Genomic DNA, 57,671 nt, shown 5'->3' on the forward strand with positions numbered 1-57,671 from the left:
TTGTAAGTAAAGGTTTGTCCGTTTTCTCGGGTATATTGCACGGTGCTGCTTTTTACTGTCAGGCCTTTATGGTAATTATGCCACCAGTGTAGTCCCATGGGATCGCGCGAGCGGCCTATTGAGCCGAAACCACTTTGATATTGATAGTTTTTGAGGCTGTTGTAGTGGCGGCTGAAGTGTAAAGGCGAGTCGCCTATGGCGGGTATATCGGTTTCATCTAGTAATTTATTCCCTGTAATGAAGTTGATCGGATTGCCGACCGATGAGCCGCCAATCATGCTACCATTGCTGCCAGAGGTTGAAGTGCTGGTATTACCTGTTGTAGGACCACCGGTACGACGACGTATGGCTACGACGATGCCGGGCGCCTGCGCACCATCACCAACGCGGCCGGTGAAAGCATAGCGTATACTTTAGACAATGCCGACCACCACACACAAGATAGCGTCTATGCCAGCGGTGCCACCACACCCTCTACCGTCGTCAATCGCCGATTCGACGCCTTAGGTCGGCTCTGGCAAGTGCTGAATGCTGCCAACCAAGTCGTGCGTGAATACCAATACGACGCGCAAGGCAATCTACGCCGCAGCCAAGACAATATCAGCGATACCGAACACGCCATGACCGACTACCACGGCTACGACACGCTGAACCGACTTACCCAAGTCACTGACGCGCTCAATGGCGAAAGCACGACCAGCTATGACGGTGCTGACCATATCGCCTCAGTCACTGACGCCAGAAACAATCGCACCGATTACAGCACGGACGGACTCAACAACCCATTATCCGAAACCAGCCCTGATCGCGGTTTTACGCAAAGCAACTACGACCCTGCCGGTAACCTCAAAACCCGCATAGATGCCCGTGGCAAATTAGCTTTTTACCGCTATGACGCCCTAAATCGGCTGATCTCAATCAACTACCAGATGCAACCGGGTGGCCCCCTACCTAATAGCCTAGATGTTAACTTCAACTACCGCTACGACGGCAATCCCAACCCCAGCAACGCCAACGCGGTGGGTCACCTCAGCCACAGCGACGACCCAACCGGTAGTAGCGATTGGAACTATGACAACGAAGGCCGCCTACAGAGCAAAACACAACGCACACAAGGCATAGACCTGATTAGCCGCTATACCTATGACAGCGGTACGGGAAGACTTAACGGCTTCACTTACCCCTCAGGCGCTACACTTTATTACCAAGACAAACGGGGTCAGGCCTTACAATTTACATCAAAATCACCAAACAAACAAAGGTGTCACGTCAAATGTAAGACCTGACCCCAAGACCGTCTAATGCCAATCAAAGCTACCACTACGACTTACTCAGCCGTCTGACTGACGCCAATACCAGTACAAATTATCAACACTAAGCCTACGACGCCAACGGCAACCGAGCAAACAGCGAGCAAACAGGGTCAGGCCTTACAATTTGCATTAAAATCACCAAACAAACGAAGGTGTCACGTTAAATGCAAGGCCTGACACTAAGAACAGTACGCATTATTACTGCGCAATCATCAGTCGGTGTGCGTTTAAAAGCCTTAGACAGCCAAAACAATTTAAACCAAGATTTAAAAGTTAGTCTTGTCAAACACCCAAGATTTAGACTACGCCGAAGCCATTGCCCGTTTAAACGCACAAGGCTTATCGCTAAAAGCAGCACAACAAGCTTATGCACAAGTGAGTCAATTGTCGTTGTTGAATTACTTGTAAGCTATAGTGTAACGATTTGTTGCTATGTCGACGCCTACTGCAAGGATGCAGTTTTCTGCCTTCCTAAATACCCTGTCCCTACTAAAGTGTGTAGCCCGCTTTCGTATATAAAAGCTTGAGTTACTCTCTTAACTAGAAAAACAAACCATTCCTTAACAGAGTTTACTTGTATTGGCCTATCTATTAAAATCAGGTGCTTTAAATGCTGATAAGGATACGAGTATGCTAGTGTTGAATTTATTACGCTATTTGTTATTTATTTTAGTTTGTTTTGTTGTTGCGCGGCCGTCTTATGCGGCGCGATTAGCCATTAACGTCATACCTGCGTATCAACGCGTTGATTTGAATTGGGCGGAGGTTTCAGGTGCTGCTGGCTATCGCCTGTGTGCAGCGAGCGTTAAAATCCATAATTTCGCTAACTGTGGTAAGGATGGGAATAGCCAGTTGCTAGAGATTAATACGGGCAATACCGCCATTAAGGCAACCGGGCTTGTTAATGGCGTGACTTACCATTTCCGTGTCTTAGCGGTTAATGCAAAGGGTTTGACTGTATCGGATAGCGGTGACAAAACGGCTATACCTAGAGAATTAGCACTGAATGACACTGGCGTTACAGCGTGCTCTGACTACACCGATACACGATCTTGTCCCGTTAACAACTTCCCAGGTCAAGATGCAGAATTTGGTCGTGACCGATTGCAATTTAATGATAGTAACGGCGTTGCCGGATTTAATTTCACCAAAATTGGCCCTGACGGAGAGGCTTTACCTGTGACGGCTACCCGTTGGAACTGTGTCAAAGATGAAATGACGGGATTGATGTGGGAAGTCAAAACTAGAGACGGCGGCTACATGATTGGGAGTGGCATTACTCTTGGTATGAACCTGATAGCCGTAAAAACGGTGGTCATCCCGGTTATCAAGACGGTGGCGTGTGTGGTGATACCAGCGCTTGCGATACTTATGCTTATTTGCAAGCTGTCAATGCGGCCGGATGGTGTGGTTACAAGGATTGGCGACTGCCAACGATGCCTGAAATGCTGAGTATTATCAACTTTGGTCGGCAAGGAGTATATGACCTATCAATTGATAAGGCCTTCTTTCCAAATACCCAACAGTCCTCTTATTGGACAGCTACGCCGGCTGCTTACGCCAACGACCGTGTATGGTCCATCCTTTCGTATTCGGGGGACGACGATAGAAATTGGAAATGGCAGTCATTATCTGTGCGTTTAGTGCGAGGCAAGTAATGATTTCCTATATTTATTATATTTTTCAGTTACTTATGCGTCATTATACGGTTCTTCCAAGCCGTTATTCTTCAACTTTCGAGGTAAAATTAGATGAACTATAACTACTTTAGCCTTATCGCATTATTGCTTTTCAATCAAACCGTTATTGCCCAAACATGTAGCCCTGATACTATTCCTTCCACCGCTCCGACAACACGTTACTTTGTTAACAGTAAAGGCACGGTACTCGATAAAAAAACTGGCTTAATGTGGAAACAATGCAGTGAAGGTTTAAGCGGAGCTCAGTGTCTTGGTGCCCCAATAGCGTTTACATGGCAAGGCGCGTTATTAAGAGCGCAGGCGGTTAATGCCAGTGGTTTTGCAGGTTATAAGGATTGGCGTTTACCGAACATAAAAGAATTAAATTCCATTACTGAATATCAATGTGAGTCACCGGCTGTTAATACATCGGTATTTCCCAATACGCAATACGATAGCTCGTATTATTGGTCCTCAACTCAAAATGATATTAATGATGTGTGGGTTGTGAAGTTCGAAGTCGGTAGGGTAGATACGGTCTACAGCAAAACTTATCTCCCTGAAAATATTCCTGGTTATGTACGTTTAGTACGTGGTCGGTAGTCATTTAATAAAAGCCGCTTAATTTTAAAAATTAACCTTATTGCTGTTTAAGTGCTGTTATTGGTTGTTTTTATTGTGTATTAGCGGCCTGCTTTGTTATTTTTGGTTACACACTTTAAGTAGAGACATGGTGTGGGAGACAGAAAACTGTTCCTCAGCTATAGCTCCTGCATTGCTCTATCCCCGTGTCCCTACAGAGACATCTAGCATTTGTTTAGCGATAGCAACGCCTATCATCTGTAATTTTTTTTTAGCAACACTGGCGGTACTGCTATAGAGCTGACATAATCATTACCTTTGCCATTCATTACTTGAATTCACGCCCTTTTGATGAATAAAAAATTGTTTTATCAATGATGCAAGATTCTTTAACGAACAAAGCCCTATTCATTCTTGGAAATCGCTTAAAAATACATTACTTTCTCTGAGGTTTTAAGCTATCTTAAACACCATAACACAGTGCCGAAAAGTCAGCCCACAATGTGTAAGCATTTATCAATAAAGACTTGTAAGCCCAATGACTGGAAACTGCCATGCTGACATTAAATTTAAGGTTAGGTTTACTCGTAGTGTTTTTTGCTGCGTTGACGGCTATAAGCATGACGGGTTATGCAGAGTCTGCCAACAAAAACGCTAACATTATTGCCTTTGTTCGCCAAGGCTGTCCTCATTGCGCTAAGGCAGAAGCTTTTCTTGCTAAACTAAAGCGCGAGCAACCCGACGTAACTATTGTTATTCATGATATTGCAGAGGAACCACAAGCATTAATTCAATTGGAAGACATTGCGCAAAAATCCGGTGTTAATGTCGTTCGAGTGCCTTCATTCTATGTAGGCGGGCAACTGATTGTCGGTTACTCCGATGAAACCAGCACAGGCGGGTGGATACGCTCAGCGTTAATCAGTCAGAGCCAGCCTGCTACGGCAAAAAGCGATGCGGCCAGTAGCTGCGGTGCTGAACAATCGTTGAGCTGTATGCCAGAACCTGAACCCTCAGTGAATATAACGTCTAAACCATCCGCTGTAGATAGCTATGCGTTGGAATTTTTTGGGCAAAAGCTCACGTTAGACGAGCTGGGCTTACCATTGTTTACGTTGGTCATGGGCTTACTCGATGGCTTTAACCCCTGTTCGATTTGGGTGCTTATACTGATAATTTCGCTGTTAGCACCGATGCAAAATCGCGCCAGAATGCTGATTATCGCGGGTACTTTTGTAGCCATTGAAGGCATGACTTATTTCATGTTTATGGCGGCTTGGCTGAATTTATTTCTATCGCTAGGTTGGTCGCGCGTTTCGCAAATCGTCGTCGCACTCCTCGCTCTAGGAGCGGGGGCGTTGAATTTAAAAGATGTTTGGTTCTTGGGCACCGGGCCATCTTTATCGATACCCGATGCCGCAAAACCAGGTATTTATGCCCGAATGCGGAATATTTTGCTGGCAAAGAACATGACGGGCGCATTGATAGGCGCTGTTATCCTAGCGGTATCTGTGCAAATCGTCGAATTTATGTGCACCTCTGGCTTTCCGGCGTTATACACGCGCATTTTAACGTTACGGCAGTTAGATACTGTCAGTTATTACGGCTATTTACTCGTTTACAACCTAGCCTACCTCTTCGACGACATCGTGTTACTCGCTATCGGGGTCATTACGTTAAGCCAACGCCGATTACAGCAAAAAGAAGGGCGCATACTTAAATTAATCAGCGGGTTGGTCATGGTAGGGTTGGGAGTCTATTTATTGGCGCCGTAAGCGTCTTTAGCGTCATTGCCGTATTTTTTTGGCTACCCACTTAAGACGTGACGCGTTTAATTTTAGCCAGTGGAGCTAAATCGTCATTCCGGCATGGATTGCCGGAATCCAGGCGCCATGGATGGCAAAGCTTTAAGCACATCCTTGTGCTCTGGATCTTGTCAATCCCTACGAGATGACGTTGTTCTCTCTTCTGTCCTGCCTTACGTTGGTAGGCTATTTGTTTAAATCTTTCCCCTAACTATTCACAAATTGAATAATCGCTTTCGCAACATGCTCTTTTAACGCGGAAAATTCAATACCCACTTTAAATGCTCCCACGCTATCTCGGCTGGCATGTGCGGTGTCAAGATTAGCCGATACTTTAGCCCGTCTTATGCCGCTACTAAACACACTATGCACAACTGTAGACTCTATTTCACATACTAAACGCCCATTAGGCTTTATTGGGAGAGGTAAGCGAATCAAGCAATAATCACCGGCTAATAAATTATGACTGGTCACTATACCCATCCCACCCACGCTAATATCCAAGGTTCGTACTGCTATGGGCTTTCTATTCGGCAATAATAACTCTGCACTGGTATGGTAAGCTTTTCGCTTGTATTGGCGCCGCTGTTGCGAATCGCCTGATTGTTCACTCATGCTTTAAAACCTGTTCTAACTGTTGCAACTGCTCAACGGTGTTGATATTAATAAAAATGTCGGCTTGCTCACTAAAATCTACTTTTATCGTATCACGTTGTTGTAACCAATTCTCAACCTTACGTTCTCCCGCATCGAGATACGCAGCCAAATCAGTGCGCAACTCGGTTTTTAACGCTAAAAAAACTGATTGACTGCGCAGGCCATCGAAAGCAACCGCAACTTCAGCATTGGCGTTGACTAATGCATCGAATAAACGCTGTAAATGATGCGTCTGTATCAAGGGACAATCACAAGGCATCACTAATAAATACTGCGTTTTAGCATGATGCAAAGCCGTTAAAACCCCAGCCAGTGGTCCATCAAAACCAGGACGGGTATCCTGAATAACCGGCGCACCAAATTGGCTATAGGTCTCTATATTTCTATTGGCATTAATCAAAACCGTATCGACTAACGGTGTTAAGGCGGATAAGGCGTAATGAATCAACGGTTGCTGTTTAAACAACACCAAGCCCTTATCCGCCTGTTGCATTCGTTTACCTAAGCCACCCGCTAAAATCACTCCGGTTATCGTATCGCAAGCATGTGAAGGTTCAACTGTTATTTGCATAAAACTGAGCTGTGTGTAGATTAAGGTATTTTGAGTTTATCAGTTAAAATGTGCCAACCCACCATAGCCTGGCAGCGTTATTTACTACCCTATAAAAGCAGCGCAGAGTAATGGTGTACTCTCATTGTTGTCAACAATGAGCCCATTCGACCAACGTATTTAACACTGTACAATACTTGACCCTATAAAAATATGACTATGCATAACACCCGATTAAAACCACTCACCACGCTTATGCTATTAAGCACAATTAGCTTATTAAGTGCCTGCGCCACAACACCAGAAGACGCAACAGCCGTTGCAAGCACAGAACCCGTCGCACCCACTTGTAACGATTTTCCAACCCGAGATAGAATTGAATATGTCTTAAACTGCGTGGCTCAGCACGGTGGCTTATCTTACATTAACCAATATGCGTGCGGCTGCAAAGTCGACAAAATCGCGGAAAAACTCACCTTTAATGAGTATGAGTCTGCCAAAACCTTTAGTTATTTAAAAAGCACTCCTGGCGAAAGTGGTGGCGTTTTCCGCGACCCGAAACAATCTAAAGACTTACGCACGCGCTTAAAAGAAGCCGAAGAGTACGCGGAAAAAAACTGTTTTGTTAAATAAGGCAAACATTGTGTTGCCAGAATTTAACATTAAGGCATTAAACTCCGAATTACGCTCGGCGCTACAAGCCAAAATCGACCAAAAAACCAAACCGTTGGGTGCGTTAGGCCGATTAGAAGATTTAGCGCTACAAATTGGATTAATTCAACAAAGCTTAACGCTTACCTTAGTTAATCCGACTGTTTTAGTTTTTGCCGCCGATCACGGCCTGGCTGATGCCGGGGTGAGTGCTTATCCGCAAAGCGTGACAGCGCAAATGGTCGTTAATTTTCTTAACGGTGGCGCAGCCATTAATGTGTTTACGAGTCAACACGGCCTAGAACTGTTCATTGTCGATGCGGGTGTTAATGCAGATTTACCTAGCCACCCACAATTAATCAGCGCTAAAATCGCTAAAAGTACCCGTAATTGCTTGACTGAACCCGCGATGACACCTATGCAAATGCTACAAGCTATCAATACGGGTGCTAATCTCGTTCAACAACAACATAACCGAGCCTGTAATTGCATAGGTTTTGGAGAAATGGGCATAGGCAACACATCATCAGCGGCGCTTATTATGCATAAGCTAACCGGTATCGGCTTAGAACAATGCGCCGGTTTAGGCACGGGGCTTAACCAACAACAATTCAATCATAAATTATCAGTGTTACAACAGGTTTCAGCGCAACATCTAGTCAACACGCCTTTGGACGCGTTAAGCCATGTTGGTGGTTTTGAAATCGCCATGATGGTAGGTGCTTTTTTGCGAGCCGCTGAATGCCGGATGGTAACAATCGTCGATGGCTTTATCGCCAGTGCTGCGCTATTAGTCGCCAGTCGTATTAAACCTGAGGTTTTGGATTATTGTATTTTTAGCCATGTTTCAGACGAACAAGGTCATGCATTACTACTCAGAGAATTCAACGCCAATGCACTATTACAGTTGAATATGCGTTTAGGCGAAGGCTCAGGTATTGCGGTGTGTTATCCACTTATCCAATCAGCAGTCAATTTTTTAACGCAAATGGCCAGTTTTAGCGATGCTGGAGTCGCGGAAAAATTAACATAACGTCACTTAGCCTTCTTAAATAGAACTGATGCCCGGTTATCAAAAATAATTAACTTCAAGTTTTACACTCTTTTCAATTTTTTCTATTATTAGCGCCACCTAGCAAAAAGCTTTTGATAATAATCCGGGCTACACATTTAAGATGGGACAGGGCGTTTTAGAGCGCAGGTGTCGGCAGCAGGGATGCTGCCACCAAGCCTACAGGGACGTATTTACAGCGTCCTTGCGCGCTGAATGACCTGTTCCGTCATGGTAACCATAATCCGTCTATACAACAATTAATAAGGTTTTGTATGTTAAAAAACATATCGGTCAAAGTTCGATTATTCTTGTTAACAGGACTAGCATTGCTATTCATGACAGGGCTCGCTGTGTTGAATTTATCGGCGTTAAAACAAACGAATCACTCATTAGAAACTGTTTACCAAGACAGAACTATACCGATGGCAGAATTAGCTCTAATCAAACAATTACTGTTTGAAAATAGGCTTAACATTGTCAACAGTTTAATTATCCCCGAAGAAACAGCAGAAAATCTTGCATCAATTGATAGAAACATTGCCCGTATTACTGAAATATGGCAAGAGTACATCAAAACCAAACTTACCGACGAAGAACAAAAACGGGTAAATAAATTCGAGGAAGATAGGAAAAAATGGGTAGCAGAAGGCTTAAAACCCGCTTTAACCATGCTTAAAGCAGGCGAACGCGATAAACTTATTCCCCATGTTCACGACAATATTCGGCCTTTGTTTAAACAAGTTGCTGCAGACATTGATGCGTTAATCGAATTACAACAAGATGTCGCTAAACAAGAATACGAAGCCGCACAAAACGCGTTTTGACTTCGTTACCGGTTTAACCATGGCATTAACCGCAAGCTGTTTTATGCTGTCATTATTATTATCGTGGTTTATTATTAACAGCTTAATTAAGGAGCTAGGTGGAGAGCCCTCTTATACCGCAACGGTTGTTAAGGCACTCGCCAATGGTGATTTATCTCTCGCTATACAATTGCAGCCTAACGATACCAGCAGCTTGCTCTATTCTGTTAATGAAATGCGCAAAAACTTAGCCAAGATTATTAGCAGTACAACCGCCGTGATGAACGACTTAGCGCAAGGTGATTTATCATCGCGTATGCAGATTAGCGTACAAGGCGACTTTGTTAAATTAAAAGAAGGTGTGAATCAATCCTTAACGACATTAAGCAACACGTTAAAACGACGTCATCCGCGTAGCTAATGCATTATCCGAAGGCGATTTAAGCCAAACGATTACCGGTAACTACTTAGGTGTGTTCGGCCAAACCAAAGACAGTGTTAACCAAACCGTTTACGATTTAACTAGACTCGTCGAAGAAATAGAGCAAATTGTTTATGCAGGCGCTGATTGCGGCGATTTCAGCATCACGATGGTCGAAAGCGATAAAAAAGGCTATGGCAAACGACTCGCAGAGCTTATCAATCGCTTGTATTTAACCACTAATAACAGTATCAACGACGTGTTACGTGTCGCAGAAAGCTTAGCCAATGGCGATTTAACAACCCATATTGACAATGATTATCCAGGCTCGTTTGGGCAGCTTAAAACGGGAATGAATACCACCGTAGAAAACTTAACCACGCTAATCGGCGAAATTAAAAACGCCAGTGAAGTCATCGCAACGGCGGCTAATGAAATCTCGTCGGGTAACAATAACTTATCACATAGAACCGAACAACAAGCGGCCAGCATAGAGGAAACCGCTGCCAGCATGGAACAATTAGCCGCAACAGTAAAGCAAAACGCGCAAAACGCTAAACACGCTAATGAGCTTGCATTAGTCGCATCTAATACGGCAAAGTCTGGGGTTGATGCAGTGAATACGGTCGTTGAAACGATGGAAGCCATTAATAGTTCTTCGCATCGCATTGTGGATATTATTTCGGTAATTGACGATATTGCGTTTCAAACCAATATCTTAGCGTTAAACGCTGCCGTCGAAGCAGCAAGAGCGGGCGAACAAGGCAAAGGCTTTGCGGTGGTTGCCGTCGAAGTGAGAAATTTAGCGCAACGCTCAGCCAGTGCTGCCGGTGAAATTAAACAATTGATTAACGACTCAGTAGAAAATATCGTCGGAGGCAGTAAGCAAGTTGAGCAAGCGGGAAAAACCATGACGGCAATTGTTGAAGATATAAACCGCGTGACGTCTATTATTACCAGTATTGCTAGCGCATCTATGCAACAAAATGCTGGCATTGCCCAAGTCCACCAAGCCATTGCGCAAATGGATGATTCCACCCAACAAAATGCTGCCTTAGTCGAACAAGCTGCAGCAGCAGCCGAATCGCTCAGCGAACAAACGCAATTACTCGCCAAAGAAATGTCGCAATTTAATATAGGCCAACAACGCGCAGAAATTATCCGCTACCAACCGCAAAAGCCGGTTGCCATAGCAACTCAGACAGCACCTGCTGCACTTCCAGCATCGATTCCAAGTGATGATGATTGGGAAGAGTTTTAACCAGTTAAACGACTTAATTCTGCACGACCTAATGCACCTGAATGCAACGCACTCGCCACTAAAGCCGTGTCTATACCCATTGCTTTTAACCTAAGCAAATCATCTTCTGTTCTGACACCACCCGCAGCAACAAACGATTGCTGCGGGTAGCGCTGGCGATACGCGCTTAAGCGTACAAAATCCGGGCCTAACCCGCTACCCACTTGAGCTAAGGTCATTAAGATGACATGCTCCGGCCAATAACGTGTGTCTGCAAATAATGCCTTAGCCCCTAGCGCTTCATCCCCTTGATAATCCAACGATAATACAAAACGCTTGTGAAACCCGCTCAGCACCGCCAAGTGTTCGTCATTATACGATTCGCTACCTAACACGGGATAATACGCCAACGTAGCAACCTGCTCAGCTTGTTGATAACCTTTATCCACCCAAAACTGAAGGGCTGGGTAAGCCTGCACAACGCGTTGAAGTAGCGCATCATGCTCATGCGCTGAATGCCCGGTAATCGCATTTAAATCGGCAATATAAAATGTTTTGAATTCGGCTAACGCTAACAACGCATTGATTACAGAAAAAATATCAGGCTCACAGCCTAAACAAGAGCGTATAGGCTGATACGCATCGCGTTGACCACGCTGCGCATGAACAACTAAGCCATTTTTTAAATCAAGTACAGGGATAACCTTCATATAAAACCTTAGCCCGTCTCGCGCACTCTTGTTCCAACGCTCCTGCGTGGGAATACATGCGAAGTTATTTCCTTCTTTAAGTAGTGCAAGACTGAGAAAACATAAAGAAAGGTACGCATTTCCACGCTGGAGCGTGGGAACGAGCAAGCTGGAATAACATTCATAAAAAAACCTTAACCCGTCTGACGCTGGTTTTTTCTATACTGCCCAGGCGTCATGCCAACCAGCTCTTTAAACGCCGCATAAAAATTGGATTGCGTATTAAAACCTACCGATAAACCTATCGCCAACACAGAAGCATTAGGCTCTAAAATTAATAAGCGCATGGCCTCATTAATACGATGTTGACGGATATATTTAGAAAATCCTTGTTGGCATTCTGTATTAATCAATTCGGATAATTGATGCGGTGTTATGGCTAATTGCTCAGCTAGCATGGCCAAATTCAACGTTTCCAGCCGATATAACTGGTCTATTATCATCAGTTGATTCAATTTGGCTAACAGTGCCGCTTTATCGACATTTTTTAGCGTAGATTCGATATAACTGGCCTGCACTGCTTCGCTAATATCATTCACTATCGTAGGAAAACGCAGTAATGTCAGCATCGCGGTAAACATCGCGAAGCTGATTAACACACTATAACCGACGACAAAGGTCTGTTCAGTTAACAACGGTTTAATAAATACCAGCAACAACACCGCAATGGCAATGACAAACAACACAGCTAAAGCTAACAACTCTAAGTGAAACCGTTGGCGCTGTGCGCGAAGTTGATAAACGTTTAACGCCAACCAAAGTAAATAGCCACAACCAACAACAAACGCACCGGGTACCGCCAAACGATAAGGCAATAACAAACCTAATAACAACGGTATTGCATGACAATAATCAAGCGGTCGATAATTAATATTAGCTTGCAATATTTGTCGGCTATAGAAGTAAAAACTGGGGGCTATGCTATATAACACCAGCGCATACCCGCGCGTATGAAAGCCATCGAATAACTGTGTGACTACGCCTAAATGCACACCTTGAATAATCGCTAGCCCTAAAAGCAGCATAAAGCCCGCAAGCGAGTCGGCAATGCCATCGGATAGCGGCTGTTGACACTGCTTTGCTAGCATTAGCAACAACACCGCCCCCAATGAAAAGCCAATCGCTAGTAATGCAATAATGCTCATAGTAATCTCCGAAGAAAGCTTGACGGTTCGACACGCTTCACTCAAAAAAAACCTGGTAGGCCTTAGGCTTACCAGGTTTATGTTTCATCTGTGCTACTTGTAACTTAGCTTAGTTTTCCATGACATTGCTTATACTTTAAGCCAGAGCCACACGGGCAAGGATCGTTGCGACCGACTTTGTTCCCTGTTCTGACGACAGGTTGCATTTTATCGGCGTCTAACTCTTGCTCGGCATCTTCGCTGTCAAGTTCGGTAATCCCTGGCGCTTGTGCATGTTCAAAATGCATTTCTCTAGGCGCTTGCATTTGCTCATCCATTAGCTGCAAATCTTCCTCTTGTTTAACTTGCACTTTATACAAAATACTAATGACTTCGTATTTAATATGCTCTAGCAAGCTGGTAAACATTTCAAACGCTTCGCGCTTATACTCTTGTTTCGGGTCTTTTTGCGCGTAACCTCTTAAATGAATGCCTTGGCGCAAATAATCCATCGCGGCTAAATGCTCTTTCCAGCTATTATCTAAGACTTGCAACATCACTGATTTTTCAAAATGTTGTAAGACTTCTTCACCTAAGTGACCGGCTTTACTTTTATGCTCGTCTAATAATGCTTGATAAATAAGCTTGCGCAAGCCTTCTTCAGTCAGATTCGCATCTTGCTCTAGCATTTGTTTAACAGGAATTAACACATTAAACTCTTGCAATAAGCTTTCTTCTAAATCATCTAACGCCCATTGTTCCATCATGGTCTTAGGTGGAATGTACTGGGTGATAAAACGTGTTAACCACATCTTCTAAGATGATTTCAATAATGTCGGAAATTTGCTTAGCCGCCATTAATTCATTGCGTTGCGCATAAATCACTTTACGCTGATCATTGGCCACATCGTCATAAGCTAAGATTTCTTTACGAATATCAAAGTTACGATTTTCTACTTTACGTTGTGCATTTTCGATAGAGCGTGTTACCCACGGATGTTCTATCGCTTCGCCATTACCCATGCCTAATTTTTGCATTAAGGCAGCGACACGGTCAGACGCAAAAAATACGCATTAAGTCGTCTTCTAGCGATAAATAGAAGCGAGTAGAACCCGGGTCACCTTGTCGACCAGAACGACCACGCAACTGATTGTCGATACGGCGCGATTCATGTCGTTCAGAGCCTATAACATGCAAGCCACCGGCGGCCACCACTTGGTCGTGGCGTGCTTGCCATTCAGCTCGCACACGTTGTTTATCAGCGTCACTGGCATCTTCGCCTAAGGCTTTTAACTCGGCTTCTAAATTACCCCCTAACACGATGTCGGTACCGCGTCCCGCCATGTTGGTCGCAATCGTCACGCCACCGGGTTTGCCAGCTTGTTCGATAATATGCGCTTCGCGTTCATGTTGTTTAGCATTGAGCACTTCATGTGGAATGCCTTGCTGTTTTAACAACATCGCTAACAGCTCTGAGTTCTCTATCGAGGTTGTGCCCACTAACACAGGCTGCTGACGGCTAACACACTCTTTAATGTCTTCAACAACGGCTATATATTTTTCTTTTGCCGTTAAAAACACAACATCGCCTAAGTCACGGCGAATCATTGGTCTGTGCGTTGGAATGACAATAACTTCCAACCCGTAAATTTTATTCAACTCAAACGCTTCCGTGTCCGCCGTTCCAGTCATACCGGACAATTTTTTCGTACAACCTAAAATAATTTTGGAACGTAATAGACGCTAAGGTTTGGTTTTCGTTTTGAATTTTAACCCGCTCTTTGGCTTCTATCGCTTGATGCAAGCCTTCAGACCAACGCCGACCTTGCATAATACGGCCAGTAAATTCGTCAACGATAATGACTTCACCGTTAGCAACAATATACTCAACGTCTTTTTTGAATAAGACATGCGCACGTAACGAAGCATTGAGGTAATGCAACATACGGATATTGCCGGCATCATAAAGGCTAGTGCCTTCAGCAATCAGCCCATGTTTAACCATTAGGTCTTCGATATGCTCATGACCGGCTTCGGTTAAATGAATTTGTTTGGTTTTTTCATCAACGGTGTAATCACCCGGCTCGTCTTCTTTTTCTTGCTTGCTTAACAGCGGGATAATATCGTTGGTTTTAATATAAATCTCAGTGCTGTCTTCGGTAGGCCCTGAAATGATTAATGGCGTACGCGCTTCGTCGATTAAGATTGAATCAACTTCGTCGACGATAGCAAAACTTAAATCGCGCTGAACTTTTTGCTCTAAGCTAAAACGCCATATTATCGCGCAAATAATCAAAGCCGAATTCGTTGTTCGTGCCATAAGTAATATCAGCCGCATAAGCAACACGCCGAGAAGCTTGATCCATGTGGCTTAAAATTACGCCAGTACTTAAGCCCAAAAAACCATATAAGCGCCCCATCCATTCTGAGTCACGCTTAGCTAAGTAGTCGTTAACGGTCACAACATGCACACCACGTCCAGGTAGCGCATTTAGATAAGCCGCTAAAGTTGCCATTAAAGTTTTACCTTCACCGGTCTTCATCTCAGCAATTTTGCCATCGTACAAAATCATGCCGCCTATGAGCTGAACATCATAATGGCGCATACCAAACACGCGTGTTGAGGCTTCGCGTACTGCCGCAAAAGCCTCTGGTAATAAAGCGTCTAAAGTTTCACCTTGTTCTAAACGCTCACGGAATTCTTGTGTTTTAGCTTTTAGCGCATCATCGGATAGTTTTTCGTACTCTGCAGCCAGCGCATTGACTTTTTTGACCAGCTTTTTCTTCTTCTTAATCAGCCTTTCGTTTCGGCTACCTACAACAAATTTAACTAGCTTACCCAGCATGTGCGTTTCCGGAGTGATGAGTGAATAAATGAATTAGCGGATTATATACTGTCTGGCCGCTGAACGACAGATAAAACCCTGGTCTAAGCATATTACTTAGCAATGGCTAAGGCTTTTTCTAATATAAATTTCAATATGTTAAACTCATTTTTGCAATTTATGCGGGATTCCGCCGCTTGCGGTTAAAAATGGCATATAATTCTAAGAGTAGCCGCTTGAAAGCTACGCAATAACAATTAAAAAAATATAACCAGGAGGATGTTATGAGAGATAAAGCTAAACGCTTATTAAATTATTTTTTGGTGGGTATCTTTGCGATTTTACCTATCGTCGTCATTTTGCAAATCATTATGTTTCTGGAAAGCGTGGTGTCAGATATTTTTAGTTTTGTCTACGGCTATTCTGCGAGTTATTTATACACGGCGATTTTCTTTATCTTAAGCTTTGCCATCGTCATGTTTATAGGACACAAAATCGTCAAGACCGGCCGCCCGTGGGTGATTACGATTTTTGACCATATCATCGACCGCATCCCGTTTTTAAATACGATTTACCGCGTATTAAAAAAAGTTATCAACATGTTTATGTCGCATGAACAACAAATCGCCAAAGAAGTCGTCTATGTCGAGTATCCAAGCCCAGGCTTATGGGTACCCGCTTATGTCACTAACCGCCATGACAACATGTATGTATTATTTATCCCGACTTCGCCTAACCCAACGTCTGGTTTTACCGTCATCGTAGATAGCTCAAAAGTAATTAAATCTGGCATGGATATAGAACAAGCCACTAGCTTTATCGTCAGCGTCGGTGTTGATTACGATAATGCGCCAGAAATGGTTAACTTACGTTAACCGCCAACCCTCTTTTTATTTACGGTCATTCCATGCATACGATTACCCAACTCAGCCTTAGCATTACTCTAAGTTTATTCATTGTCGCTTGTAGCGAACAAACGGCACCGACACCACCGGCGCAACCACCCAAACCTGCCGCAGCCTATCAAGAGCAACTCGATGCCGCTAAACAGGTTAATCAAGTTGTCCAAGACGCGGCCGAGCAACAACGCGAAGTGATTAATAAACAATCCGAATAAAACCGTTACACCAAGTACTACTTTCGACTTAGCACCGACGAGTGCTAAGTCGGACTCGGCACTGGATTAAGACTGAAGATGGTAGTCAACAATACGCTGAACTTCATTCTTTGACCCTAAAATCACCGGTACGCGCTGATGCACACCGCTGGGTTTAATATCCAAAATACGCTCCCGTCCCGTTGAACACAAACCACCGGCTTGCTCGATAATAAACGCCATAGGATTCGCTTCATATAATAAGCGCAATTTGGCTGGCTTTTTCGGGTCACGATTATCCCACGGATACAAAAACACCCCACCGCGCGTTAAAATTCTATACGCTTCAGCGACAAACGACGCGACCCAACGCATATTAAAATCCTTACCTCGCACACCTTCTGTGCCTTGCAAGCACTCATCGATATAACGCTGCACCGGTGTTTCCCAAAACCGCTGATTAGACATATTAATCGCGAATTCGCTAGTTTCCTCTGGTATACGCATATTAGGATGCGTCAAAATAAACTCGCCAATGCCTTGGTCTAATGTAAAGCCATTCACACCATTACCGGTGGTCAACACCATCATCGTCGATGGCCCATAAATAACAAAACCAGCACATACTTGTTCCGTACCTTTGCGTAAAAAGTCTCCTTCTTCAGGTTCAACGCCCTCACGGCAACGTAAGATAGAAAAAATCGTTCCAACGGCCAGATTCACGTCGATATTCGATGAACCGTCTAAGGGGTCGAAAACGGCTAAATATTTGCCTTTTTTATATTGCGGCGGAATCGAAATAAACTCATCGTTTTCTTCCGATGCCATACCGGCTAAATGTCCCGTCCAGTTCAGCGAATTCACCATAATATCGTTGGTGATAATATCTAGTTTTTTCTGCACTTCGCCTTGTACATTTTCTGAACCGGCACTGCCTAGCACGCCAATTAACTGGCCTCGGTTTACTTTTTGGGCGATTTCTTTACACGCTGTCACGATATTACTAAGCAACATCGTAAACGTGCCCGAAGCATCAGGTACATTAGCTTGTTGTTCAATAATAAACCGGGTTAACGTTACTCGATTATTCATAGGCTTCTCTGAAATTTAAATAAAAAAACTAGCGGTCAGCGCACGATAACGCCGCATTCGATGTACAATGCCAATTATTTCTTATTATTAAACAATGTATTATAAATTTTTGCAGGCCAAAATAGAAGCTGCCAAAATAAAAGTTATCGCATTAGCGATAATAATGGCTTGATTGTCGATAACAATACCGTAAATCAACCAACATAAAACGCCACTGGTAAATAAACTATACATACCCAACGACAGCGACTGCGTATCGCGTGTTTTAATCGTGTGTATGGCCTGGGGTAAGAATGAGGAAGTGGTAAGCGTTGCCGCTATATAGCCGAGCAAATCGGGCACGATGGTCATAAGGTCAAAAACGTCTAGCTCTTACAGCCGACAAAAAAACTGAAACGGCAGTAAGTCTATTGGCCAGCGCCTATTATGTCAAGCAAACCAACTTATAAATAAATACAATCTGTTACCTTAAAACCGTGTCGTTAACATTAACTCGAATTTTACAGTGTGCGAGTCAAAGCAGCTCTTGTACAATACCCATTTTTTCAAGCGGAGTAAGAGATTGAGCGTCAATAATGAACCTAGCCTCGATTATAAAAGCGCAGGCGTTGATATTGCAGCCGGTAATGCACTCGTCGAACGCATTAAGCCCATTGCAGCAAGAACAAAAACCCCCGGCGTCATGGCGGGTCTAGGCGGTTTTGGCGCGCTCTACGAATTGCCGTTGCACCGCTATCAACAGCCCGTACTCGTTTCGGGTACCGATGGTGTTGGCACGAAGTTAAAACTGGCACAAGAATTAAACCGTCATAACACCATTGGCATTGATTTAGTCGCGATGTGTGTTAACGACATTATCGTGCAAGGCGCTGAACCCTTATTTTTCCTAGATTATTTTGCCACTGGCAAATTATCGGTCGATACGGCGGCTGATGTTATCTCAGGTATTGGTCAAGGCTGTGAACAAGCAGGTGCGGCGCTAGTCGGTGGTGAAACAGCAGAAATGCCCGGTATGTATGATGACGGCGAATACGACTTAGCTGGTTTTTGTGTTGGTATTGTTGAAAAAACCAAACTCATAGACGGCAGCCAGATTAAACCCGGAGATAAACTCATAGGCTTAGCCTCATCCGGACCACACTCAAATGGCTATTCGTTAATCCGAAAAATACTCAGCGTTAGCGGTGCTGATTTAGCTAGCCCCTTTGGTGCAACAACTTTAGGCGAAGTCTTGCTAGCACCCACTAAAATCTATGTAAAAGCCTTATTAAGCTTAATGCAAAGCATCCCCGTTAAAGGCTTAGCCCATATTACCGGCGGTGGTATTACCGAAAACCTGCCAAGAGTCTTACCGCAAGGCGTTGCCGCCAAAATCAACCTAAATGCGTGGACCTTACCCGATATTTTTCAATGGCTGCAAAGCCAAGGCCGTATCGCCGAAGCCGAACTCTTGACTACATTTAACTGCGGTATCGGCATGATAATCTGCATCGCACCCGAACACGAAGCATTAGCGACAGAACTACTCACAGCAAGCGGTGAGCAAGTATGGGCTTTAGGGGAAATCGTCGCTAGCGCTGATAAGCCAGAAGTGATTTATTGTTAAGCGCGTTTAGTATCGAATGGAAGTTTTATGAGAACAATTTAGTTACTTCAACCCTAAGTATCGCCTAAACAATTAACTCCGATGACCAAACATCACCGGAGTTAATCATCATTATATTACTGAGCAGGAATAATATTCTTCTCAACAATCATCGGTTCAAACTTAAATACATTCGGATCGTTTTTATCAATCGTTGCTTTTACCCAATGCGTGTTCGGGTTACCAAACGTTTCGACACGAGTGAAGTTAGTCAATCTTGGCTCTGAAGATTCCCAAGGCATGACGAATGGGAAATCGGTGTTAATAACATCAGAAGGACGTTTTCGATGGTAACGGTTTGTCTATACGGAAATAATGGCTATCGCCGTGTACTAATACCACCGGTTTACCAAAATCACGCGCCAAGCTTTCTAACTCGACCACAAACGGCTCATAACCTGTTAAACCTGTTGCCGGAATGAAATCCCAAGGGTTAGCTTGGATAATAATCATAATACCGGGTAAGTTTTTAGTCTTTGCCAGTTCAAAAGATGAGCGTAACCATCTTAAATTAGCACCGTTACGTGTTTTGTACTCGGCTTTAGCTTGCTCGACATAAGCTTCACCGGTCGATAAACCATTATTGCTGCCTGGTATATGCAAGCCTACGAACATCACATCGTTATAAACCCAACGAATGTTCTCTGGATAGTTTGCGTTTTGTCTTTTTAATGGCAGTTTGTTGACGCCGAAACTGTTTGGATCGTCGAATTTAGCAAACAAACTGCGTAACAAGCTTAAACGCTCGAACGGGTTATAACTGCCAGCCGCACTACGATGGCAATCTGTCCATTCGTTATCGCCGAAGATGAAAAATAACGGATGTACTGATTGATTGAACGTTGCTAAACGGTCGCTATATAGTTGATCGGCACATGGAACGCTGCCGCCTTTAAAATCGCCGTCATGAATCACAAAAGACAATTCTGCGTGCGCGTTTAAATCTTCCAACAAATTTTGTTGTTCAACCACCTTTTCATCGGTGTAAGGAAAATCACCGATTAAGCCAATCGAAAACGCTGATTGCGTATCGGCCTGTAAATTAATGGATGAGCAAGCACTAAAGATGACGGCTGATAACACTAGCAATAATTTGATTTTGTTGTTCATTTATCACTCCATTAGGGAAAATTGGAGCGCATAACGTAACGGCTTAATATTGCAACAACGTGTCAATGGCTTAGTTTCTTGTAGTTGCTAAATATCCATAATGGCAAAAAATCAAAGCGCTTAATACCCTATCCAACGACTTATTTATTTCAGAGTAGACAAAATCACACACCCGTTCAGGAACATAAAAACAAGAAAAGCTAGCTCTGTTTCAATTGGCGACACTAATAAATGCTGCTAAACTGCTTGCCTTCTACGCAACACACATCGTTAACACCCGTCGCAAACTTGCTCAACGCAAGCCCCACACTCCTCATGTCACAGCAAGAAATCATCAAAACTTTAAGCAAACAACTGCCGCTTTGCCTTAGCCGTGACCGGCATGGCTTGAAACGGCAACTTGACCGATTGCGTAGCGATGCGCAAAAAAATAAACTCGACGCGAATAAACTCGCGACTTTAGAGCAAAAGCTCAACGCCTCGATAGCGGCTAGAAATCAACGCTTAGCCAGTATTCCGCCGTTAAATTTTCCAGATTTACCGGTTACTTACAAAAAAGATGACATTGCCGAGTTAATCAAACAACATCAAGTGGTGGTCGTGTGCGGTGAAACCGGTTCGGGTAAAACCACGCAGCTACCCAAGATTTGTTTAAGCTTAGGGCGCGGCGCGGCGGGTTTGATTGGTCATACTCAGCCTAGGCGAATTGCTGCACGCACTGTTGCCGATAGAGTCGCGGAGGAATTAGGCGAAAGCATTGGCAAATCGGTGGGTTATAAAATCCGTTTTAATGATAAAACCCATGAGCAAACCTTGGTTAAATTAATGACCGATGGGATTTTGCTGGCCGAATCGCAAAACGACCCGTATTTAAGCCAATACGATACGATTATCATCGACGAAGCACACGAACGCAGCTTAAACATCGATTTTTTGCTGGGTTATATGAAATGGTTATTGCCTAAACGCCCGGATTTAAAACTCATTATCACCTCGGCGACGATAGATACCGCGCGTTTTTTCTGAGCACTTTAATAACGCACCGATTATTGAAGTCTCTGGCCGCACGTATCCAGTCGATATTCGCTACCGACCGATTGAACAAAGTGAAAATGATGATGAAGACGATGAAACCAGCGATTTACTACAACACGCGATTTTAGATGCGGTTGATGAGTTATATCGCGATTTACGCGGCGATATTTTAATTTTCTTAAGCGGCGAACGGGAAATTCGCGAAACCACCGAATCCTTGCGCAAACATCACCCCACGCTATACGAAGTATTGCCGCTGTATGCCAAGCTTAGCGTCGCCGAACAAGAACGCGTGTTTAATCCTAAAGGCGGTAAATTACGCATCGTGTTAGCGACTAACGTCGCTGAAACCTCACTCACCGTGCCAGGCATTCGCGGCGTCATTGATACCGGCCATGCACGCATTAGTCGTTATAGCCCGAAAAGCAAAATACAACGGCTACCGATAGAACGCATCTCGCAATCCAGCGCCAACCAACGCGCCGGCCGTTGTGGTCGGGTCGCCGAAGGGATTTGTATACGCTTGTATTCACGTGAGGATTTTAATGCTAGACCCGCGTTCACCGAGCCGGAAATCATGCGTACTAATTTATCGGCGGTTATTTTGCAAATGACTGCGCTTAACTTAGGCGAGATTGAAGCGTTTCCATTTTTAGAGCCACCCGATGAAAAAATGATTCGGGACGGTAAAACCATGTTGCAAGAAGTTAATGCGCTGGATAAAACCGGCAAGCTCACAGAAATAGGCAAACAACTGTCTAAATTTCCTATCGACCCTAAGCTAGCTCGCATGTTACTCGCTGCGGATAAGCTTAACTGTCTTAACGAGATTAGCATTATCGTCGCCGCGCTAAGCATTCAAGACCCCAGAGAAAAACCCGCTGATAAAATGGCGCAAGCCGAAGCTAAACATGCCCAGTACCGTCATCCTGAATCCGATTTCGTAAGCTTGTTAAACCTTTGGCAAGCCTATGAAGAGCAAAAAAAGCATTTATCCAACAGTAAACTAAGAAAATACTGCCAAGATAACTTTTTATCGTATATCCGAATGCGTGAATGGTTTGATAATCATGCGCAAATACTGCAAATCATTAAAGGTGAATTAAAGCTAAAACTCAGCGAACAACAAGCCAGTTACGAACAACTGCATTGCGCGATTCTGCCCGGCTTATTATCGAATATCGGCTTTAGGCATGATCAATACGAATACTTAGGCGGACGCGGATTAAAATTTTTCATTTTCCCAGGTTCCGGCGTACACAAGCTAAAACCCAAGTGGATAGTTGCAGCCGAACAAGTCGAAACCAGTAAAGTCTATGCTCGCACCGTGGCGCGCGTAGAGCCAGAATGGATAGAGCAATGTGCCGAACATTTAGTCAAACATAACTATTACGACCCGCATTGGGAAAAAAAAGCCGGGCGCTCTGCCGTGTATCAACGCACTATTCTCTACGGCTTAACCTTACAAGCGGGACGCAAAATCCCCTATGAGCATGTAGACGCTAAAGGCGCGCGTGAGATGTTTATTCAATCGGCGTTAGTCGAGCATGAATATCACACCAATGCGCCGTTTTTTACTGCTAACCAAAAATTATTAGAAGAAGTCGGCATGATTCAGCATAAAGGCCGACGCGTGGATTTAGTTGAAGACGAGTTGTGGTTATTTTCATTTTATGACGACAAATTGCCGCCTGAGGTCACTAATGGTCCCGCTTTAGATACGTGGCGTAAAACGGCGGAAAAACAAAATCCTAAGCTATTATTCTTAACCCGCGAAGATTTAACGCGCGAACAAGAGCATGTTGTCAACGAATGGGCGTATCCCGATAGTAAAAAATAGGGCAGTTGAGCATTGCTTTACAGTATCGCTTTGAGCCAGGGCATGACGAAGACGGTGTTACCGCTGTGATTCCTGTGCATTTGCTGAATCAAATGACACGCACGCCGTTTGATTGGCTAGTACCTGGTATGTTAGAAGAAAAATGCGTTGCGATGATTAAAACCTTACCCAAAAATCTGCGCAAACACTTCGTACCAGTGCCTGAAACAGCAAAACGCTGTTTAGAAATAGAGCCAGATTTTAAAGGCAGTATCGAAGAATGGCTAGGCACGCGACTACGCAAACTCACCGGCGAAGCAATACCGCTAAAACGCGTGGGTTATGGACAGCTTAACGCCACATTTACAAATGAATTACCGCATCGTCGATGAACACGGCAAGTTATTAGACTATGGCCGCGACTTGCGTAAACTGCAACAACAATACACCGTGCAAGCAGTCGACAGTTTCGAACAACACGCCGCCGATGAATTAAATTACAGCGGTTGCATACAATGGGCTTTCGATGATTTACCCGAAAGCCATACCTTTATCCAACGCGGGCAAACGTTTACCGGTTTCCCAGCGCTGGTTGATGAAGGTGATGCGGTAGGGGTGCGTTTATTTGACACCCGTGCTAAAGCCGAGCAAGAACACATTCCAGGCCTACTAAGATTATTGCAATTACGTTTGCGCAAAGAATGCACGTATATCCAAAAAAACAACTTAAGCTCAGCCAGCGCCGAACTCAATTATAGCCGTTTGCCTCAGCATCCAATGTTCCCTAAGGCTCAAGCGTCTTCTTACAAAGATGACATGCTAACGCTCATCTTACATGCCGTCTTTATTGACGGTAAAACCATACGCACCGAACACGCCTTCGAGCAAAGCGTAAAAGACAATAAACCGCGTTTACAAACCCTAGCTAACGAAGCCTCGACCATCGCGCTAGACATTATGAACACCTACCAAGCGCTACAAAAAGACTTGCAACGTTTTAACCCTAAAGACCCGCTCGCTAACGACATCCGCGAACAACTTAATGTGTTAATTTACAATGGTTTTATCAAAGTAACGCCGTATGACTCATTCAAAGCGATTCCGCGTTATTTAAAAGCCATTCAATACCGCCTAGACAAACTAGACAACAACCCACAAAAAGCCCAAGAAATCGCGCGCTACGCCATACGCTTCTGGAAAGACATAGAAAAACAAGCCAAAAAGCAAATCATCATCCCCGAACACGACCCGTTTCGCTGGATGCTAGAAGAGCTAAGAGTGTCGTTATACGCGCAGCAATTAAAAACCGCTTATCCGGTATCGGCTAAGCGGTTGGATAAGGCGTGGGATGATAGAGGTGCGCGCTGACCAAGTCACTATCACACGTGATGACGGAAAATAAGTGATGACTCCTGTTACTTCAGAAGGCAAAAATGCCTTGCTCGCCATATAGTTGGATTACGCCGTCATGGTAGCCAACAGCCACATAACCAGAAAACCAGGCCACACAAGCAATTTTGCTTTGTCATCTCTAGGGCTTCTGTTACTCTAGCGCCCTGATAGGGGTGGTCGCCTTGGCTAACTCAAACACCAGGCAGTGTAGCCTTACCCCGAATATATCCATGCCTAATGCCCTGCTGCAAGATACCGTGCAGCGGGCGCAACCCTTAATCCTGTACCGCATGAGGACTGATGATGATTATAAAAAACTTAAGCGCTTACCTTTTTAACTCTGCTACTGTCGGCGCATCCTACCCTCCGTCTATATGGCTGGCAAGGAGCTTATTCACGCCTAAGCAACCACCCTTCTGCCCAGACGTTTTAGATAGAGACAACGGTAGCGCTATATCTGGTGAGAAATTCCATGGCCAAGTCTATAGCCCAGAGGATAGGACTCATAGGCTGCAGTCAGACTCTGTTAAAGCTGCGCTTTTGTTAGGTCTAACCTTAATTTCTGGAGCCGCTTGGGCGCTGGGCGAAACTACGCGGATCAGCCTTGCAATCCAAGGTTATGGTGGTTATGACGATTTTTTCAGACCTGCTCTCAGCGCCGATGGCCGTTTCGTGGCATTTGAGTCTCGTGACTCCAACCTAGTCGCCGGTGATACTAATGAAATTTCGGATGTTTTCATCCATGACCGCCTAACGCATAAAACGAACCGTGTTAGTGTTACTACCACAGGTGAGCAAAGTAATAGTTATAGTGGCAAACCCGCCCTCAGCACCGATGGTCGTTTCGTTGCGTTTGCGTCTGACGCCTCCAACCTAGTCGCCGAGGATACCAATGATGTATCGGATATTTTCGTCCATGACCGCTTAACGCATAAAACCCAGCGTGTCAGCGTCTCATCCACCGGGGAGCAAGGATATGGTTTTAGTTTGCTCCCTGCTCTCAGCGCCAATGGCCGTTTCGTGGCGTTTATGTCTGACTCCCAGGAACTGGTCGCCGGAAATACTAATTTTCAATTTCAAATTTTCGTCCACGACCGATTAACGCATAAAACTCAACGTGTCAGCGTCGCAACCAACGGGGAACAAGGTAATAATGATAGTTCGGGGGATTATTATCCGCCCGCCCTCAGCGCTGATGGCCGTTTCGTGGCGTTTGATTCTTACGCCTCCAACCTGGTCGCCGGTGATACCAATGGCGCTAGTGATGTTTTCGTCCATGACCGCCTAACGAATGAAACCCAACGCGTCAGCATCGCAACCGACGGGGAGCAAGGTAATAGGCCGAGTTACTCACCCGCCCTCAGCGCCGATGGCCGTTTTGTGGCGTTTCAGTCTATCGCCGACAACTTGGTCGCTGGAGATACCAATGACTCTTTTGATATTTTCATCCATGACCGACTAACTCATCAGACTCAGCGCATCAGCATCGCAACCTCCGGTAAGCAGGGCAATGCTGATGTTGTATCACCCTCTCTCAGCGCCGACGGCCGCTTCGTGACGTTTGCGTCTGCTGCCACCCACCTGGTCGCCGGTGATACCAATCGCTCTAGTGATGTTTTCGTCCATGACCGCTTAACGCATAAAACACGGCGTGTCGGCGTCGCAACCAACGGGGAGCAAGGTAATTCTGATAGTGTCTCACCCACCATCAGCTCCGATGGCCGTTTCGTAGCTTTTGACTCTAGTGCCTCCAACCTGGTCGCCGGAGATGATGCTTATGGAGATTACGATATTTTCGTCCGTGACCGTTTGTTGAATCATGACCTCTCAGCCGACCTTACCATTAAAGTCACCAAGCAGCCTACCTCTTTGGTTAAAGGCTCTCTAGGCCAATACACTTACACCATCACCAATCACGGCCCAGACCCAGTAAATATGGTGAAAATCACCCACAATATCGCCAACGGCAAAGTGCGTAAATGGATACCTAGCCAAGGCCATTGTCGGCGCTATACGACGATTAGCCTATGCAATTTACGAACCCTGGCTAGCGGCGCCAGCCTAACCCTGACCGCCGACATCAAAGCCAACCGTAAGAGTCTACACCAGCAAATCAGCGTCGCCGGCAGCCCTTCTGACCCGCAAGCCACGAATAATAGCATCAGCGTGGACACGCCGGTGACACACTGATGATAAGGTAATCAAGGCAAGTACTCAATGCTGGATGGGCACGCACAGCTCCGTGCCCATCTCGACAAGAAGCTAATGTCCACAACATCCCTGATTGATTGGCGAGCAAAAAAACCTTGCTCGCCATATAAGTAACCGTTCAAAAATTATTTAACAATAGCCATAATTGAACAGCTTAAGTTTCGGAGTACAAAACAAGTTACAGAAATGCTATAGCCCGCCCAATTAGAGAACCGTAGTTCGTCTCCGGGTCGTCATCTCGGCATGGATTGCCAAGAACACAGGGGGACTTGAAGAGCGCCATCCATGGCACTGGATTCCGGCAATCCCTGCCGGAATGACGTGTATGTAAAACTATGGCTTTCTGATTGGTTGCGGTTTAGCGAGCATTGAATTTAAGATTAACCTTAAAGCAGGACAGATTTAATTTTTAGTCAGAGCCGTGTAGGGTACGCCTTACGCACCCTAAGCTCTTGGTGTGTTAGTGTTTAAGTTGGTCTAGTTTAGTACTAGTTTCTTTGAAGATTTCCGCTGTGCGCTCAAGCGTTTGTGTTGTTGTGCTAAAAGACTTTGATGCTTGAGAAAACTTATCATTGGGCTCTTTCGCTTTGTTATCCAATGGTTCATCATCTAATTCATTTTCAAAATCAACGTTTTTTAAGTGACAGCCCGTCAGTTGCTAAGCTATAGCGCCATTGTAAAAATGACTCGCGCGTGAATAAATAAGGGTCTAATGCCGCTTCGTCGATGAATTTAAGTGAGCCTTCGGCGTTAGCGCGAGTATTTAGCAGCGATAACAATTGCACAGGCGCACCTACATAGCTGCTTGGATTAGCTGCAGTATCGAAGACAGCACCAGGAATACCTCTTGCGGTAATCGGGCCTAAAAACGGTAACACTAAATAAGGACCGGTAGGCACCCCCCAAACAGCTAAGGTTTGGTCAAAATCTTCGTCGTTTTGCTCTAGGCCTACTCTTTTTGCTACATCGACGATGCCTAAAAGTCCTAACGAAGAATTAATCGCGAGTCGGCCTGTGTCTTTAGCGCTTTGCTCAAATTTGCCTTGAAGCACATCGTTAAACACAACGTTTACATTTTTTAAGTTGTTGTAAAAGTTAAACACCCCAGTCTGCATAAATTGGGGCGTAATCTTTCGATACACATTAGCGATAGGCTCGGCAATGTAGTTATCAACATGATCGTTAAACGTATAAATTTTTCTATTAATGTGTTCGTAAGGGTCAGATTTATTTTTCTCGCCTTGTTGATGCACTACGCCTGTGCTTGCGCAGCCAGTCAACATGAACAACACGCCAGCCATTGCTTTAAGCGTATGACTGGCTGATTTGAAGTGTGCCATAACAACCTACAACTTAGAGTAATTATCAATTTTTTCGTTAATCTTGGCTATTAAAGCATCAAAGCCTTGTTGTTGTAAAATGTTGCTATACTCAGTTTGTTTTAAGGCAAGGTCGCTCACACCGTTCGCGATAACATTAATTATCTGCCAGCTATCGCCTTTTTCTTTTAGCATGTAGTCGAACTTAACATCTTTTTCATCTGGAATTTTAAGGCGTGCATGAATGACAATGCCTCCTCTTGCTGTTTGCTCTTCCGAATCAAAGACAAAGGACTCTCCCGCATATTCTTTAAAATTATGGGCATAAGAGGCCACACTGAATTTGCTAAAAGTGTCTATTAAGGTTTGCTGTTGTGTTTCCGTGAGTTTTTCCCATTCTTTGCCAACCACAATACGCACGATTTTATTTAAATCATGGCTTTTGGTTACGGCTTCATAGAGCTTTTGATAACGTCCAGCATAGCCTAGGCTTTTGCCTTGCTTCATAACATCGATTAACTCTGTTTGAAAGGTCTCGACGACTTGCTTAGCTGTACTGGCTTCTGCTGAGTAAGCAGCACCTGTGCTGAGCAATCCTAAGACTAAACATAAGGTTTTTAACAATGACAACCGCATGATTTTTCACGCCTCCTAGGTAGTATATAAGCTGGTTGAACGTATGAGTTTTTCACAGAAATTAATCGGCGGCTTCTACTCGAATGGGGATGCCCGCCAGCGTGGGCTTGGCTGTTTCCTGCGCTTTAGGCGTAGGCTCAGGCACCATAGCTCCTGTGGTTTTAGGCCCAAACAAAGACACCAGCATTCCTTTTAATGGGTTTTTAAGCATATCTTCAACGGCTGTCGCTTCATAACCACAATGGGCCATGCAGTTAGCGCATTTAGGATTTTGGTTGTTGCCGTATTTATGCCAAGGCGTGGTATCAATAAGCTCTTTAAAAGAGGCGGCATTGCCTTCATCGGCGAGCAAATAGCACGGTTTTTGCCAACCAAATACGTTACGCGTTGGATTGCCCCACGGAGTGCACTCGTAGGCTTGATTGCCCGCTAAAAAATCCAGATATAAGCTGGAGTGGTTCAGTTTCCACCGCTTGGTTTTGCCGATTTTAAAAATACCCCGGAATAACTCTTTGACATCACGGCTTTTTATAAACACATCTTGTTGCGGCGCGCGCTCATAACTAAAGCCAGGTGCGATGGTAACGCCTTCTACGCCAAGCTCCATTGCATAATCTAAAAACTCGGCGACTTCTTCCGCATTTTCGCCTTGGAATAAGGTGCAGTTAATGGTGACCCTAAAGCCTTTGCCTAAGGCGAGTTTAATCGCTTCGACGGCGCGTTCAAAAACACCTTCTTGACAAACCGAGGCGTCGTGGCGCTCTTGTAAGCCGTCTAAGTGAACCGAAAATGTTAAATATGGCGATGGCTTATAATCATCAATGCGTTTTTTCAATAATAAAGCATTGGTGCATAAGTAAACGTATTTTTTTCTAGCGATAATGCCTTCGACAATTCTCGGCATGTCTTTATGGATAAGAGGCTCACCGCCTGGAATCGAAACCATAGGCGCGCCGCATTCATCGACGGCTTGCATACACTCTTCATAAGATAAGCGTTTGTCGAGAATCTCATCTGGGTAATCGATTTTACCACACCCTGCGCAGGCCAAATTGCAACGAAACAAAGGCTCTAGCATTAAAACCAAAGGATATTTTTTCACGCCTTTGATTTTTTGTTTCATCAAATAGCTAGCGACGGTTAACTGTTGACGTAAAGGTACACCCATTGCAAATCTCCTGAAAGCGTTTAAGGTAGATAAGCCTTAACAAACTAAGTAAAAAGTTTAAGCTGTAGCGATAAAACAACAAGCATAAAACTGTTTTTTAAGATTGGTAACAGCAATTTATTTTAAATAAACTTTAAAATAGCTATGCAAGGTTTTATATAATACAAATGCTTAGATAGTCGACATTAGAATACTATCTTTTCGGTAACGACTCCAGAGTTTTACAACCAGCGTTTGCATTCTAGCGTCTCGTTGTAAAAAAGTTATAATTGGTAAAATTACAACATATTAATTCAATTCAAGTTTTTAAAATGCGTGATTATGGCGCTAACACCTTAAAATTTCAGTATTCGCGATAAAACAACATTGCTTTGCAAATTACCAACAAACAGTCTATTATTTCTACAACCATAACGTTAACGGATAGCTTCTCCTGTCATGAGCGCAGCACCTATTTCGCAACCGGATTTATTAATGCAATTATCGGACGATGATTTTCAAGCCGCTTTATTAGCGGGTGTGTCACGTACGTTTGCGTTAACCATTCCCCAGCTTCCTGTAGGCTTGTTTAGTGCTGTAGCCAATGCTTATTTGTTATGCCGTATCGTCGATACCATAGAAGATGAAGTGTCTTTGTCACCTAGACAAAAACATTATTTTTGTGAAGAGTTTATTGACGTTGTAAGAACCGGTGATAATTCAGAAGCCTTTGCCGTTGAGTTAGCACCGTTATTATCTGAGCAAACTATTGCGGCTGAACATACGCTAATTCATGTATTGCCTAGAGTGATTCAAATCACGCATAGCTTTGCCCCAGCGCAAATTGATGCTTTAGCCAGTTGCGTAGCAACGATGGCGGCGGGAATGCCGCTATTTCAAGATTTAAATTTGCGGGGGGGGTTAGCCACAGTCGCCGATTTGGATAAGTATTGCTATTACGTCGCCGGTTGCGTCGGTGAAATGTTGACTAAATTATTTTGTCATTACTCTCCTGAAATTGCAGAGCATGAGCAAGAATTAATGCGCTTAGCGGTGTCTTTTGGCCAAGGCTTACAAATGACCAATATCTTAAAAGACATTTGGGATGATGCTAAACGCGGTGTGTGTTGGCTACCACAGGAAATTTTCTCTGAGTTAGGTTATGACTTAGCGACATTAACACCTGAGACGGATTCAACGTTATTTAGAACCGGCTTAGCGCGTTTAATTGCGATAGCGCACGGCCATTTAGCCAATGCTTTAAGATACACACAATTATTACCTAGCCATGAAGTCGGCATGCGCCAGTTTTGTTTATGGGCGTTAGGCATGGCCGTGCTAACGCTTAAAAAAATCAGGCAAAATTTACATTTTAATCGTTCCGAGCAAGTAAAAATTTCCCGCACCAGTGTGAAAGCAACGATTGTGACTAGTCGGTTGCTAGGTCGCCATAACAGTGCATTAACTTTTGTTTTTAACGTTGCGAGTCGAGGCTTAACCACGCCAGACTGGCATTATTCTACTTTTTTATCTTCGGCAGACCGCTTTACGGGTCAGTGTGACGATTTATCTGTTGCTAAATCTACACTGACGAGTAGCGCCTGTGTGCATGATGCTATTGTGCATACAGAAGGTACACAGTCACCCGCAGCCGACTCAAACCTTTAAGGATACGCCATGTTTACCGATGCTAATCACTTAAGTCATAGTAGTCATTTATCGAGTTCTTCTGCTGCTATTGTCAGCCATGCGCTTGACTTAAATAGAGCAATAGAAGAAGCACACAACAAATTATTAAGTTTGCAACATGAATCCGGCTATTGGGTATTTGAACTAGAGGCCGATTGTACAATTCCTGCCGAATACATCATGATGATGCATTATCTGGGTGATATTAACGAGGAATTACAAGTTAAAATCGCGCGCTATTTGCGTTCACGCCAATCTGAAGACGGTAGTTTTCCGTTATTTACCGGTGGCATAGGTGACATTAGCGGCAGCGTGAAAGTCTATTACGCGTTAAAAATGTGCGGAGATGATATTAATGCTCCGCACATGGTTAAGTTACGTCAGTACATTTTAAGCCAAGGGGGCGCGGCTAAAGCCAATGTATTTACACGAATTGCACTAGCGATATTCGAGCAATTGCCTTGGCGCGGTGTGCCCTATATTCCGGTTGAAATCATGTTGTTGCCTAAATGGTTTCCGTTCCATTTAGACAAAGTATCGTATTGGTCAAGAACCGTGATGGTGCCGTTATTTATTTTATGCACCTTACGAACTAAAGCTAAAAATCCGCATAAGATTGATATTTTGGAATTGTTTGTTACGCATCCTGAGCAAGAGCGGCACTATTTTCCAGAACGTACGTTGTTAAACAAAGTCTTTTTGGGTTTGGATAAATTAGGTCGGCTTACACAACCGCTAATTCCTAAGTTTGTGCGTAACCGTGCGATAGAAAAAGCTAAAGATTGGATTATCGAGCGTTTAAATGGCGAAGATGGCTTAGGCGCTATTTTTCCAGCAATGGTTAACGCGTATGAAGTGTTGTTGTTATTAGGTTATCCAGAAGACCATGACTTAGTCGTGACCGCGCGTAAAGCGATTGATAATTTATTGGTGATTAACGAGCATGATGCGTATTGCCAACCTTGCGTATCGCCAATTTGGGATACCGGCTTAACGGCGTTAGCGTTACAAGAAGTCGGTGGTAGCAAAAATAAGCCTAATCTGGATAAAGCATACACTTGGCTTAAAAGCAAACAGTTGAAAGATGAGCCGGGTGACTGGCAAGTTCGTCGTCCCGACTTAAAAAGGTGGCGGCTGGGCCTTTCAATACAACAACCCACATTATCCCGATGTAGACGATACAGCGGTTGTGGCCTTTGCTTTTGCTAAAGCTGAGCAAGCAGAGTTAGAAGAGCCATTAATACGTGCAGCAGATTGGACTTTAGGTATGCGCTCTAAAAACGGCGGCTATGGTGCTTTTGATGTGGATAACACGTATTACTACTTAAATGAGATTCCTTTTGCCGATCATGGTGCATTGCTTGACCCACCGACCGCTGATGTCAGTGCGCGTTGTTTAATGCTGTTGGCTAAAGTTGCCGATAAAAACCCGGCTTATCATGCGGGCTTAAGGAACACCATTGACTATTTGCGTAGCGAACAAGAAGCGGATGGCTCTTGGTTTGGACGCTGGGGCACGAATTATATTTATGGTACTTGGTCAGTGTTATTAGGTTTAGAGCAAACTAATCTGCCTAAATCTGACCCTATGTATACCCGCGCAGCAGCCTGGTTAAAAAGTGTACAACGCGCTGACGGTGGATGGGGCGAGGATAATTTTAGCTATCATGATAGCAATTATCGCGGCGCTTACCGTTTTAGCACGGCATTCCAAACGGCTTGGGCAATCTTAGGCTTAATCGCCGCCGGTGAAGTGCATAGCCCAGAAGTCAAATCGGGTATTGAGTTTTTATTGAAAGCTCAGCAAGCCGATGGGGTTTGGAATGATAAATGTTTCACTGCCCCCGGCTTCCCGCGCGTGTTTTACTTAAAATATCATGGCTATGATAAGTTTTTCCCATTGTGGGCGCTGGCTAGATACCGTAACGAGTTAAGCAAAAAGTGATTACCGGAATTGTCGTCGCATTACCTGAGGAAGTGACAACCTTAACCTCGAAGCGCATAGAAAAAAGACATTGCGTATTTATTCGAGATAAAGTGTTAATCGCTTACTCTGGAGCTGGAGCTGATAATGCTAAAATCGCTGCCGATTTATTAATCAATAAAGGCGCGAATCGGTTAATCAGTTGGGGCTGTGCGGCGGCGTTAAGCGACTCGCTTAAGCCAGGGGATTTAGTGTTAGCGGATACCTTAATCGATGTTGACGATAATGAGCTAACGCTAAGCTCCGCCTGGTATGATTTTGTAAAATCAGTCATAAACTCGGTATTGCCGGTCTATAGCGGCGCTTTAACCGAGAGCGTTAATATTATTTCTTCTAGCCGCGAAAAACAGCATTTAAACACGATTACTAACGCGGTTGCCTTAGATATGGAAAGCATAGCGGTAGCGAAAGTAGCTAAGCAAAAATCGCTACCTTTTATATCGGTAAGAGCCATTGTCGACCCTGCTAACATGAACCTGCCGCAGGCTATTCGTTATGCGGCTACGGATGCCGGTGATATTGTTTTATCGCGCTTATTGTTATTTATTGCATTACATCCTACAGAACTACCCGGCTTAATTCGTTTAGCGCGTTATTTTAATGCAGCGAAAAAAAACTTTGGTCCGCGTCGCTAGCAAGCTAGACCAAATAACTGACTTTAATAAACCGCTAGCGTAAGCATAAACCATCACGTCTTGAGTATTACAATGACTTTTAGCATTGCCGAACTGTTTGCTCAGCATAGCACCGATAAATTCGATTTGCATGAGCAGTATTTAAATAACCAAATGGTTAGAGTATTAAAAACGATTGGCTATGACCGACATTACCAATCGGCGCGCGGTCAATATTTATATGACCAAAATGGTGTTGAATACTTAGATTTATTAAGTGGCTTCGGCGTGTTTGCGATAGGACGTAACCACCCAACCGTCGTAGCAGCACTGACCGAAACGTTAAATTTAGAGCTGCCCAATTTAGTTCAGTTAGATGTTTCATTGCTAAGTGGCTTATTAGCTAAAGAGCTATTAAAAACCACGCCTGATAATTTAACTAAGATGTTTTTTTGTAATTCGGGTACGGAAGCGGTAGAAGCGGCAATTAAATTTGCACGCTATACTACTAAGCGCGAGAAAATTTTATATTGCGAACATGCGTATCATGGCTTGACGATGGGCGCATTATCGTTAAACGGCGAACATGTGTTCCGTGAAGGCTTCGGGCCGTTATTACCTAGTTGTAGCGCTGTGCCGTTTAACGATTTGGCAGTGCTAGAAAACGCACTCAGCACACGCGATATTGCTGCGTTTATTGTTGAGCCGATTCAAGGTAAAGGCGTGAATTTACCTTCCGATGATTATCTGCCTGAAGTACAGCGGCTTTGTAAACAATACGGCACGTTATTTGTTGCCGATGAAGTACAAACGGGTTTAGGCCGCACCGGTAAGTTTTGGGCCGTTGAACATTGGAACGTGCAACCCGATATGATTTGCATGGCTAAAGCCTTATCGGGCGGTTTTGTGCCGGTCGGCGGCGTGGCGATGACCGATAAAATCATGGATACCGTTTATAACCGCATGGATAGAGCGGTGGTGCATGGCTCAACGTTCTCGAAAAATAATATGGCGATGGCGGCTGGCTTAGCCACCTTACATGTACTACGCGAAGAAAAGTTAGTCGAAAACAGCGCCACATTAGGCAACCAAATCATTGCTGAACTCAATGCATTAGCACCTCAATATGAGTTTTTAAAAGAGGCGCGCGGCAAAGGTATGATGATTGCCATTGAATTCCATGCTCCTAAAAGTCTGACGCTAAAAGCGGCTTGGACTATGCTAGAAACGGCTAATAAAGGGCTGTTCTGTCAAATGATTACCATACCGTTATTTAAAGAGCATCATATTCTGACGCAAGTCGCAGGTCACGGCATGAATGTGGTCAAATTGTTGCCCCCATTAAATTTAACCGATAAAGACCGGCAACATATCGTAACGTCTTTCGATAAAACCATTGCCGATACGCATAAAGTCCCCGGCTCTATTTGGGATTTAGGCAAAAATCTAGCCGCTCATGCGCTTAAAGGTAAAACAGGAGGCTAAATGCGTAATATAGTCATTTTAAGCTTATTCATGTTGATTTTTTCTGAGTGCCATGCTCATGCAGTGGTCACTAAGCATTCGCTAAGCATAGAAAAAAATWAAAAAATTGCCCCCAACCAAGCCAGCAGCGTTAGTTTAAATTTTAATTCCAAGATTGAACTGGGTTTGTCGCAAGTGTTTTTAGTGAGTAAAGGCGATAAATTAGAGTTACTAGCAATCGATAACGGCCCTCAACAAGGTCAAATCAAGATTGCCATGCCGCCGTTACAACCAGGCGATTACGCTTTAAAGCTTAAAGTCTTTGCTCAAGACGGACATTTGACCGAAGATGTTATTCACTTCACTGTCACCCCTTAATTATGGCTGGTATTGCTGATTTTCTTGATTCTTTAATCGGCGGTTTTGCGCTGATTTGCTTTGCCTTTGCGATAGGTAGTTTATTTTGGGGCCTGTTTGTACTAAGGCCTTGGCAACAGCAAACAGGTTACTCGGAAAACCTGCTACAGCCGACCATTAAACTTGCCTATTGGGGCGCATTTGCGCTAGCCGGTGCGCAAACATTTAAAATCGTATTAAAAATTTGGTTAATGACGGCCGTGTTAGAGCATTCACCATTCCCTGCGTTTGCTGAAACGACTCAGTTTATCGGCGGTAGTATTCGCGCGCTATTAACACTAGGCTTAGCCGCTTATTTGTATAAGGTGTTACCACGCCATGCTTTTTCTAAACAATATTGGTTGATGGCTGCGGCAGCCGCGTTACCCATGATTATTGCGGGCGCCTGGTTAGTCCATGCCGCCGGCCGTTTTGACAATCCCTATTTATTGATGTTTATGACTGTCGTGCATCAATTAGGCGCTGCAGCGTGGATAGGTGGGGTGTTTCATCTCGTACATATTTGGCTGTTAACTCAGCGCAAGCAAATACCTAACGAATTGTGGCCATTGTTATTAAAACGTTTTTCTCAATTTGGCTTAATATCAGTCGCCGTTATTTTAGCGTCTGGCTTGCCTATGGCATTCACCTATATTGATAGTTTGAATGGCTTTATCGGCACCGGCTACGGTAACTTGCTGATGGTAAAGATAATTTTACTAGGCTTAGCGTTAGGTTTGGCCTGGTTAAACAAAACCACGGTAGCAAACTACTTTAATACGCTTAATAATCATGCATTAATACGTCGTTTGCCTTATTACATTGAGGCCGAATCATTTGTTTTAATTACCTTGCTGTTTACTGCAGCGAGTTTGGCTTCGCAACCACCGGCGATTGACATCCCTAATTTAACTGCGTCGTGGCAAGAAGTGTTGAATATGTTTGAACCGCGTATGCCGCGCACCGAGTCACCGAGTCATCAAGCGTTATTAGCCGGTGAAGCAGGTCGTGTTGCGATTATCGGTCAAATACCCTCGCCAGCCGCGACGGAATGGTCAGATTATAACCATAATATTTCCGGTATTTTCTTAACGACGATGAGCTTTTTTGCGATGTTGTCGTATTTAAGAAAAAGTACCTAGCTTAGCTGGGCAATATGAAAAAAGTGTTAGATTATTTAACACGTTATTGGCCAGTCGGATTTGTTTTATTGGGCATTTTCCTATTTTTCCGTAGTGATGCTGAGACATGGCCTTTAGGTCCTATCGGTTTCTGGGAAAGTACGTTTAATAATGGCGAAGTATTACAACATCGCATCGCTACGTTATTGGTGTTTATGCTAGGCGTTTTAGAATTAAGAGCGCGTATGCCAAATAACGAAAACCCAAACTTGCCTTATGTGTTTCCTGTGTTATCAGCGTTTGGCGGTTTGATGCTATTAACCCATTCCCATGTTGGCTTTCAAGCAAAAAGCGCGTTTTTAATCCAAGTAGGTCATACGTTAATGGGCGTGTTTGCGCTCACCTTAGCGTGTGGACGTTGGTTGGAATTAAAGCTGGATAAACCTGGGAAGGACATCGCTGGGTTTGTTTCGGTGGCCGCGTTATTTCAGATAGGAATTATTCTGATGTTCTACCGTGAACCTTTGTATTGATTATGAATACGACTTTAAACTACCCGTTGCTTAGCGACATCAACTCCCCGGCGGATGTTAGAAAACTGCCGAAAGAACTGTTAAAACCGTTGTGCAAAGAATTGCGCGAATTTTTAACACAGTCGGTTAGTATTTCAGGCGGCCATTTTTCGGCCGGCTTAGGTACGGTAGAACTCACTGTGGCGCTGCATTATGTGTTTGATACGCCTAATGACCAACTAGTGTGGGATGTGGGGCATCAAGCCTATCCGCATAAAATTCTGACAGGTCGTAAAGACCGCATGACGACAATTCGTAGTCTAGGCGGTGTGTGCGCATTTCCTAGCCGCTCAGAAAGCGAATATGACGCGTTTGGCGTAGGCCATTCCAGCACGTCAATTAGCGCGGCATTAGGCATGGCAATTGCTGCGCGGTTACGTGGCGATAACAAACAAATGGTGGCGATTATCGGCGACGGCAGTATTACCGGCGGCATGGCTTATGAGGCAATGAACCATGCGGGCTCGTTAGATGCCGATTTACTGGTGGTTTTAAACGACAACGATATGTCGATTTCACCGAATGTCGGCGCTATGAATAATTATTTATCGAAAGTATTAAGCAGCCGCTTGTATTCCTCGGTGCGTGAAGAAAGTAAAAAAGTCTTAAGCAAAATGCCGACCATGTGGGAGTTAGCACGCCGTACCGAAGAACATATTAAAGGCATGGTTATTCCCGGCACATTGTTTGAAGAGCTAGGTTTTAACTACATTGGCCCTATCGATGGTCATGACGTAGACATGCTGGTGTCTACGCTAGAAAACTTAAGACACATCAATGGCCCGCGTTTTTTACATATCGTCACGAAAAAAGGCAAAGGCTACGCGCCAGCGGAAAAAGACCCGTTAGCCTATCATGGCGTACCTGCGTTTGACCCTAGCAAAGAATGCTTACCAAAATCAGCCGCATCACCGCATCCGACTTATACCGAAGTGTTCGGGCACTGGTTATGCGATATGGCTGAGCAAGACTCACGCTTATTAGGCATTACACCCGCTATGCGCGAGGGTTCTGGCTTAGTGAAGTTTTCCGAGCGTTTCCCGGCACGTTATTTTGACGTCGCAATAGCTGAGCAACATGCGGTAACCTTAGCGGCGGGTCAAGCTTGTCAAGGTGCTAAGCCTGTTGTGGCGATTTATTCGACATTTTTACAACGCGCGTATGACCAATTGATTCATGACGTTGCTTTACAAAATCTCGATGTCTTGTTTGCGTTAGACCGCGCAGGGCTAGTCGGCCCTGATGGTCCTACTCATGCAGGTAGCTTTGATTTTAGCTATTTAAGCTGTGTCCCGAATATGGTTGTGATGGCCCCTGCCGATGAAAACGAATGTCGGCAAATGTTGACCACAGGCTACCATTACCCAGGTCCGGCAGCGGTGCGCTACCCTCGCGGTAAAGGCCCTGGTGTCGCGGTTGACCCAGCTTTAGTCGGTTTACCTATAGGTCAAGCGGAAATCCGTCATCATGGCAGCCGTATTGCCCTATTAGCCTGGGGTAGCATGGTGACGCCCGCATTAAGTGCAGGTAAGCAATTAAATGCCACCGTGGTTAATATGCGTTTTGTTAAACCCCTAGATGAAGCGTTGGTATTAGAGCTCGCTAAAACACATGATGTATTGGTGACAATAGAAGAAAACGCTTTGCCAGGCGGTGCGGGCAGTGCCATTAACTTATTCTTACAAGCCCAGCGCATTATGATGCCAGTATTAAACCTAGGCTTACCCGATAGTTTTATCGAGCAAGGCACGCGCGAACAGCTCTTAGCGCTGTGTGGTTTAGACGCTGAGAGCATTTTGCAAAAAATTCAGGAGTTTTGTGCTTAATTCAAGTGTTCTTTATCAAGAAAGGCTAAGTTGTGTTGGCTGCAAAAGTGTATGATCCGTACAATCCTTATCCAATGAGGCAAATCTTCGCCATCGGCGCGAAAGTTGTTATTTCCGGCTCTTGTGGTGGTTGGCGCGACGACTCGAAGGGAGTCATTATAAGTGCAGCAGAGTCCGTACCAACAGTTAAAGGCGAAGACTACTTCTACTGGGTGCAATTCGATACGCCTCAGCATGATCTTAGTGACGATGGGCCGTACTATAAAGCGCAAATACTGAGTCGCTGCCTTAAAATTTCTGTCTAGCACGACTTTTATACATTACCTACCTAACACTATATGCAACGCTTACACGCCAAAATCCGCGATATACCTGATTTCCCTAAGCCGGGCATTATTTTCAAAGACGTCACGCCGCTGGTAAAAGACCCGGCTGCGTTAAGGCTTTCGGTACATCAATTATTACACCCATTTTTAGGGCGAGAGATAACCGCCATAGCAGGCATGGAAGCGCGCGGTTTTATTTTTGGTTCGTTAGTGGCTTGGGAATTAGGTTTACCATTCGTACCGTTGCGTAAGCCGGGTAAACTGCCTTACGACGTACAAAGCGTGTCTTACGATTTAGAATATGGCTCAGCGATGCTGGAAATCCATATCGATTCATTAGATAGCGGTGACCGCGTGTTATTAATCGACGACTTATTAGCCACCGGTGGCACGGCAAAAGCAAGCTGTGAGCTGATTGAAAAGCTAGGCGCAAAAGTTGAAGCCATTGCGTTTGTTATTGAATTAGACGCGTTAGGTGGACGCGATAAATTGCATGGCTATGAAGTGCATAGCTTATTGCATTATTGATAATACCTGCTCTGGTTTAAGGTATTGGGTTGATTGCGCCATGCTGAGGCAACAGCTCATCATTAAGAACCTCCACATCTTCAAAAACCTCCGCTAATGTCATTGACACATCGATGCTGGTAAATTGGCAGACTTGCTCGCCAATGTAATCATGCAATAACCAGTCATTATCAGCCGTGCGCCGGAAACATTCGATTCGACGCGCGGCAATGTCGACAATCACGTATTCTTGTAATGACGTTAAGCTGCGATACGCAGCAAATTTGTCGCCCCGATCAAATGCTGCCGTGGAATCCGATAATACTTCGACGATAAGCGTAGGTTCTGACAAATATTGGTCAGCGCGGCGGTCTTGCTGAGAGCAAGACACCATGACATCGGGATAAAAAAACGCGTCAACATACTCGACACGTAATTTCATATCAGCGATATACGCTTGGCAACCGCTACCACGTAACGCTTGTTTAAAGCCAGCAAAAATATTTCCGCTAACAACAACATGCGCCCGCCGCGCGCCTGCCATCGCAAACACTTCACCGGAATAATACTCATGCTTTTCGGTTTGCTCACTTTCCCATTGCAAATACTCATCACTTGTAAAACGAGACTTCATCACCGTATTCATCAGACCATGCTCCATAAAGGTAACGATTTAGACTGGCTGATTATAGCGTGTTATCAATAACATTACGGCAATGTTTGCCAAGTCTAATGAAACCAATGCGCGCGCTGTATTTGCAAGGTGACTTTATCGCCTTTTTTTAAGGCGAGTTGTTTAAACTGCTCGTTAGGCATTTCGACAAAAATACTCAAACCCGAATGGTAAGGTGAGATTTTTTCTAGCTCGATTCTGATTAATGCACCTAAATGCTGCCAATCTCTTAACACGGCGTGAGCATTATCATCGTTACTGGCCTTGGCTAAGACAATATCATGCGGCCGCACATGGGCCGATTTGCCATCGGGTGGCGTATTAGGCAATAACAGCCCTTCTTGTTGATCGAATTGCAAAACATTGGTTTGACCAATAAATTTTGAGACAAATGCATTAGCCGGATGGTCGTAGATTTCACTCGGCGCACCTTGTTGCTCGATACAGCCGTGATTGAGCACAACGACACGACTCGCGACTTCCATCGCTTCTTCTTGGTCATGCGTTACGAAAATACTGGTGACATTTAACTCGTAATGCAATGACCGTAGCCACAGCCGTAAGTCTTTGCGCACACTGGCATCGAGTGCGCCAAATGGCTCATCGAGCAATAACACTGAAGGCTCAACGGCTAACGCACGTGCTAATGCAACTCGTTGACGCTGACCGCCCGATAATTGGTCAGGAAATCGGTCATGTAACCAATCTAATTGCACCAGTTCTAATAAGGCATGGACTTTGCGATGAATATCGCCCGTGCTAGGACGGATTTTTTTCGGCTTAACGCGCAAACCAAACGCGACATTATCAAACACCGTCATGTGCCTAAATAACGCATAATGCTGAAACACAAAACCTATGCCGCGTCGGCTGACATGCTGCTCTGTTTTATCTTCTCCGCTTAATAACACGCGTCCGCTATCAGCTTGCTCTAAGCCCGCAATAATGCGTAGTAACGTGGTTTTGCCACAACCCGATGGTCCTAATAACGCGACTAACTCACCTTCTGGAATCTCTAAGTTAATGTGGTTTAAAGCCGAAAATCGGCCAAAATTTTTACTAATATCAGAAAGAATAATACTCATAAGTGTCTCATTGTGATCGATTTTGCGATTACCAACTTTAAGATGGGACAATATCAAGACGGGACAGGTCGTTTAGAGTGCAGGTGTCGGCAGCAGGGATGCTGCCGCCAAGCCTACAGAGATGTATTTACGGCGTCCTGCACTCTGAATGACCTGCCCCGGCTTAAGTTGGTGATCGATTTTGTTGTTGTAACCATTCCAGCGTCGTTTTAAGTACCAGAGTTAGCAACGCTAATCCGGCTAAAATCGAAGCGCTGGCAAATGCGCCAACAAAATCATATTCGTTGTAACTCACTTCAACATGTAACGGTAATGTGTTCGTCAGACCTCTAATATGACCGGACACCACAGAAACTGCGCCAAACTCACCCATAGCTCTGGCATTACACAATAAAACGCCATACAGCAACGCCCATTTAATATTCGGCAACGTAATCTGAAAAAACATTTGCCAACTGCTCGCGCCTAATGACAACGCCGCTTCTTCCTCTTGGCTACCCATTTCTTGCATTAACGGTATTAGTTCACGCGCAACAAATGGGAAAGTAATAAACAGCGTAGCTAAAATAATTCCTGGTACGGCATAGATGACTTTGATGTTATGTGCGGAAACCCATTCACCTAACCAACCTTGCGCGCCAAAAATCAACACGAATATTAAACCTGAAATAACCGGCGACACCGAAAACGGTAAGTCTATAAGAGTTAATAACAAACTCTTACCAGGAAACTGAAAGCGAGTAATCGCCCAAGCCGCACAGAGTCCAAACAACGTGTTTAACGGCACCGTAACTAAGGCCGTGAGTAATGTTAACCGTATCGCCGACAACGTATCCGGCTGGGTTAAAGCCGACCAATACGTCGCCCAACCTTTAGCAAACGCTTCGATTAATACCACCGCCAACGGTAAGCAGAGAAATAATAAGATAAAGCCCAATGCGATTCCGGTCAGCGCTCTACGAAGCCAAACAGGATCGGTGAGCGCAGGTCTTTTTACCGCCTCAGCGGTTTTAATTAAGTCAGTCACAGCATTCATAAAAAAACCTATACTTGCCCAGAACGAATCCGTACCCAGCGTTGCAGCAAATTAATCACTAGCAATAGCAAAAACGAAATCACCAACATCGTTAGGGCTATCGCTGTCGCGCCAGGTACGTCGTATTGCTCTAATTTGGTAATAATCATCAGTGGTATGATTTCTGATACATAAGGCAGATTGCCTGCGATAAAAATAACCGAACCGTACTCGCCTATGCCGCGCGCAAACGCTAAGGCAAAGCCGGTCAGCATGGCAGGAAATAAATTCGGCAAAATAATGTGGATAAAAACCTTTATCCTAGATGCACCTAAACTAGCTGCCGCTTCTTCCATTGCCGTATCAAACTCTTGTAATACCGGCTCTAAGGTTCGCACCACAAACGGTAAGCTAATAAAAATCAACGCAAACACAATACCCAGTGGTTTATAAGCGACTTGCAAACCAAACTGCTGCATTAGAATGCGCCCTAACATGCCGCTAGGTTGATAAATAGTCGCCAACACAATACCCGCAACCGCTGTCGGTAACGCAAACGGTAAATCGATTAACGCATCAAACAATTTTTTACCGGGAAATGGGTAGCGCACTAATACCCAAGCAATCACAAAACCAATCAAACCCGCACAAAACGCGGCAAATAGCGAAGCAGTAAAGCTCACTTTAAAAGACGCTAACACACGCGCATGAGTGATAATTTTTAGATATTCACTAAAACTCAGCCCAAAACTGGTGACCACTAAGGTACTTAAAGGAATTAGCACGACTAAGCTTAAATACACCACAGTGAAGCCTAAGCTGGGCGCAAATCCAGGCATGATTGAATGTCTTTTCATAATGAATGCCTAAGGCACATAAATTTGGTCGAAGATACCGTCATCATCAAAATGCTCTTTTTGTACGGCATCCCAGCTACCAAAAACGTTGCTTAATCGTAAACAAATCTATACTAGGGAATTTAGCAACATCGGAAGACTCGGCTAATTCGGGGTGAATAGGTCGATAAAAATGCTTAGCAGCGAGTTTTTGACCCGTAGGTGTATAGAGATAATTTAAATACGCCTCTGCTAAATCTTGCGTACCATGTTTTTTAACCACTTCATCAACAACAGCGACAGGGGTTTCCGCCAGAATACTGCTAGGCGGTGCTACGATTTGAACTTGTTCGCTACCCATTTCTTTTATGGCGAGTAGCGCTTCGTTTTCCCAAGCCAACAGCACGTCACCGATACCACGTTGTAAAAAGGTCGTAGTCGCACCACGCGCACCCGAATCTAACACCGGCACGTTTTTATACAATTTTTTAATAAACTCTTTAGCCGCGTCTTTGCTCGCATACTTCTTCTCAGCAAACGCCCAAGCCGCTAAATAGTTATAACGCGCGCCTCCAGACGTTTTTAGGGTTAGGCGTTACCACGGTAACGCCTTCTTTAACTAAATCATCCCAATCTTTAATATTTTTGGGATTACCTTTACGCACTAAAAATACAATCGTAGAGGTATAGGGAATACTGTTATTCGGTAAACGACTTTGCCAATCAGCCGGTAACAGCTTAGCTTTTTCAGCAATCTTATCGATGTCATAAGTAATGGCTAACGTTAAAACATCGGCTTCTAAACCATCCATAACCGCCCTAGCCTGCTTACCGGCTCCGCCATGCGATTGTTGTATTGTCACCGTTTCGCCGGTTTTTTCTTGCCAGTATTGACTGAAAGCTTTATTGAAATCTTGATAAAGCTCGCGCGTAGGATCGTATGAGACGTTTAATAAACTTCTATCGGCAAAGGTTGCGCTACTAATGAATAGGCTTGCGGTAAGCAAGCTTAATTTTAATGTAGATGTTAAAGACATAGTTCCTCACAAGATTAACAAGTTATTGAAAAGCATTGATATTGACTTCGACATAGAAAAAATTCGTGTCGTCGGTATGGTGGCCTTGGCTTTTATTTTGGATGTTGCGGACAAATTCGCCGGTTGTGAAATGCGAATAGCCTAGGATGGTTTCAACTCTTGGGTCGATTTTATAGCGGGCGCGAATATCAAACGAATGACCGATAAAATCACCGCTTTTGCCAGTTTTATCGCGGTTTAAGCCAGTTGGGTCAGGTACAGTATTTAAGTTATTAAAGCGGTCGGTATCGCTTGCTAACCAGAAAAAGCTATAACCCGTGTCTAGTCTAAAATTCTTACTGGGTTCTAACTCTAACCGTATTTTAGGCGCGATGATGTTTTCAAATACGACATAGTCATCAGCACTCCAAGGGCGCGCGAAACCAAAGAAACGCTCAAAGCGCTCATTGTGTTTATCGTTAGGATCTTTGTCACCGCTAGCATAGCCATAGCTAGCACTGAACCTAGGTTTCCACGGGTGGCTAAAGGTATAACCGATTTCAGCAGTAAAACCGTAGGCGTCTTGGTTTTGCGTACCACTGGTACCAAATTGATAGATTCCATTAAAATCATAATTAACGCCGCTTTCACCTACCCAACCGTAGCCACGTAATGCAACCGCATGGATTTCTCTATCTAAAAAATTGTTATTAGCACTCGCCGTTTGTTTAAGCTGTAAATAATAAGGCTCTAACGTGATGATTTCGCTCCATTTACGCCAGTGCCCCATAACGGCTGAAAGCCATTGCTCATCGACGACTTCATCAAAATCGTATTTAAGACGCTCCAACGGTTGCAATGCTAACAAATCGACTTGCCAATCGTTTTTATCCTGCCCTAACATGGCTTGAAAACCTTGAAACGTGTTCGTCGTGTTACGCCATTCGTTGTTACCGATAAGCCGTCTATCTAAAAATTCGAAATTGAAACGCCCCATTTTGAAACTGAACGGGCGCGCATTGCCTAAATCATCCGTACCTAACGCATCTTTGAAATACAACTCGCCATAACCGGCAATAATTTCAAATTCATTAACATCGCGGACATCGGTTGGGAAATGACTGTTATAACGTCTTGAATCTTGTAACTCGACAGCAAAGCGGAAAGGGTCGAAAATTTCTTTTACACCTAAATAAGCGCGTGTTTTGAATAACAAAGGATTATCAACTAAGGCGGTACTGCGGCGAATATCGCCATCGCGATATTCATAGCGGAAACGGAAATTTAAACCGACATCTAACCAGGTTACATCTTTGAATTCTTCAATACCGGTTTTACTGAGATTTCTAATGTAAGGCGGTGGCGTAGTTAAACGCTTAGTACCATAACTGCCAGCTTCTAGGTAATAGCCGTACTTTTTGACATATTCTTCTTTGGCAAGCTCTTTTTTTCTAGCTTCTATTTGGGCTTTTTCGTTACGTTGCCGTTCTTGCTCTTCTGACAATACAACAGCGCTTTCAGTGGTTAGCGGAGTTAATAGCACTAGGCTAGTCAGTAAGCCGTTAATAGCAACGAATTTACGGCGATGAAAAAAAATCATAATAGACCTGTCGATTAGTTTAAGTCATTAGTACATAGGAATCATTGTGCTAAAGCTTACGCTAAATAATTACCAGCAATAAAACGATATAAATAGATATTAGAATCTAATTATTAGATATATTTACTCACTATAAATGATTTTTCTCCGATATTTTCGCCGCTTAACAAAGAATAACATCAGGGGGTGTTCTATAATCTTGGCAAGGCTTAAGCCATTTAGTAATTGGTAAAAACACAATAACTCAGATCAAAATATTTTCTCTGACCCCAGTTATATAAGTTTTTAGGCTACACACTTTAGCAGGGACAGAGTATTTACGGCGTGCAGCACCCTGAATACCCTGTCCCACCTTACGTTGGTAGCCTAATTTTATCCAATAGAATCTAACAATTCCTTTGGTGTCACGTTTCTTAGCTTAAACTCAATAGCTAATCTTTTTATTATTATGAATGGCTTGAATATTCCCTTTCCCTTAAACAAATAATTTAGCCAGCCTTTATCAACAAAGCTGTTTATGATTAATTCAACGTGCTCGTCACTGGGTTTACTTATGGTTTTAGTTGCTAACGCTTTCTTTTTAAATAAAACTCTTAAATTACCATTATCATGGACTTTTATAACATCAAAATACTTACTCGCACAGGCAATCAATGTATATTTTGAATAATAATAAAGATGTGCTTTAAAAAATCGATTGTGCGGCGACGCATCATCTTGAAGTAAATTAGGCACTTCAACAAATAACAAACCACCCTCTTTAAGCACATCGGCTATTTTTTTCATTACAGCCAATGGATTAGCCATATGCTCAAACACGTGAAATATCGTGACAATATCTGCGGATGATTCTGTTAAATCATCGAGCATAGATGTTATTATTTCTACACCATATTCTCTTTTTGCAAACTCCGAGTAGCCATGGTTAGGCTCAATACCTATGGCATCAAACCCGTTTCTTTTGGAAAGATACACAAACTCTCCGCCGCCAGCACCTATATCAACTAATTTACAATCGTCTTTAATATTAATAGGACTGGTCATAAGAAATTCTATTCTCTCAAATGCAGCCAATCCCGCTCGTCTAATATGCTTTAATTTTGGCGTGTAAGTGTTTTTGTAATCCATTCTATAGTTATGCGAATAATATAAACTCAATGTTTCTTCCGATGGAATATGTGTCTGTTGCACCAGCCCACATTGTTTGCAAACAGATATTGGGAAGTTTGACTTTTGCTTATGATCAATCACCTCGAAACTGAAGGTGTTATCTGAGCCACATAGTCTGCATGAAAGTGTCATAATGTTGAAATAGGTTAATAGGATGGAAAATTAATAGCGAATCGAATCCATTAAATGCGATAGAAATGCATGACTACATAGCCAGCTTGCGTCAAGATAAGGGTTGGACAAATCGGTCGAAGTGATTTGTCCAGCCAATAATCTTCGATAGAGCCATTAATAGAAGAGGGTAAAGGCTTATTAATGCTTAGTAAAATTGAAAATATGGATAATTTTTATAGTTTTTAACGATGTACCTAAAACCTGCAAGCTCTAAACATATACTCTGACCCCAATTATAATCACAATAATATTCTATTGTGCTATTATTTGTCTGAGCTGAGGCTTGGCGTAAACACCCTGTTTAAATATAATTGATCCAAACTTTGCTGAGTCTTCGTCTGTCAGCATTTGTTGTGACATTGGTCATCCAGTTTGCATGAGGTAAACCGGTAGACTGGGTGCTATGCTTTCAATCTCAACCAAATCGCTTATTACAAAATGGCAACAGCCCCTACTCCAAAAAGCGATAAATTTTTAAAAAATTGAGGATAAATGATTATTATCAATGTAGTTTACATGCTAGGTTGGCGCATATAGGGTTACCTCACCCGCTAGTTTCAAATAGCCAATTAGGTAATCTTATGCTCATACATGATGTTAAATTTGGACGTCTTAAAATAGTTGCGTTAATCACGCTGTTCTCAATTGTAGCCTCAGAGCTAATCACGATGGTATCGCTCCGTTTATTTGATTCTGAAATTGATGAGGTAACGATTTTTTTATCAGCATTAGTTCCAGCGCTAGTAGCACCTTGCGCAAGTTGGTATATTGTTGGTTTATCGATAAAAATCAATCAACTAAAGGAAGAATTGCAGATTATCGCCAGTTACGACAAACTGACTGGCACCATGACCCGCACTGCCTTTCTAAACAGTTGCGAATCTGTTTATGACGCTGTCAACCGAAAGGAATCCTCCTTAGCCATTTATTACATTGATGTCGATGATTTTAAAAAAATTAACGACACTTACGGACATCCTGGCGGTGATGCAGTTTTAAAAGCCTTTGGTGAAGTATTACAAAACTGCTTAAGGAAAAGCGATATGTTAGGACGTATCGGTGGTGAAGAATTTGCCGTGGTTTTACCACATATTAGCGTAACAGACGCTCTCAAACTGGCTGAAAAATTGCTGTCTGCAATCAAACAAAGCCCGGTCTTTTACAGCGGATTACACATTCCTTATAGCGTCAGCATTGGCATTACGCCAAACGAATCCAGCAATAAAACCTCATTAGAACAACTGTTTAAACAAGCCGACCACGCGCTTTACCAAGCTAAACTTAACGGAAAAGCTTGTGTAGCGGTCTTTTTGAACGAGTAATTATTTTTTGCGTGCTACACCCCAACCAATCTTGATCCATAACATCGCTTAGCTTTTATACGACAAACTTGGAAATGCGTCTGCCAATCCAACAATTATAAATTGCACCGCCATTGCAGCGAGCAGCAACCCCATAATTCGCGTTGCCGTATTTATACCCGCAGTACCCATTAAATTTCCTAAGCTAATCGCGATTCGCAATGTTAACCAAATAATTGCCGCCAAGATAAGAATACTCAAGCTTAAGAGTATTTTTTCCGACCATTGCTCCATTTGATTTGCATTGACAATAACCAAGCTAATTGCTCCTGGTCCCGCTAACAAAGGCATGGCTAAAGGAACAATAGCAATATCGTCCCTATATGTAGCTTCTAACGTTTCTTGATCAGTGTGGCTTGCACCGCTGGATTTGGCATGGAACATGGAAATGGCGACCAGTAATACCAATAAGCCGCTAGCGATACGAAAAGCAGACATCGTGATACCAAAAAATTGTAATACCGCGCCACCTATCCATATTGAAATCACGAGAATAATGGCTACCGCTATTGAGGTTTTTATCGCTATGCGCTTGATTTCCTCATTTGATTTGCTAGACGTCATACTGATATAGACAGGTATTGCGCCAAGTGGATTCAGTATGGCAAAAATACCCACAAAATCCTTGAAAAGCTCTGTCCAATTGACTATATCTTGCATAATAAACGGAATATTGGGTAATTGATGATGTTCATAGCCGGAGAGGTTAAGACTAAATGTTAAATAGTTTTGTTTAAGTTTTATAATTTCGTTGGTACTAAGATTTACTCGCGCTTTATCTCAACTCGTAAGATGAAATCGTAAATTGAATTAGCGAAGCGTAATCAGACGATAAGTTTGTATTTTGCTCATCTCATATCCCTAGTGAATTTTGTCGTAAATGGCGAATAAAGAGTATAGCAAGATGAATTTACTCTGACCCGTTTTATTATATAGTCGCATATACACTCTCTGACAACGTTATATAACCAATGCATATGGACAGTTACGCAATAGAGGCTGTGAAAGTATCCATTATTTAAAATCTGTAGCACAATATATTGATATCGTTTGTAAAAAAGTCTGTATACTTTCAAAACCTCGATAGCAAATCGCCATCGGTGTGCCCCGAAATGGCAGATTGCCTACCTGCGAATCTGCCTTACCACGTTACGGGTTAAGCGCTTGCTTCAACCCGTACCTTTCGAAGACCAAACGACCACAACAACAAAGACAACGCACAGGGCGACAGAAGTGAATAATTCTCTAGCCGATGGCGGAAACACAAGAACGAAGCCTTTATCTTTGATGAGCGAGGAAAAGCTCGATACGCAAAAGGGCATAGCAAACAAGCGAAAAGTTTGCCAGCGATCTCTTGTGGCTGACTTAAATCCGCCGACACTAAGGATTAACGCAACGCCGATAACTGCGCTGATGCCAATTGAATTGAGCCAGATATTTGGCGAAGCGTCGAAGTGATGGAAAACCGTGGAAGCCCACCAGATCAGGTAGCACCAGAGCACAACCTTACCATTGGGAAGGCGTGATAAGTAGCGTACGATCAATGAAACCATTTTATCTAGGCACCTAACAAGTAATTATATAGTTATTCGTATCATGCATTTTTGCGAAATAAACAGCAAGCCTTAGAGTCTTTTTATTTTTCGGCGCTTAAAATAACAAAGGTCAGAGTAAAAAAATTTACTTTAACCCATGTTTTTATCATGAAAAAGACATCGAATGACGCGAACGATGTGCCTCCTAATGTCGGCAAATATAAGTGTTGCTGCGATTCAGATTGCATAACGATATGACCTGTGTCGTGCCCCCATATTTTCCACGTTCCGAGTCTGCTAAAGCTAAATTCACAATGGCAAAGGCATTGTAACTCCATAAACACTGTATTTTTTGCGTGTATAAATAGCATACTGTGCAAAATATCAGTACAATCTACGTTGCAGAGTAAAGATGTTGTAGCCAGTGAAGTTCCCTCTTAGTAAAGGTAGTCCGGTTGTCAATGTTGTAGTTCTGTATTAACCGTATTTTTTATTTGAGGAATTTCAAATGGCAACAGGCACTGTCAAGTGGTTTAACAATACTAAAGGCTTTGGTTTTATCGCGCCTAGCGAAGGCGGCGAAGATGTTTTCGTACATCATTCAGTAATTCAAGGTGAAGGCTTTAAAACTTTAGCAGAAGGTCAAAAAGTTAACTTTGATGTTGAATCAGGCCCTAAAGGTTTAACGGCTACTAACGTTTGCCCAAGATAACACATCGCATCTTACTAATGCGTTAAAGCGCTTTTTTAATCTTATCCGCGCTTTTGACAGTGGTTTTATAACCCGCCCAATTTGAAAACCATACGTTGTATACCTGCCGAAATGACGGATGTGCAAAACAATGAGTTTTTGATTGGACGGGGGTTAACAAACTAAAACCACTGTCACTTTCCTTCTTTTATTGCTCATTCCGGTTGGCCTGTTATGTTAACAGCCATTCTCTTTTGTCGTTATATCGTATAGACCGTGCCCCGGATAAGCAGCGCCACTCTTCTTAAACTCACCTTACCCACTGCGCTATCAGCGATGCTCGATAATGCATATCGCGTGATTGATCAGCAAGCTGTGCAATGGTTAGGCGTTGAGGCACAAGCCGCCATTGCGTCGACGACTTTTGTGCTCATTGCTTATTATGCGTTGTATTCCATCATGTCAGCAGGCACGTTAGCGTTATTGTCACGCGCAATAGGCAGTAAGGATACGAAATCCCAAGAAGCGTATATGGCTAATGCGTTAATAGGCGCATTAAGCATAGGTCTGTGCGTACTGAGTTTGAGTGCATGGTTAGCGCCGATGACGGTGCAGTTATTAGGCTTAACAGGAAACACCGCTGAACTGGCGCAAGCTTATTTGCGTTGGCACGCCTTATCGTGTTTAGCGCAAGCTGTTATGCCCAGTTTAGAAGCGATTTTTATTGCCTATGGTCGTGCACAACCGGTATTTTGGCTACAGTTACTCGCCACAACGCTTAATATCGTGTTAAACCCGGTGTGTATTTACCATTTTGGTTTAGGTATAGGTGGTTCGGCCTTGGCGACAGGGATTAGCTCACACATCGCTGTTATTAGCGGTATTTTGCTGTTACGGGTTACTAGCCCATTCCGCTTTAAACATTGCCTACCCAGTCGGCATTTAGGCCAAATTGCCAAAATTGGGCTGCCTATGTGTTGGGGTTCGCTTATGTTTGCCGGTGTGTATTGGGCTATGCTGCATTGGGTCATTAGTCCGTTAGGTACGTCAGTAAATGCCGCGCTTGGTATTGGTTTTTCAGCGTTAGAAGGTTTTACCTGGCCTGTGTTTTGGGGCTTTTCTATGGGTATTGCCGGAATAGTCGGCAGATGTTTAGGCGCTAATCAAATCAATGATGCTTTAGCCGCCATCCGATTGGCATTTAAGTGGTTAACGGCTATAGGCATGTTAGTGGGACTGGTTTTTTATTTTGGTGCGGTCTATTTATGTAGTCTGTTTACGCAAGACGCTGCAGTTTTAATCCAAGCCGTTGGCTATGCGCAAATATTAGCGTTCTCGCAAGTTTTTGTCGCTTACGAAGCACTTGCAGAAGGTGTGCTTAGCGGAAGTGGGCAAACCCGGCTGATTTTTTACTGGTCAGCACCGTTAAATATTTTACGCATTCCGTTGAGCTGGTGGTTTGCGATTCATTTAGACTTTGGCGCAAACGCGGTCTGGTGGACGATTAATGCCTCGACCCTTTTGAAGACGTTAGGTAAATGGTATTCAGTACAAACGGGGCGCTGGCAGCGTACCATTGACGAGTAGAGACGCAACTATTGCGTCTCTACAGTTTGCTAAACCTCACTCGTCTAATAACGCTAAGATTTCTTCGGTTTTAGCTAGCATCAGCGCTTGATTAGCGCGTGATTCTACATTCAGTCTGACTAAAGGCTCGGTATTGGAACAACGCAGATTAAAGCGCCAATCGGTGAATTCCATGCTTAACCCATCGGTAAAATCGGTGGCTAAAGCGTGTGCTTGATAATGCTGTTCGACTTTTTTCAATGCCGCGCTAGACTGGGCAATCGTCCGGTTGATTTCACCGCTAGCAGGGAATAATTGCATACGTTCATCAACCAGTTGCGATAGTTTTTTACCGCTACGGCACATTAAATCTAACACCAATAACCACGGAATCATTCCGCTATCGCAATAAGCAAAATCGCGAAAATAATGGTGCGCGCTCATCTCGCCGCCATAGACCGCATCTTCTAAACGCATTCGTTCTTTAATAAACGCATGACCAGTTTTGCTTTGTATCGGCTGGCCGTTTAATCCCGTGACAATATCGACCGTATTCCACGTCAATCTAGGGTCATGGACAATGCTAGCGCCGGGATATTGACGTAAAAACGCTTCGGCTAATAAGCCAACAATGTAATAACCTTCGATAAAACGCCCTGTTTCATCAAACAAAAAGCAACGATCAAAATCGCCATCCCAAGCAATGCCTATATCGGCATGATGCTCGGCAATCGCAGCCATCGTGCTATGACGATTTTCCGGTAATAACGGGTTGGGAATACCATTAGGAAAATGACCATTAGGTTCATGGTGAATTTTGATAAACTTTATCGACTTAGGTAATACCGCTTCTAATTGGTCAATCACATGTCCAGCCGCACCGTTGCCCGCATTGACAACAATCTTCATCGCCTTAAGCGTTGACACATTAATATATTGCAATAAATGTTGAGTATAGCTTGCGCTTATATCAACGTGGATTAAACGTCCTCTCTCGCAAGCGGGTGGAGAGAACCGCCTGGATTCTGCTAATGCTTTAATAGCATTTAAGCCGCTGTCACCGCTTATTGGACGGCTTTGCTCGCGCACCAGCTTCATGCCGTTGTAATCTTTAGGATTATGGCTAGCGGTAACCATAATGCCGCCATCCATAGTTTGACCTTGCGCTTGATAGGCAAATGTCGCGAAATAAACTTCTTCGGTACCACACAAGCCTATATCGTAAACATCAACACCGGCATCTAATAAGCCATTGCTAAGTGCAGCCGTCAGTTCATCGCTGGTCAATCGTATATCACGCCCCACGATCACCGATTGGGGTTTTATACTGTCGGCATAGGCACGGCCAATGCGATAAGCAATGTCTATATTTAATTCATCAGGGATACGGCCACGAATATCATAAGCTTTAAAACAAGTCAGCGAATCGGTCATAATCTTCAATGTGTTTGGTTAACGACGAGGGTAGTAGTAAGGGAAAGGACGATAAAACCCACCCCAGTAATAAGGATAAAAGCCATACGGATAATAAGGACCAACGCCAAAACCTCCGTAATAATAGTTATAAGGCCATTATAGCCATTATAATAATCAGGCCAGATATGCATGACGCTAGAAGACACTAGCGGTAGATGCATGACTTTTTTTTGCCTATCGTGCGCTCGATGTCGCCTTTTAATTGACCCGCAACGGTGATTTCTGAGTTTTTAGTATAGATTGTCGGTTCTAAAAATTCTGAGGTTTTAACCACAAAGCGACCTTCACTGGGCTGATCGAGCATTGGACGGCCATAGCTGTTCAAAGGATAATATAGCACCTGCATTAGGCTGAAATTTTGCTCGTTATCAACTTCAACGATGACACCACCCCAGCGTATCGCGGCTTCGCGAAATTTAGCCGTATTCTGGCTTGCTTCTTTATAGCTTAAATCATACAGCGGCGCATCTTCGATAGCAGGTGGTAAACTGGAGCAGGCGCTAAGCAAGAGGCTGAAGACTATTAAACTTATCGTTTTCATCTGAAACTCCTTAAATATGCATAATGAGCTTACGATGCTCGACGTGCAGGGTAGTTCCGTACAATATAACCCGTTAAGTAACGCATCTATAGCGTTCTTAGCCACATTATCCTACTATGTTCTGTTTATAGCATCTTGTTTAGGCAATGGATATATCAGCATTTTTTAGCAGTAACGGAATTCTGGCAAAAGCCGTTAAAGGTTATCAACCTCGGCAAGCACAAGTCGAAATGGCCACAGCGATTGATACCGCTATTCGTGAAAATCGCCATTTTATTGCTGAGGCAGGCACAGGCACCGGTAAAACCTTTGCTTATTTAGTGCCTGCTTTATTATCGGGTAAGAAAGCCATTGTTTCTACTGGTACGAAAAACCTGCAAGACCAGTTGTTTAATAAAGATATTCCGTTATTGCGCAAAGTTTTTAAAACGCCGTTTACCGCTGCCTTGCTAAAAGGACGTAGTAACTATTTATGTCTGCTACGGCTAAAAAACGCGATGACAACGACGTTTGGTTTTAGTAAAGATGATGCAATGGCACTGGCTAAAATCAATACCTGGGCATCGCGTACCCAAACGGGTGATATTTCAGAAATCGCAGGCGTAGAAGAAAACAACCCTATTTGGTATCAGGCTACTTCAACCGTTGGCAATTGTTTAGGCCAAGAATGCGCGGATTATGCTCAGTGTTTTTTAGTAAAAGCGCGTAAAAAAGCCCAAGAAGCTGATTTAATCGTCGTCAATCATCATTTGCTGTGTGCGGATTGGGCGATTCGTGATAATGGTTTTGGTGAGTTATTGCCTAGCGTCGGCGCGGTTATTATCGATGAGGCGCATCAATTACCGGAAACCGCCGCTAATTTCTTAGGCATTAATTTAAGCGGCAGACAGTTTAATGAGTTGGCTCAAGATAGCTTAGTCGAATTTTATCAAGATGCAACCGATATTCCCGAACTACGCGCGACGGCAGAAAATTTAGAACATGCGGTTAGAAATTTAAGACTAGCATTTGGCATAGAGCTTAAGCGTGGCGACTGGCAAGAACTGGTAAAAAACAAAGCCGTCATGGATGCTCTACATAGCTTGCAAACAAACTTACAACAGCTAACTGAGCAATTAAAAATCGCTTCGGTAAAAAGTAAAAATTTAGACGTGTGCTTTAAGCGCGCTGAAGAGTTATCCGAGCAATTACAAGCGATAGTAACCGAGCAAGATAGCAAATGGATACGCTGGTATGAATTGCATAGGCAAAGCTTTACGTTAAATCGAACCCCGCTAACTATTACTAACGAATTTCAGCAATTCATGCTGCTACATAAAGCCAGCTGGATTTTCACCTCTGCGACATTAAGCGTGGCAAACAGCTTCGAGCATTTTTCCAGCCAACTAGGTTTAACCGACATCCCAGGAGCCAGTTGGAGTAGCCCATTTGATTATGCCAATCAATCGCTATTTTATCATCCGAAAGGCTTGCCTCACCCAAACGACCCCCACTTTATTCCGCTTATTTTAGAATTTGTCGTACCGGTATTAGAAGCTAGCCAAGGCCGCGCATTTTTTTTTATTCACTAGCCATAAAGCCTTAAAACAAGCTGAAACCTTATTAAAAAACCGGATTGATTATCCGCTGTTAGTACAAGGCAGCAAGCCTAAAGGCTTATTATTGGAGCAATTTAAAAAAACAGGCAACGCCGTGTTATTAGGCACAGCTAGTTTTTGGGAAGGTGTCGATGTACGCGGTGAGGCGTTATCGTGTGTGATTATCGATAAATTACCGTTCTCATCGCCTAGCGACCCGGTGTTACGAGCACGTTTAGATATCATGACACAACAAGGTAAAAATCCTTTTTTTGAATATCAAATCCCTGCGGCGGTCATTGCCTTAAGACAAGGGATAGGACGCTTAATCCGCGACGAACACGACAAAGGCGTGTTAATGGTATGCGACCCTAGACTTTTGAAACGCGCTTATGGTCAGTTATTTTTAGACAGCGTTCCACCTATGAAACGAACCCGTGAACTTGCCGATGTACAAACATTTTTTTTCAGCATTAACTTAAAGGTACTCACGCATGAATTTATTAGCCGTTGATACTGCGACTGAAGCATGTTCTGTCGCAGTATCTGTAAACGGTAACATTACCGAAAAATTCCAAGTCGTTGGAAACCGCCATAGTCAAATCGTATTACCCCTCATCGACGAATTACTTAACGAAGCGGGCTTAATGCCTAATCAGCTTAACGGCTTGGCATTTGGCCGAGGGCCTGGCTCGTTTACCGGTGTACGCATTGCGACAGGTGTGATTCAAGGCTTAGCCTTTGGCTTAAATTTATCTGTGGTTCCTGTTTCAAATCTTCAAAACGTTAGCGCAAGCCTATTTCGATAAAAACATAAGTAGTGAGCATGACTGTGTTTTTGTAGCCGTCGATGCGCGTATGCAAGAGATTTTTTGGGGTGTTTATCAACTCAATAAAGAC

General features: G+C 43.7%; 52 protein-coding genes and 5 pseudogenes (1 of these 57 running past the window's edge). 34 read left to right on the forward strand and 23 right to left on the reverse strand.

The window, feature by feature from the left end; genetic code table 11:
• Nucleotides 1-278: DUF6531 domain-containing protein (locus VZ94_RS04755; RefSeq protein WP_045778363.1), on the reverse strand; the 278-nt coding region annotated here is incomplete at its 3' end.
• A 243-nt stretch (nt 279-521) separates the two neighbouring features.
• Here VZ94_RS04755 and VZ94_RS04760 point away from each other — a divergent pair.
• From VZ94_RS04760 to VZ94_RS04775, 6 genes are all read left to right on the forward strand, one after another.
• A complete protein-coding gene (locus tag VZ94_RS04760; protein ID WP_045778364.1) occupies nt 522-1,286 on the forward strand; it encodes an RHS repeat protein in 765 nt (254 codons plus the stop codon).
• Nucleotides 1,287-1,592: 306 nt separating this feature from the next.
• Complete coding sequence (locus VZ94_RS30210) at nt 1,593-1,721, forward strand: hypothetical protein (protein ID WP_109867652.1); 129 nt, start codon at nt 1,593-1,595, stop codon at nt 1,719-1,721.
• A 171-nt stretch (nt 1,722-1,892) separates the two neighbouring features.
• Nucleotides 1,893-2,765, forward strand: a complete 873-nt coding sequence (locus VZ94_RS25480; protein WP_045778365.1) for a fibronectin type III domain-containing protein — start codon at nt 1,893-1,895, stop codon at nt 2,763-2,765.
• Complete coding sequence (locus VZ94_RS32675) at nt 2,654-2,971, forward strand: Lcl C-terminal domain-containing protein (protein ID WP_082081398.1); 318 nt, start codon at nt 2,654-2,656, stop codon at nt 2,969-2,971. Before VZ94_RS25480 ends, VZ94_RS32675 begins: the two co-directional genes overlap by 112 nt.
• A gap of 93 nt (nt 2,972-3,064) precedes the next feature.
• The gene (locus VZ94_RS04770; protein ID WP_045778366.1) at nt 3,065-3,595 is read left to right on the forward strand and encodes an Lcl C-terminal domain-containing protein; all 531 of its coding nucleotides are present in this window, start codon (nt 3,065-3,067) and stop codon (nt 3,593-3,595) included.
• A gap of 533 nt (nt 3,596-4,128) precedes the next feature.
• A complete protein-coding gene (locus tag VZ94_RS04775; protein WP_045778367.1) occupies nt 4,129-5,349 on the forward strand; it encodes a glutaredoxin family protein in 1,221 nt (406 codons plus the stop codon).
• Between the two features lie 237 nt (nt 5,350-5,586).
• On the opposite strand, the gene VZ94_RS04780 is transcribed toward VZ94_RS04775, so the two are convergent.
• Together VZ94_RS04780 and mobA are read right to left on the reverse strand one after the other, a co-directional pair.
• Complete coding sequence (locus VZ94_RS04780) at nt 5,587-5,994, reverse strand: PilZ domain-containing protein (RefSeq protein WP_045778368.1); 408 nt, start codon at nt 5,992-5,994, stop codon at nt 5,587-5,589.
• A complete protein-coding gene (mobA, locus tag VZ94_RS04785) occupies nt 5,987-6,607 on the reverse strand; it encodes a molybdenum cofactor guanylyltransferase MobA (RefSeq protein WP_045778369.1) in 621 nt (206 codons plus the stop codon). The genes VZ94_RS04780 and mobA overlap by 8 nt, the downstream gene beginning before the upstream one ends.
• A gap of 198 nt (nt 6,608-6,805) precedes the next feature.
• Here mobA and VZ94_RS04790 point away from each other — a divergent pair, with 198 nt between their 5' ends.
• The 5 genes from VZ94_RS04790 (at nt 6,806) to VZ94_RS30215 (ending at nt 10,776) form a co-directional block, all read left to right on the forward strand.
• A complete protein-coding gene (locus tag VZ94_RS04790) occupies nt 6,806-7,219 on the forward strand; it encodes a hypothetical protein (protein ID WP_045778395.1) in 414 nt (137 codons plus the stop codon).
• Nucleotides 7,209-8,270, forward strand: coding sequence for a nicotinate-nucleotide--dimethylbenzimidazole phosphoribosyltransferase (gene cobT / locus VZ94_RS04795; RefSeq protein WP_239649636.1), 1,062 nt, complete (start codon nt 7,209-7,211; stop codon nt 8,268-8,270). Before VZ94_RS04790 ends, cobT begins: the two co-directional genes overlap by 11 nt.
• A gap of 293 nt (nt 8,271-8,563) precedes the next feature.
• Nucleotides 8,564-9,115 carry an MCP four helix bundle domain-containing protein gene (locus VZ94_RS04800; protein ID WP_045778370.1) on the forward strand — a complete coding sequence of 184 codons (552 nt, stop codon included), beginning with the start codon at nt 8,564-8,566 and terminating at the stop codon, nt 9,113-9,115.
• A 19-nt stretch (nt 9,116-9,134) separates the two neighbouring features.
• Entirely contained in the window at nt 9,135-9,515 is a 381-nt protein-coding gene (locus tag VZ94_RS04805; RefSeq protein WP_045778371.1) for a methyl-accepting chemotaxis protein, read from the forward strand.
• A 52-nt stretch (nt 9,516-9,567) separates the two neighbouring features.
• Entirely contained in the window at nt 9,568-10,776 is a 1,209-nt protein-coding gene (locus tag VZ94_RS30215) for a methyl-accepting chemotaxis protein (RefSeq protein WP_052700222.1), read from the forward strand.
• Here the strand turns inward: VZ94_RS30215 and VZ94_RS04815 are convergent.
• From VZ94_RS04815 to secA, 3 genes and pseudogenes are all read right to left on the reverse strand, one after another.
• Nucleotides 10,773-11,465, reverse strand: a complete 693-nt coding sequence (locus tag VZ94_RS04815) for a HisA/HisF-related TIM barrel protein (protein ID WP_045778372.1) — start codon at nt 11,463-11,465, stop codon at nt 10,773-10,775. The two genes, VZ94_RS30215 and VZ94_RS04815, sit on opposite strands and share 4 nt — an antisense overlap.
• Before the next feature lie 173 nt (nt 11,466-11,638).
• Nucleotides 11,639-12,649 carry a helix-turn-helix domain-containing protein gene (locus tag VZ94_RS04820; RefSeq protein WP_045778373.1) on the reverse strand — a complete coding sequence of 337 codons (1,011 nt, stop codon included), beginning with the start codon at nt 12,647-12,649 and terminating at the stop codon, nt 11,639-11,641.
• 104 nt (nt 12,650-12,753) lie between these two features.
• Nucleotides 12,754-15,475, reverse strand: a pseudogene (gene secA / locus VZ94_RS04825) (preprotein translocase subunit SecA).
• 263 nt (nt 15,476-15,738) lie between these two features.
• Here secA and VZ94_RS04830 point away from each other — a divergent pair.
• The gene (locus VZ94_RS04830; protein ID WP_045778374.1) at nt 15,739-16,329 is read left to right on the forward strand and encodes a DUF502 domain-containing protein; all 591 of its coding nucleotides are present in this window, start codon (nt 15,739-15,741) and stop codon (nt 16,327-16,329) included.
• A gap of 32 nt (nt 16,330-16,361) precedes the next feature.
• Nucleotides 16,362-16,571, forward strand: a complete 210-nt coding sequence (locus VZ94_RS04835) for a hypothetical protein (protein ID WP_045778375.1) — start codon at nt 16,362-16,364, stop codon at nt 16,569-16,571.
• 66 nt (nt 16,572-16,637) lie between these two features.
• Here the strand turns inward: VZ94_RS04835 and VZ94_RS04840 are convergent, their stop codons facing one another.
• Together VZ94_RS04840 and VZ94_RS04845 are read right to left on the reverse strand one after the other, a co-directional pair.
• Nucleotides 16,638-17,642 carry a class 1 fructose-bisphosphatase gene (locus VZ94_RS04840; protein ID WP_045778376.1) on the reverse strand — a complete coding sequence of 335 codons (1,005 nt, stop codon included), beginning with the start codon at nt 17,640-17,642 and terminating at the stop codon, nt 16,638-16,640.
• Nucleotides 17,643-17,741: 99 nt separating this feature from the next.
• Nucleotides 17,742-17,993: a SemiSWEET transporter gene (locus VZ94_RS04845; protein ID WP_045778377.1), complete on the reverse strand. Its 252-nt coding sequence runs from the start codon at nt 17,991-17,993 to the stop codon at nt 17,742-17,744.
• Between the two features lie 211 nt (nt 17,994-18,204).
• Here VZ94_RS04845 and purM point away from each other — a divergent pair, with 211 nt between their 5' ends.
• Nucleotides 18,205-19,248 (forward strand): phosphoribosylformylglycinamidine cyclo-ligase, encoded by a 1,044-nt coding sequence (purM, locus tag VZ94_RS04850; RefSeq protein WP_045778378.1) that lies wholly within the window; start codon nt 18,205-18,207, stop codon nt 19,246-19,248.
• A 116-nt stretch (nt 19,249-19,364) separates the two neighbouring features.
• Here purM and VZ94_RS25775 read toward each other — a convergent pair whose 3' ends face one another.
• Nucleotides 19,365-19,502, reverse strand: a complete 138-nt coding sequence (locus VZ94_RS25775) for a hypothetical protein (RefSeq protein ID WP_157844853.1) — start codon at nt 19,500-19,502, stop codon at nt 19,365-19,367.
• Nucleotides 19,503-19,557: 55 nt separating this feature from the next.
• Nucleotides 19,558-20,397: a hypothetical protein gene (locus tag VZ94_RS04855; protein ID WP_052700223.1), complete on the reverse strand. Its 840-nt coding sequence runs from the start codon at nt 20,395-20,397 to the stop codon at nt 19,558-19,560.
• Nucleotides 20,398-20,712: 315 nt separating this feature from the next.
• Here VZ94_RS04855 and hrpA point away from each other — a divergent pair.
• Nucleotides 20,713-24,619: pseudogene (hrpA, locus tag VZ94_RS04860) on the forward strand (ATP-dependent RNA helicase HrpA).
• Between the two features lie 324 nt (nt 24,620-24,943).
• Nucleotides 24,944-26,833 carry a DUF11 domain-containing protein gene (locus tag VZ94_RS26380; RefSeq protein WP_192828599.1) on the forward strand — a complete coding sequence of 630 codons (1,890 nt, stop codon included), beginning with the start codon at nt 24,944-24,946 and terminating at the stop codon, nt 26,831-26,833.
• Nucleotides 26,834-27,480: 647 nt separating this feature from the next.
• Here the strand turns inward: VZ94_RS26380 and VZ94_RS04870 are convergent.
• From VZ94_RS04870 to hpnH, 3 genes are all read right to left on the reverse strand, one after another.
• Entirely contained in the window at nt 27,481-28,194 is a 714-nt protein-coding gene (locus tag VZ94_RS04870; protein WP_109867654.1) for an MlaA family lipoprotein, read from the reverse strand.
• A 6-nt stretch (nt 28,195-28,200) separates the two neighbouring features.
• A complete protein-coding gene (locus tag VZ94_RS04875) occupies nt 28,201-28,809 on the reverse strand; it encodes an ABC transporter substrate-binding protein (protein WP_045778379.1) in 609 nt (202 codons plus the stop codon).
• 61 nt (nt 28,810-28,870) lie between these two features.
• Nucleotides 28,871-29,977: an adenosyl-hopene transferase HpnH gene (gene hpnH / locus VZ94_RS04880; RefSeq protein ID WP_045778380.1), complete on the reverse strand. Its 1,107-nt coding sequence runs from the start codon at nt 29,975-29,977 to the stop codon at nt 28,871-28,873.
• A 438-nt stretch (nt 29,978-30,415) separates the two neighbouring features.
• Between hpnH and VZ94_RS04885 the strand changes: the two genes are divergently transcribed.
• The 10 genes and pseudogenes from VZ94_RS04885 to VZ94_RS04925 all read left to right on the forward strand — a co-directional run bounded on the left by VZ94_RS04885 (nt 30,416) and on the right by VZ94_RS04925 (nt 40,476).
• Nucleotides 30,416-31,624, forward strand: a complete 1,209-nt coding sequence (locus tag VZ94_RS04885) for a phytoene/squalene synthase family protein (RefSeq protein ID WP_082081399.1) — start codon at nt 30,416-30,418, stop codon at nt 31,622-31,624.
• 9 nt (nt 31,625-31,633) lie between these two features.
• Nucleotides 31,634-33,590 (forward strand): annotated as a pseudogene (gene shc, locus VZ94_RS04890) (squalene--hopene cyclase).
• Nucleotides 33,587-34,264 (forward strand): phosphorylase family protein, encoded by a 678-nt coding sequence (locus tag VZ94_RS04895; protein WP_239649637.1) that lies wholly within the window; start codon nt 33,587-33,589, stop codon nt 34,262-34,264. Before shc ends, VZ94_RS04895 begins: the two are co-directional and overlap by 4 nt.
• A 72-nt stretch (nt 34,265-34,336) precedes the next feature.
• Nucleotides 34,337-35,728, forward strand: coding sequence for an aspartate aminotransferase family protein (locus VZ94_RS04900; RefSeq protein ID WP_045778381.1), 1,392 nt, complete (start codon nt 34,337-34,339; stop codon nt 35,726-35,728).
• A complete protein-coding gene (locus tag VZ94_RS04905; protein WP_045778382.1) occupies nt 35,729-36,085 on the forward strand; it encodes a copper resistance CopC family protein in 357 nt (118 codons plus the stop codon).
• A gap of 2 nt (nt 36,086-36,087) precedes the next feature.
• Entirely contained in the window at nt 36,088-37,245 is a 1,158-nt protein-coding gene (locus VZ94_RS04910; protein ID WP_239649638.1) for a CopD family protein, read from the forward strand.
• Nucleotides 37,246-37,259: 14 nt separating this feature from the next.
• The gene (locus VZ94_RS28015; protein ID WP_239649639.1) at nt 37,260-37,757 is read left to right on the forward strand and encodes a hypothetical protein; all 498 of its coding nucleotides are present in this window, start codon (nt 37,260-37,262) and stop codon (nt 37,755-37,757) included.
• A 2-nt stretch (nt 37,758-37,759) separates the two neighbouring features.
• A complete protein-coding gene (gene dxs / locus VZ94_RS04915; protein ID WP_045778383.1) occupies nt 37,760-39,622 on the forward strand; it encodes a 1-deoxy-D-xylulose-5-phosphate synthase in 1,863 nt (620 codons plus the stop codon).
• Nucleotides 39,623-39,654: 32 nt separating this feature from the next.
• Nucleotides 39,655-39,927 carry a hypothetical protein gene (locus VZ94_RS04920; protein WP_045778384.1) on the forward strand — a complete coding sequence of 91 codons (273 nt, stop codon included), beginning with the start codon at nt 39,655-39,657 and terminating at the stop codon, nt 39,925-39,927.
• 33 nt (nt 39,928-39,960) lie between these two features.
• Nucleotides 39,961-40,476 carry an adenine phosphoribosyltransferase gene (locus VZ94_RS04925; RefSeq protein ID WP_045778385.1) on the forward strand — a complete coding sequence of 172 codons (516 nt, stop codon included), beginning with the start codon at nt 39,961-39,963 and terminating at the stop codon, nt 40,474-40,476.
• Nucleotides 40,477-40,492: 16 nt separating this feature from the next.
• On the opposite strand, the gene VZ94_RS04930 is transcribed toward VZ94_RS04925, so the two are convergent.
• The 7 genes and pseudogenes from VZ94_RS04930 to VZ94_RS22240 form a co-directional block, all read right to left on the reverse strand.
• Nucleotides 40,493-41,101: a Uma2 family endonuclease gene (locus VZ94_RS04930; protein WP_045778386.1), complete on the reverse strand. Its 609-nt coding sequence runs from the start codon at nt 41,099-41,101 to the stop codon at nt 40,493-40,495.
• Between the two features lie 83 nt (nt 41,102-41,184).
• A complete protein-coding gene (locus VZ94_RS04935; protein WP_045778387.1) occupies nt 41,185-42,213 on the reverse strand; it encodes a sulfate/molybdate ABC transporter ATP-binding protein in 1,029 nt (342 codons plus the stop codon).
• Between the two features lie 163 nt (nt 42,214-42,376).
• A complete protein-coding gene (cysW, locus tag VZ94_RS04940) occupies nt 42,377-43,249 on the reverse strand; it encodes a sulfate ABC transporter permease subunit CysW (RefSeq protein ID WP_045778388.1) in 873 nt (290 codons plus the stop codon).
• Between the two features lie 8 nt (nt 43,250-43,257).
• A complete protein-coding gene (gene cysT / locus VZ94_RS04945) occupies nt 43,258-44,085 on the reverse strand; it encodes a sulfate ABC transporter permease subunit CysT (protein ID WP_045778389.1) in 828 nt (275 codons plus the stop codon).
• 9 nt (nt 44,086-44,094) lie between these two features.
• Nucleotides 44,095-45,101: pseudogene (locus VZ94_RS04950) on the reverse strand (sulfate ABC transporter substrate-binding protein).
• Between the two features lie 22 nt (nt 45,102-45,123).
• On the reverse strand, nt 45,124-46,680 hold the full coding sequence (locus VZ94_RS04955; protein WP_052700225.1) for an alginate export family protein: 1,557 nt from the start codon (nt 46,678-46,680) through the stop codon (nt 45,124-45,126).
• 372 nt (nt 46,681-47,052) lie between these two features.
• Nucleotides 47,053-47,931: a class I SAM-dependent methyltransferase gene (locus VZ94_RS22240; protein WP_157844854.1), complete on the reverse strand. Its 879-nt coding sequence runs from the start codon at nt 47,929-47,931 to the stop codon at nt 47,053-47,055.
• 674 nt (nt 47,932-48,605) lie between these two features.
• On the opposite strand from VZ94_RS22240, the gene VZ94_RS04965 reads away from it, so the two are divergent.
• Nucleotides 48,606-49,346, forward strand: coding sequence for a GGDEF domain-containing protein (locus VZ94_RS04965; protein WP_131655470.1), 741 nt, complete (start codon nt 48,606-48,608; stop codon nt 49,344-49,346).
• Between the two features lie 48 nt (nt 49,347-49,394).
• On the opposite strand, the gene VZ94_RS04970 is transcribed toward VZ94_RS04965, so the two are convergent.
• A complete protein-coding gene (locus VZ94_RS04970) occupies nt 49,395-50,045 on the reverse strand; it encodes a MarC family protein (RefSeq protein WP_045778390.1) in 651 nt (216 codons plus the stop codon).
• 573 nt (nt 50,046-50,618) lie between these two features.
• Here VZ94_RS04970 and VZ94_RS25785 point away from each other — a divergent pair.
• From VZ94_RS25785 to VZ94_RS04980, 3 genes are all read left to right on the forward strand, one after another.
• On the forward strand, nt 50,619-50,843 hold the full coding sequence (locus VZ94_RS25785) for a hypothetical protein (RefSeq protein WP_157844855.1): 225 nt from the start codon (nt 50,619-50,621) through the stop codon (nt 50,841-50,843).
• Nucleotides 50,844-51,428: 585 nt separating this feature from the next.
• Entirely contained in the window at nt 51,429-51,632 is a 204-nt protein-coding gene (locus VZ94_RS04975) for a cold-shock protein (RefSeq protein WP_045778391.1), read from the forward strand.
• Between the two features lie 255 nt (nt 51,633-51,887).
• The gene (locus tag VZ94_RS04980; RefSeq protein WP_045778392.1) at nt 51,888-53,198 is read left to right on the forward strand and encodes an MATE family efflux transporter; all 1,311 of its coding nucleotides are present in this window, start codon (nt 51,888-51,890) and stop codon (nt 53,196-53,198) included.
• 36 nt (nt 53,199-53,234) lie between these two features.
• Here VZ94_RS04980 and VZ94_RS04985 read toward each other — a convergent pair whose 3' ends face one another.
• Both VZ94_RS04985 and VZ94_RS04990 read right to left on the reverse strand, forming a co-directional pair.
• Complete coding sequence (locus VZ94_RS04985) at nt 53,235-54,611, reverse strand: phosphohexomutase domain-containing protein (protein ID WP_045778393.1); 1,377 nt, start codon at nt 54,609-54,611, stop codon at nt 53,235-53,237.
• A 187-nt stretch (nt 54,612-54,798) separates the two neighbouring features.
• Nucleotides 54,799-55,194 (reverse strand): Slp family lipoprotein, encoded by a 396-nt coding sequence (locus tag VZ94_RS04990; RefSeq protein ID WP_239649640.1) that lies wholly within the window; start codon nt 55,192-55,194, stop codon nt 54,799-54,801.
• Nucleotides 55,195-55,340: 146 nt separating this feature from the next.
• Here VZ94_RS04990 and VZ94_RS04995 point away from each other — a divergent pair, with 146 nt between their 5' ends.
• The 4 genes and pseudogenes from VZ94_RS04995 to VZ94_RS31655 form a co-directional block, all read left to right on the forward strand.
• Nucleotides 55,341-56,765 (forward strand): ATP-dependent DNA helicase, encoded by a 1,425-nt coding sequence (locus VZ94_RS04995; RefSeq protein WP_338040245.1) that lies wholly within the window; start codon nt 55,341-55,343, stop codon nt 56,763-56,765.
• 37 nt (nt 56,766-56,802) lie between these two features.
• Nucleotides 56,803-57,285: pseudogene (locus tag VZ94_RS31645) on the forward strand (ATP-dependent DNA helicase); the annotation flags it as partial.
• Nucleotides 57,266-57,580 (forward strand): tRNA (adenosine(37)-N6)-threonylcarbamoyltransferase complex dimerization subunit type 1 TsaB, encoded by a 315-nt coding sequence (gene tsaB / locus VZ94_RS31650; protein ID WP_338040246.1) that lies wholly within the window; start codon nt 57,266-57,268, stop codon nt 57,578-57,580. The pseudogene VZ94_RS31645 and the gene tsaB, both read left to right, overlap by 20 nt.
• 49 nt (nt 57,581-57,629) lie before the next feature.
• Nucleotides 57,630-57,671, forward strand: partial view of a tRNA threonylcarbamoyladenosine biosynthesis protein TsaB gene (locus VZ94_RS31655; RefSeq protein ID WP_338040247.1) — the start only. 288 nt of this gene lie beyond the right edge of the window; only the first 42 of its 330 coding nucleotides appear in the window; its start codon is at nt 57,630-57,632; the stop codon falls past the right edge of the window.

The organism is Methylocucumis oryzae, from assembly GCF_000963695.1.
Taxonomy (GTDB): domain Bacteria; phylum Pseudomonadota; class Gammaproteobacteria; order Methylococcales; family Methylomonadaceae; genus Methylovulum; species Methylovulum oryzae.

What these genes read in the sequence shown, in the direction of transcription:
- VZ94_RS04770 (WP_045778366.1), top strand. Translation starts at nt 3,065, where the DNA reads ATGAACTATAACTACTTTAGCCTTATCGCATTATTGCTTTTCAATCAA.
- VZ94_RS04775 (WP_045778367.1), top strand. Translation starts at nt 4,129, where the DNA reads ATGCTGACATTAAATTTAAGGTTAGGTTTACTCGTAGTGTTTTTTGCT.
- VZ94_RS04780 (WP_045778368.1), bottom strand. Translation starts at nt 5,994, where the DNA reads ATGAGTGAACAATCAGGCGATTCGCAACAGCGGCGCCAATACAAGCGA.
- mobA (WP_045778369.1), bottom strand. Translation starts at nt 6,607, where the DNA reads ATGCAAATAACAGTTGAACCTTCACATGCTTGCGATACGATAACCGGA.
- VZ94_RS04790 (WP_045778395.1), top strand. Translation starts at nt 6,806, where the DNA reads ATGCATAACACCCGATTAAAACCACTCACCACGCTTATGCTATTAAGC.
- VZ94_RS04800 (WP_045778370.1), top strand. Translation starts at nt 8,564, where the DNA reads ATGTTAAAAAACATATCGGTCAAAGTTCGATTATTCTTGTTAACAGGA.
- VZ94_RS04805 (WP_045778371.1), top strand. Translation starts at nt 9,135, where the DNA reads ATGGCATTAACCGCAAGCTGTTTTATGCTGTCATTATTATTATCGTGG.
- VZ94_RS04815 (WP_045778372.1), bottom strand. Translation starts at nt 11,465, where the DNA reads ATGAAGGTTATCCCTGTACTTGATTTAAAAAATGGCTTAGTTGTTCAT.
- VZ94_RS04820 (WP_045778373.1), bottom strand. Translation starts at nt 12,649, where the DNA reads ATGAGCATTATTGCATTACTAGCGATTGGCTTTTCATTGGGGGCGGTG.
- VZ94_RS04830 (WP_045778374.1), top strand. Translation starts at nt 15,739, where the DNA reads ATGAGAGATAAAGCTAAACGCTTATTAAATTATTTTTTGGTGGGTATC.
- VZ94_RS04835 (WP_045778375.1), top strand. Translation starts at nt 16,362, where the DNA reads ATGCATACGATTACCCAACTCAGCCTTAGCATTACTCTAAGTTTATTC.
- VZ94_RS04840 (WP_045778376.1), bottom strand. Translation starts at nt 17,642, where the DNA reads ATGAATAATCGAGTAACGTTAACCCGGTTTATTATTGAACAACAAGCT.
- VZ94_RS04845 (WP_045778377.1), bottom strand. Translation starts at nt 17,993, where the DNA reads ATGACCATCGTGCCCGATTTGCTCGGCTATATAGCGGCAACGCTTACC.
- VZ94_RS04855 (WP_052700223.1), bottom strand. Translation starts at nt 20,397, where the DNA reads ATGAACAACAAAATCAAATTATTGCTAGTGTTATCAGCCGTCATCTTT.
- VZ94_RS26380 (WP_192828599.1), top strand. Translation starts at nt 24,944, where the DNA reads ATGATGATTATAAAAAACTTAAGCGCTTACCTTTTTAACTCTGCTACT.
- VZ94_RS04870 (WP_109867654.1), bottom strand. Translation starts at nt 28,194, where the DNA reads ATGGCACACTTCAAATCAGCCAGTCATACGCTTAAAGCAATGGCTGGC.
- VZ94_RS04875 (WP_045778379.1), bottom strand. Translation starts at nt 28,809, where the DNA reads ATGCGGTTGTCATTGTTAAAAACCTTATGTTTAGTCTTAGGATTGCTC.
- hpnH (WP_045778380.1), bottom strand. Translation starts at nt 29,977, where the DNA reads ATGGGTGTACCTTTACGTCAACAGTTAACCGTCGCTAGCTATTTGATG.
- VZ94_RS04885 (WP_082081399.1), top strand. Translation starts at nt 30,416, where the DNA reads ATGAGCGCAGCACCTATTTCGCAACCGGATTTATTAATGCAATTATCG.
- VZ94_RS04900 (WP_045778381.1), top strand. Translation starts at nt 34,337, where the DNA reads ATGACTTTTAGCATTGCCGAACTGTTTGCTCAGCATAGCACCGATAAA.
- VZ94_RS04910 (WP_239649638.1), top strand. Translation starts at nt 36,088, where the DNA reads ATGGCTGGTATTGCTGATTTTCTTGATTCTTTAATCGGCGGTTTTGCG.
- VZ94_RS28015 (WP_239649639.1), top strand. Translation starts at nt 37,260, where the DNA reads ATGAAAAAAGTGTTAGATTATTTAACACGTTATTGGCCAGTCGGATTT.
- dxs (WP_045778383.1), top strand. Translation starts at nt 37,760, where the DNA reads ATGAATACGACTTTAAACTACCCGTTGCTTAGCGACATCAACTCCCCG.
- VZ94_RS04925 (WP_045778385.1), top strand. Translation starts at nt 39,961, where the DNA reads ATGCAACGCTTACACGCCAAAATCCGCGATATACCTGATTTCCCTAAG.
- VZ94_RS04930 (WP_045778386.1), bottom strand. Translation starts at nt 41,101, where the DNA reads ATGAATACGGTGATGAAGTCTCGTTTTACAAGTGATGAGTATTTGCAA.
- VZ94_RS04935 (WP_045778387.1), bottom strand. Translation starts at nt 42,213, where the DNA reads ATGAGTATTATTCTTTCTGATATTAGTAAAAATTTTGGCCGATTTTCG.
- cysW (WP_045778388.1), bottom strand. Translation starts at nt 43,249, where the DNA reads ATGAATGCTGTGACTGACTTAATTAAAACCGCTGAGGCGGTAAAAAGA.
- cysT (WP_045778389.1), bottom strand. Translation starts at nt 44,085, where the DNA reads ATGAAAAGACATTCAATCATGCCTGGATTTGCGCCCAGCTTAGGCTTC.
- VZ94_RS04955 (WP_052700225.1), bottom strand. Translation starts at nt 46,680, where the DNA reads ATGATTTTTTTTCATCGCCGTAAATTCGTTGCTATTAACGGCTTACTG.
- VZ94_RS04965 (WP_131655470.1), top strand. Translation starts at nt 48,606, where the DNA reads ATGCTCATACATGATGTTAAATTTGGACGTCTTAAAATAGTTGCGTTA.
- VZ94_RS04970 (WP_045778390.1), bottom strand. Translation starts at nt 50,045, where the DNA reads ATGCAAGATATAGTCAATTGGACAGAGCTTTTCAAGGATTTTGTGGGT.
- VZ94_RS04975 (WP_045778391.1), top strand. Translation starts at nt 51,429, where the DNA reads ATGGCAACAGGCACTGTCAAGTGGTTTAACAATACTAAAGGCTTTGGT.
- VZ94_RS04985 (WP_045778393.1), bottom strand. Translation starts at nt 54,611, where the DNA reads ATGACCGATTCGCTGACTTGTTTTAAAGCTTATGATATTCGTGGCCGT.
- VZ94_RS04990 (WP_239649640.1), bottom strand. Translation starts at nt 55,194, where the DNA reads ATGAAAACGATAAGTTTAATAGTCTTCAGCCTCTTGCTTAGCGCCTGC.
- VZ94_RS04995 (WP_338040245.1), top strand. Translation starts at nt 55,341, where the DNA reads ATGGATATATCAGCATTTTTTAGCAGTAACGGAATTCTGGCAAAAGCC.
- tsaB (WP_338040246.1), top strand. Translation starts at nt 57,266, where the DNA reads ATGAATTTATTAGCCGTTGATACTGCGACTGAAGCATGTTCTGTCGCA.